General features: G+C 44.5%; 50 protein-coding genes and 1 tRNA gene (2 of these 51 running past the window's edge). 32 read left to right on the forward strand and 19 right to left on the reverse strand.

Annotation, left to right across the window (positions count from 1 at the left end):
- Window positions 1–1,322, forward strand: the 3' portion of a protein-coding gene (locus JFC06_RS03405) for a Na+/H+ antiporter family protein (RefSeq protein WP_227670144.1). It extends 40 nt beyond the left edge of the window; 1,322 of the gene's 1,362 nt are visible here — the last part of the coding sequence; its start codon lies off the left edge, out of view; the stop codon is at window positions 1,320–1,322.
- 111 nt (window positions 1,323–1,433) lie between these two features.
- Here the strand turns inward: JFC06_RS03405 and JFC06_RS03410 are convergent, their stop codons facing one another.
- Window positions 1,434–1,688, reverse strand: coding sequence for a hypothetical protein (locus JFC06_RS03410; RefSeq protein ID WP_198333973.1), 255 nt, complete (start codon window positions 1,686–1,688; stop codon window positions 1,434–1,436).
- Window positions 1,688–2,332, reverse strand: a complete 645-nt coding sequence (locus JFC06_RS03415; protein WP_198333974.1) for a 5-formyltetrahydrofolate cyclo-ligase — start codon at window positions 2,330–2,332, stop codon at window positions 1,688–1,690. The genes JFC06_RS03410 and JFC06_RS03415 overlap by 1 nt, the downstream gene beginning before the upstream one ends.
- Before the next feature lie 195 nt (window positions 2,333–2,527).
- Here JFC06_RS03415 and fumC point away from each other — a divergent pair, with 195 nt between their 5' ends.
- Both fumC and JFC06_RS03425 read left to right on the forward strand, forming a co-directional pair.
- Window positions 2,528–3,931: a class II fumarate hydratase gene (gene fumC / locus JFC06_RS03420; protein WP_198333975.1), complete on the forward strand. Its 1,404-nt coding sequence runs from the start codon at window positions 2,528–2,530 to the stop codon at window positions 3,929–3,931.
- Window positions 3,932–4,176: 245 nt separating this feature from the next.
- Window positions 4,177–5,259: a DUF6602 domain-containing protein gene (locus JFC06_RS03425; RefSeq protein ID WP_198333976.1), complete on the forward strand. Its 1,083-nt coding sequence runs from the start codon at window positions 4,177–4,179 to the stop codon at window positions 5,257–5,259.
- A gap of 195 nt (window positions 5,260–5,454) precedes the next feature.
- On the opposite strand, the gene JFC06_RS03430 is transcribed toward JFC06_RS03425, so the two are convergent.
- The 4 genes from JFC06_RS03430 to JFC06_RS03445 form a co-directional block, all read right to left on the reverse strand.
- Window positions 5,455–6,264 carry a MipA/OmpV family protein gene (locus JFC06_RS03430; RefSeq protein WP_198333977.1) on the reverse strand — a complete coding sequence of 270 codons (810 nt, stop codon included), beginning with the start codon at window positions 6,262–6,264 and terminating at the stop codon, window positions 5,455–5,457.
- A gap of 123 nt (window positions 6,265–6,387) precedes the next feature.
- Complete coding sequence (locus tag JFC06_RS03435; RefSeq protein ID WP_198333978.1) at window positions 6,388–7,356, reverse strand: rhomboid family intramembrane serine protease; 969 nt, start codon at window positions 7,354–7,356, stop codon at window positions 6,388–6,390.
- A 100-nt stretch (window positions 7,357–7,456) separates the two neighbouring features.
- Entirely contained in the window at window positions 7,457–8,644 is a 1,188-nt protein-coding gene (locus JFC06_RS03440) for an alpha-hydroxy acid oxidase (RefSeq protein WP_198333979.1), read from the reverse strand.
- 32 nt (window positions 8,645–8,676) lie between these two features.
- Window positions 8,677–9,009 (reverse strand): glutaredoxin family protein, encoded by a 333-nt coding sequence (locus JFC06_RS03445; protein WP_198333980.1) that lies wholly within the window; start codon window positions 9,007–9,009, stop codon window positions 8,677–8,679.
- A 232-nt stretch (window positions 9,010–9,241) separates the two neighbouring features.
- Between JFC06_RS03445 and mtgA the strand changes: the two genes are divergently transcribed.
- The 6 genes from mtgA (at window position 9,242) to JFC06_RS03475 (ending at window position 13,909) form a co-directional block, all read left to right on the forward strand.
- Window positions 9,242–9,928: a monofunctional biosynthetic peptidoglycan transglycosylase gene (gene mtgA, locus JFC06_RS03450; protein WP_198333981.1), complete on the forward strand. Its 687-nt coding sequence runs from the start codon at window positions 9,242–9,244 to the stop codon at window positions 9,926–9,928.
- Between the two features lie 208 nt (window positions 9,929–10,136).
- A complete protein-coding gene (gene ppk1 / locus JFC06_RS03455; protein ID WP_227670162.1) occupies window positions 10,137–12,287 on the forward strand; it encodes a polyphosphate kinase 1 in 2,151 nt (716 codons plus the stop codon).
- Between the two features lie 393 nt (window positions 12,288–12,680).
- Window positions 12,681–12,851 (forward strand): hypothetical protein, encoded by a 171-nt coding sequence (locus JFC06_RS03460; protein ID WP_193006096.1) that lies wholly within the window; start codon window positions 12,681–12,683, stop codon window positions 12,849–12,851.
- An 80-nt stretch (window positions 12,852–12,931) separates the two neighbouring features.
- On the forward strand, window positions 12,932–13,198 hold the full coding sequence (locus JFC06_RS03465; RefSeq protein WP_198333982.1) for a hypothetical protein: 267 nt from the start codon (window positions 12,932–12,934) through the stop codon (window positions 13,196–13,198).
- A gap of 68 nt (window positions 13,199–13,266) precedes the next feature.
- A complete protein-coding gene (locus JFC06_RS03470; protein ID WP_198333983.1) occupies window positions 13,267–13,647 on the forward strand; it encodes a hypothetical protein in 381 nt (126 codons plus the stop codon).
- Between the two features lie 58 nt (window positions 13,648–13,705).
- Entirely contained in the window at window positions 13,706–13,909 is a 204-nt protein-coding gene (locus JFC06_RS03475) for a hypothetical protein (RefSeq protein WP_193006099.1), read from the forward strand.
- Between the two features lie 168 nt (window positions 13,910–14,077).
- On the opposite strand, the gene miaE is transcribed toward JFC06_RS03475, so the two are convergent.
- Window positions 14,078–14,728, reverse strand: a complete 651-nt coding sequence (gene miaE, locus JFC06_RS03480; RefSeq protein WP_227670163.1) for a tRNA-(ms[2]io[6]A)-hydroxylase — start codon at window positions 14,726–14,728, stop codon at window positions 14,078–14,080.
- A gap of 733 nt (window positions 14,729–15,461) precedes the next feature.
- Here miaE and JFC06_RS03485 point away from each other — a divergent pair.
- The 11 genes from JFC06_RS03485 (at window position 15,462) to JFC06_RS03535 (ending at window position 29,365) form a co-directional block, all read left to right on the forward strand.
- Window positions 15,462–17,660: a malate synthase G gene (locus JFC06_RS03485; RefSeq protein WP_198333984.1), complete on the forward strand. Its 2,199-nt coding sequence runs from the start codon at window positions 15,462–15,464 to the stop codon at window positions 17,658–17,660.
- A 547-nt stretch (window positions 17,661–18,207) separates the two neighbouring features.
- Window positions 18,208–19,278: a porin gene (locus tag JFC06_RS03490; protein ID WP_198333985.1), complete on the forward strand. Its 1,071-nt coding sequence runs from the start codon at window positions 18,208–18,210 to the stop codon at window positions 19,276–19,278.
- Between the two features lie 207 nt (window positions 19,279–19,485).
- Window positions 19,486–21,120 carry a CTP synthase gene (locus tag JFC06_RS03495; RefSeq protein ID WP_193006102.1) on the forward strand — a complete coding sequence of 545 codons (1,635 nt, stop codon included), beginning with the start codon at window positions 19,486–19,488 and terminating at the stop codon, window positions 21,118–21,120.
- Window positions 21,121–21,352: 232 nt separating this feature from the next.
- The gene (kdsA, locus tag JFC06_RS03500) at window positions 21,353–22,228 is read left to right on the forward strand and encodes a 3-deoxy-8-phosphooctulonate synthase (protein ID WP_198333986.1); all 876 of its coding nucleotides are present in this window, start codon (window positions 21,353–21,355) and stop codon (window positions 22,226–22,228) included.
- Between the two features lie 37 nt (window positions 22,229–22,265).
- On the forward strand, window positions 22,266–22,520 hold the full coding sequence (locus JFC06_RS03505; protein ID WP_193006104.1) for a heavy-metal-associated domain-containing protein: 255 nt from the start codon (window positions 22,266–22,268) through the stop codon (window positions 22,518–22,520).
- A gap of 167 nt (window positions 22,521–22,687) precedes the next feature.
- Window positions 22,688–22,912 carry a heavy-metal-associated domain-containing protein gene (locus JFC06_RS03510; protein ID WP_198333987.1) on the forward strand — a complete coding sequence of 75 codons (225 nt, stop codon included), beginning with the start codon at window positions 22,688–22,690 and terminating at the stop codon, window positions 22,910–22,912.
- A 216-nt stretch (window positions 22,913–23,128) separates the two neighbouring features.
- The gene (locus tag JFC06_RS03515; RefSeq protein WP_198333988.1) at window positions 23,129–25,489 is read left to right on the forward strand and encodes a heavy metal translocating P-type ATPase; all 2,361 of its coding nucleotides are present in this window, start codon (window positions 23,129–23,131) and stop codon (window positions 25,487–25,489) included.
- Between the two features lie 333 nt (window positions 25,490–25,822).
- Window positions 25,823–27,139 carry a phosphopyruvate hydratase gene (gene eno, locus JFC06_RS03520; protein WP_198333989.1) on the forward strand — a complete coding sequence of 439 codons (1,317 nt, stop codon included), beginning with the start codon at window positions 25,823–25,825 and terminating at the stop codon, window positions 27,137–27,139.
- 106 nt (window positions 27,140–27,245) lie between these two features.
- Window positions 27,246–27,554, forward strand: a complete 309-nt coding sequence (locus tag JFC06_RS03525; RefSeq protein WP_193006129.1) for an FtsB family cell division protein — start codon at window positions 27,246–27,248, stop codon at window positions 27,552–27,554.
- Between the two features lie 123 nt (window positions 27,555–27,677).
- A complete protein-coding gene (gene ispD, locus JFC06_RS03530; RefSeq protein ID WP_198333990.1) occupies window positions 27,678–28,451 on the forward strand; it encodes a 2-C-methyl-D-erythritol 4-phosphate cytidylyltransferase in 774 nt (257 codons plus the stop codon).
- A gap of 305 nt (window positions 28,452–28,756) precedes the next feature.
- A complete protein-coding gene (locus tag JFC06_RS03535) occupies window positions 28,757–29,365 on the forward strand; it encodes a BLUF domain-containing protein (RefSeq protein ID WP_198333991.1) in 609 nt (202 codons plus the stop codon).
- 294 nt (window positions 29,366–29,659) lie between these two features.
- On the opposite strand, the gene JFC06_RS03540 is transcribed toward JFC06_RS03535, so the two are convergent.
- The 4 genes from JFC06_RS03540 to pyrC form a co-directional block, all read right to left on the reverse strand.
- Window positions 29,660–29,735 (reverse strand) — tRNA-Glu (locus JFC06_RS03540).
- A 52-nt stretch (window positions 29,736–29,787) separates the two neighbouring features.
- The gene (locus JFC06_RS03545) at window positions 29,788–29,985 is read right to left on the reverse strand and encodes a hypothetical protein (RefSeq protein ID WP_193006109.1); all 198 of its coding nucleotides are present in this window, start codon (window positions 29,983–29,985) and stop codon (window positions 29,788–29,790) included.
- A 307-nt stretch (window positions 29,986–30,292) separates the two neighbouring features.
- Window positions 30,293–30,952, reverse strand: a complete 660-nt coding sequence (gene rnt / locus JFC06_RS03550; protein WP_193006131.1) for a ribonuclease T — start codon at window positions 30,950–30,952, stop codon at window positions 30,293–30,295.
- Window positions 30,953–31,223: 271 nt separating this feature from the next.
- A complete protein-coding gene (pyrC, locus tag JFC06_RS03555) occupies window positions 31,224–32,294 on the reverse strand; it encodes a dihydroorotase (RefSeq protein WP_198333992.1) in 1,071 nt (356 codons plus the stop codon).
- 327 nt (window positions 32,295–32,621) lie between these two features.
- Here pyrC and JFC06_RS03560 point away from each other — a divergent pair, with 327 nt between their 5' ends.
- Window positions 32,622–33,860 (forward strand): argininosuccinate synthase, encoded by a 1,239-nt coding sequence (locus tag JFC06_RS03560; protein WP_198333993.1) that lies wholly within the window; start codon window positions 32,622–32,624, stop codon window positions 33,858–33,860.
- 144 nt (window positions 33,861–34,004) lie between these two features.
- Here the strand turns inward: JFC06_RS03560 and JFC06_RS03565 are convergent, their stop codons facing one another.
- Window positions 34,005–35,276 (reverse strand): hypothetical protein, encoded by a 1,272-nt coding sequence (locus JFC06_RS03565; RefSeq protein ID WP_198333994.1) that lies wholly within the window; start codon window positions 35,274–35,276, stop codon window positions 34,005–34,007.
- Window positions 35,277–35,412: 136 nt separating this feature from the next.
- Here JFC06_RS03565 and JFC06_RS03570 point away from each other — a divergent pair, with 136 nt between their 5' ends.
- Window positions 35,413–35,928 (forward strand): L,D-transpeptidase, encoded by a 516-nt coding sequence (locus JFC06_RS03570; protein WP_198333995.1) that lies wholly within the window; start codon window positions 35,413–35,415, stop codon window positions 35,926–35,928.
- A gap of 225 nt (window positions 35,929–36,153) precedes the next feature.
- A complete protein-coding gene (locus tag JFC06_RS03575) occupies window positions 36,154–36,774 on the forward strand; it encodes a nitroreductase family protein (protein ID WP_198333996.1) in 621 nt (206 codons plus the stop codon).
- Between the two features lie 100 nt (window positions 36,775–36,874).
- Here the strand turns inward: JFC06_RS03575 and JFC06_RS03580 are convergent, their stop codons facing one another.
- Both JFC06_RS03580 and JFC06_RS03585 read right to left on the reverse strand, forming a co-directional pair.
- Complete coding sequence (locus JFC06_RS03580) at window positions 36,875–38,473, reverse strand: CYTH and CHAD domain-containing protein (protein ID WP_198333997.1); 1,599 nt, start codon at window positions 38,471–38,473, stop codon at window positions 36,875–36,877.
- A gap of 145 nt (window positions 38,474–38,618) precedes the next feature.
- Window positions 38,619–40,205, reverse strand: coding sequence for an isocitrate lyase (locus JFC06_RS03585; RefSeq protein ID WP_193006116.1), 1,587 nt, complete (start codon window positions 40,203–40,205; stop codon window positions 38,619–38,621).
- A gap of 774 nt (window positions 40,206–40,979) precedes the next feature.
- On the opposite strand from JFC06_RS03585, the gene JFC06_RS03590 reads away from it, so the two are divergent.
- Together JFC06_RS03590 and JFC06_RS03595 are read left to right on the forward strand one after the other, a co-directional pair.
- The gene (locus tag JFC06_RS03590) at window positions 40,980–41,969 is read left to right on the forward strand and encodes a LysR family transcriptional regulator (RefSeq protein ID WP_193006117.1); all 990 of its coding nucleotides are present in this window, start codon (window positions 40,980–40,982) and stop codon (window positions 41,967–41,969) included.
- A gap of 384 nt (window positions 41,970–42,353) precedes the next feature.
- Complete coding sequence (locus JFC06_RS03595) at window positions 42,354–43,736, forward strand: NAD-dependent succinate-semialdehyde dehydrogenase (protein WP_198333998.1); 1,383 nt, start codon at window positions 42,354–42,356, stop codon at window positions 43,734–43,736.
- 162 nt (window positions 43,737–43,898) lie between these two features.
- Here the strand turns inward: JFC06_RS03595 and purN are convergent, their stop codons facing one another.
- On the reverse strand, window positions 43,899–44,621 hold the full coding sequence (gene purN, locus JFC06_RS03600) for a phosphoribosylglycinamide formyltransferase (protein WP_198333999.1): 723 nt from the start codon (window positions 44,619–44,621) through the stop codon (window positions 43,899–43,901).
- Window positions 44,621–45,682 (reverse strand): phosphoribosylformylglycinamidine cyclo-ligase, encoded by a 1,062-nt coding sequence (purM, locus tag JFC06_RS03605; RefSeq protein WP_198334000.1) that lies wholly within the window; start codon window positions 45,680–45,682, stop codon window positions 44,621–44,623. Before purM ends, purN begins: the two co-directional genes overlap by 1 nt.
- A 353-nt stretch (window positions 45,683–46,035) precedes the next feature.
- Here purM and JFC06_RS03610 point away from each other — a divergent pair, with 353 nt between their 5' ends.
- The 3 genes from JFC06_RS03610 to JFC06_RS03620 all read left to right on the forward strand — a co-directional run bounded on the left by JFC06_RS03610 (window position 46,036) and on the right by JFC06_RS03620 (window position 49,036).
- A complete protein-coding gene (locus JFC06_RS03610; RefSeq protein ID WP_198334001.1) occupies window positions 46,036–47,139 on the forward strand; it encodes an AI-2E family transporter in 1,104 nt (367 codons plus the stop codon).
- A 332-nt stretch (window positions 47,140–47,471) separates the two neighbouring features.
- Window positions 47,472–48,275: a DnaA regulatory inactivator Hda gene (hda, locus tag JFC06_RS03615; RefSeq protein ID WP_193006122.1), complete on the forward strand. Its 804-nt coding sequence runs from the start codon at window positions 47,472–47,474 to the stop codon at window positions 48,273–48,275.
- A gap of 56 nt (window positions 48,276–48,331) precedes the next feature.
- Window positions 48,332–49,036, forward strand: coding sequence for a DUF2057 family protein (locus JFC06_RS03620; RefSeq protein ID WP_198334002.1), 705 nt, complete (start codon window positions 48,332–48,334; stop codon window positions 49,034–49,036).
- 101 nt (window positions 49,037–49,137) lie between these two features.
- Here JFC06_RS03620 and JFC06_RS03625 read toward each other — a convergent pair whose 3' ends face one another.
- On the reverse strand, window positions 49,138–49,623 hold the full coding sequence (locus JFC06_RS03625) for a Dps family protein (RefSeq protein ID WP_193006124.1): 486 nt from the start codon (window positions 49,621–49,623) through the stop codon (window positions 49,138–49,140).
- Window positions 49,624–49,941: 318 nt separating this feature from the next.
- Window positions 49,942–50,601, reverse strand: coding sequence for a YcxB family protein (locus tag JFC06_RS03630; protein WP_193006125.1), 660 nt, complete (start codon window positions 50,599–50,601; stop codon window positions 49,942–49,944).
- Window positions 50,602–51,029: 428 nt separating this feature from the next.
- Here JFC06_RS03630 and serS point away from each other — a divergent pair, with 428 nt between their 5' ends.
- The 4 genes from serS (at window position 51,030) to JFC06_RS03650 (ending at window position 56,516) form a co-directional block, all read left to right on the forward strand.
- Window positions 51,030–52,316, forward strand: coding sequence for a serine--tRNA ligase (gene serS / locus JFC06_RS03635; protein ID WP_198334003.1), 1,287 nt, complete (start codon window positions 51,030–51,032; stop codon window positions 52,314–52,316).
- 293 nt (window positions 52,317–52,609) lie between these two features.
- Entirely contained in the window at window positions 52,610–54,607 is a 1,998-nt protein-coding gene (gene tkt / locus JFC06_RS03640) for a transketolase (RefSeq protein WP_198334004.1), read from the forward strand.
- A gap of 252 nt (window positions 54,608–54,859) precedes the next feature.
- Window positions 54,860–55,393: a hypothetical protein gene (locus JFC06_RS03645; RefSeq protein ID WP_198334005.1), complete on the forward strand. Its 534-nt coding sequence runs from the start codon at window positions 54,860–54,862 to the stop codon at window positions 55,391–55,393.
- 118 nt (window positions 55,394–55,511) lie between these two features.
- A complete protein-coding gene (locus tag JFC06_RS03650; protein ID WP_198334006.1) occupies window positions 55,512–56,516 on the forward strand; it encodes a nuclease-related domain-containing protein in 1,005 nt (334 codons plus the stop codon).
- A gap of 97 nt (window positions 56,517–56,613) precedes the next feature.
- Here JFC06_RS03650 and JFC06_RS03655 read toward each other — a convergent pair whose 3' ends face one another.
- Window positions 56,614–57,671 carry the 3' portion of a GMC family oxidoreductase gene (locus JFC06_RS03655; RefSeq protein WP_198334007.1) on the reverse strand. Its footprint extends 586 nt past the window's final position, so only the last 1,058 of its 1,644 coding nucleotides appear in the window; the start codon falls outside the window, past its right edge; its stop codon occupies window positions 56,614–56,616.

Below are 57,671 nucleotides of genomic sequence, written 5' to 3' on the forward strand. Positions count from 1 at the left end.
TGGGGCTGTCACTTTCGCGAGTGCACGTGGTGCTCAGTTTACTAATTGGGGCGCTGGCGGGCGGCCTGCTGGCGGGTCTTGGTATCACAGATACCTTAGAGGCCTTTCAAGAAGGTATTCGTAATGGTGCGCAAATCGCGCTCTCATATGCGTTACTTGGCGCCTTTGCGGTTGCGATTGCGCATTCGGGTTTGCCGCAGTCTTTGGCAGGGGCGGTCATCAAGCGCATTGACGCCGCTGGCACGAGTGGCATGATTAAGTACATGCTATTTGCCGGCTTAATCACCATGAGCTGCTTTAGTCAAAATTTAATTCCTATTCACATTGCGTTTATCCCGCTGCTTGTGCCGCCATTGTTGTTGGCGTTTAATCGGATGCAAATTGATAGACGTCTGATTGCTTGTTTGATTACTTTCGGGCTGGTCACCACCTATATGTTTATTCCGTACGGCTTCGGTGATATTTATCTCAACCAAATCATGCTCAAAAACGTGGGTGAAGCGGGTATTGATGTTGCCAATATTTCTGTGGTGACAGCCATGGCCATTCCTGCATTGGGTATGCTGATTGGTTTATTGATAGCGGTATTTATTAGTTATCGTAAGCCACGAGAGTATCAGCAAGTGGCGATAGACAAAGAAGCACGCGACGCAGTGGTAGAGGGTGATGCGCTTAGTAAAACGGCCGCTGGTGCTCAGTCGCAAAGCAAGCTTAAAACGCTGGTGGCACTAGCTGCTATTGTCACCGCTTTTGTTGTCCAGCTTTACACGGACTCGCTACTACTGGGCTCGATGTTTGGTTTTGGTGTTTTTATGGCAACAGGTGTGGTCAAGTGGCGTGATGCGGATGGTGTCTTTAATGACGGTATCAAGCTGATGGCGATGATTGGTTTTATTATGATTACCGCGCAGGGCTTTGCAGAAGTCATGAAAGCGACCGAGCAGATTCAGCCATTGGTTGATGGTGCCGCGTCGCTGTTCGCTGGTAACAAAGCCATGGCGGCATTTATTATGCTATTGATTGGTTTGATTGTGACCATGGGTATTGGCTCTTCGTTTTCGACCATTCCTATTTTGGCCGCGATTTATGTGCCGCTGTGTATCTCTCTAGGGTTTTCACCACTCGCGACGGTTGCAATTATTGGCACAGCTGGCGCGCTCGGTGATGCAGGATCACCTGCGTCAGACTCGACCCTTGGGCCAACTTCTGGTCTAAATATCGACGGTCAGCATGACCATATCAAAGACAGTGTGGTGCCGACATTTTTGCACTACAACATTCCGCTACTGGTGTTTGGCTGGATTGCGGCGATGGTACTTTAGCAAATGACTTGAATGGTTGGGTTTGATATAAAAGGCGGGTATAGCAACTATCATAAATAGTAACTACACTCGCTTTTTTAACTTTTATTCATTGCTTAATCGATGTATTTCTTAATATTCATCATCAAAATCATTTATCTCATCATTTAAACTACTCAAAAAGTCATCACTTTGCGCGAGTAACTCATTTAAGCGTTCTTCATTGATGAGCCTTGTCATCTCCTCAGAGCTAAATGGTTGCTCTTGACTGTAGTAACGTTGCTCTCTAGCATCTTCATTACCTAACGTTTGCAAATATTCATCCACTCTGTCCGCACTGGAATCAGCAGCGCTAGCGTCTTTTTCAGACTTTTTATTATCCTTCATCAAAACCACCTTATCCCATTTGGGGTAATGAGGGCGTCTAACGGCACATCCCAAGGTTGCCGTTGCAAGGTGTCAACCACTTGAAAGTCATAACACCAGCCAATTTTAAGGGGTTTTTTAGCCCCTGACTGATAGATTTTACCAAGCGTGGTGTCATAAAAACCGCCACCCATGCCCATGCGATTGCCGTTTAAATCTACTGCCACTAGCGGACAGATAATGACATCTAACTCGCGTGCCCAAAGTAGCCTGCGATGATGGTTTTGCTTCATGCCCAAGCGGTGAATGCGAGTTGGTACGTTGACGAGTGTAGTATGATAAATGGGCACAAAGCGCAATCGTTTATCGTCATTACCCAAAGAACCCACCACAGGCAAATAAGGGGAATAGCCTAAGCGCTTGCACCAATCCAGTAGTGGCTGAGTGGGCAGCTCGCCAAAACCATCATAATATAGACCAATACGCGCATTGATTGGCAACCGCTGCTGTAATTTGGTTAAATGCAAGCTTGCGGACTGAGCATATTGTCTACGCTCACCATCACTTAACTGACGACGCTGACGCGTAAACAGACGTCTGGGTGGGTTATTGGCTTTAGACGCCTTGAATTCAGGTAACTCAGGATTGTTTGGTTCAGGATGCATAGAGACACTATCCGATCATGTATTAAGTTGATGAGGGCTGGTGCTTTTAGACGCTAGCAAAGCTTATTTGTGAATATTCAACACGGCCTAGTCATGCTATCATAACGCCACTTTACATCGTATTCTTCTTTATGTGCAGCAGATGTTGCACTTTTTACGGCTCAGCCATACATCAAATCATCAAAGAGGGTAGTTATGTCGACACAGAATCAGGCAACTCGTACGGAAAAAGATACCATGGGCAACGTGGAAGTCCCAGCTGATGCTTATTGGGGTGCGCAAACTCAGCGTAGCCGAGAAAACTTCAAAATCGGTGGCGAGACATTGCCGCGTCCGATGATCGAAGCGATGGCAATGGTTAAAAAGGCTGCTGCGATTACCAACGCCAGTCTTGAGCGTATCGAAGGGGACAAGCGTGACTTAATCGTACAGGCTGCTGACGAAATCATCAACGGTGGTCTAACGGATCAGTTTCCCCTCGTCGTATGGCAGACGGGCTCTGGTACACAGTCAAACATGAATATGAATGAAGTACTTGCCAACCGTGCCAACGAAATCGCTGGTTCTGAGCGTGGCAGCTACACGCCAATTCACCCAAATGACCATGTAAACCACGCGCAATCTACCAATGACAGCTTCCCAACGGCGATTCGTGTGGCTGCGGCTCGTCAGATCAACAGCTTGTTGATTCCTGCGGTTACCGCACTACGTGATACGTTGGACAAAAAAGCCAAAGAATTCGATAGCATCGTAAAAATCGGTCGTACGCATTTGCAAGACGCCACGCCTTTGACATTAGGCCAAGAGTTCAGCGGCTATGTCAGCCAACTGGACCACTCATTGACTCGTATTGACAATGCACTACAAGGTCTATATGAGTTGCCACTAGGCGGTACAGCGGTTGGTACTGGTCTAAATGCCCATCCTGACTATGCGGTAAAAGCTGCTGAGCAATTAGCAACATTGACTGGCTTGCCGTTTGTGACGTCACCAAATAAATTTGAAGCACTTGCCGCTCGTGATGCTGAAGTATTTGCCTCAGGCGCACTAAAGACATTAGCAGGTAGCTTAAATAAAATCGCTAACGACGTACGCTGGTTGGCATCAGGTCCGCGTTGTGGTCTGGGCGAGTTGACGATTCCAGAAAATGAGCCAGGCTCTTCTATCATGCCGGGTAAAGTAAACCCAACTCAGTCAGAAGCTATGACGATGGTTGTCGCTCAAGTCATGGGTAATGACGTGACTATCAGCATGGCTGGCGCGTCAGGTAACTTTGAGCTAAACGTTTATAAGCCAGTAATCGCATTTAACTTATTGCAGTCTATCAAGCTGCTTGGCGATGCATGCAACAGCTTTAACGAAAACTGTGCGGTGGGTATCGAGCCAGTAAAAGATAAAATCGATGACTTCTTGCATAACTCATTGATGCTAGTCACGGCATTAAACCGCCATGTTGGTTATGAAAACGCTGCTAAAATCGCTAAGACGGCTTATAAAGAAAACAAAACCTTGAAGCAAGTTGCGGTTGAGCTAGAGCTACTCACCGAAGCGCAGTTTGATGAGTGGGTAACGCCTGCGGATATGGTGCATCCTAAGTAAGTTATTTAATACTTTCTTAGCATAAAAAAGACCTTGTCATGTGGCAAGGTCTTTTTTTGTTCGGGTTTCAAAGTTAGTTCTGTTTTTTTATTACTAAACTAACAGGGTACTAATTCACTTAGAGTTAAAAAAGCTTTGTTATAGCGAGTTAATTTTCATTAGTACAATGTAAGTAGAAATTATAACTATCAACAGTGATATTATGGACTAATCATCAGCATTATCTATTTTCAAGGTCTTTCAGTATGAGTATTATCTCTAAATCATTTAATAACAAAATAAATAACCTCAAAGGTGAGTTTGAGGTAAATAAGAATATTGTACATCAAGGAATAAAGGGTGGATTGAATGAAAATGGTATATTGTTACTAATAAGAGATGTAATTCCTCAGAAGTTTAAGCTTACTAAAGGAGTTACAGAAAACTCCAAAGGCGATCAATCAAATGAAAGTGATATTCTAATATATAATGATGAAATACTTCCTCCATATATAAAAGAGGATTTAACTTTTGTTCCTATAGAAGCTGTAAAATATATTTTCGAAGTTAAGAGTACGTTGAACTCTAAAGAACTTAAAACAACTATTGGAAAGTTTGAAAGATTTGGATCAATTGGAGGTACTTCACCTACTGTACTGTTTTCATTCTCTAGCGATATTAAAGGTAGTGAACTAGTACGCTATAAAAAAAACGAAAGTGCTTTTTATACTAAGCCGAATTTAATAGCTTTATGCGTTTCTGATAAGTGCTATTATTTTAAACATAAGTCAGAACATTATCTCAAAGATCAAATGAGTAATACAGATTTTATTAAGCTATTGGATAAATCAGACGGCTCGATTCTTCAAGATGCATTTGACGCTTTTCGTGAATCGATTTCAAACAATGAACTACTATCAAAAATGAGCAGAGTAGAGTTTGCTTCCTTCATTAAAAAATTTATTAATATGGATAATAATACAAATAATCTAGATAAGAAAGAGCTTACAGTCAATGGAATTAAATATAGTGAGATTAAGTTTACAGTCCATAGGTGGTATGGTATTGAGTCCACTACTGATAACGATGTAATACTATCTCTTTTATCAGGAATATCTAACACGCTTTCTCAGAAGAGTTTTGGAAGTTATTTACTTAGCGGTAAAGAGCTTGACTATAAAGTATTTGCTATTTGTTATGAGGACATGTGGGGAAATCTAAGTGCTCAAGATTTTGATGAAAAGGGTTTAAAATACGATACTGAGAGAGTAAGCTTTAAATTTGAAAGTAGTAACGATTACAATAAAATGATATTTACAGTTAATAAAGATAAGAGTAGTCAAGATTAAAAATCTGAGAAAAGTGCTTAGATTTTTGATATTTAATCTCCAAAACTTGTAAAGTAGTATCGTTACAATCACTGATTTCAAGAACTATATACTTTATCAGTTTACTGGGTGCGCTTTTTATTTACATTCAAAGCTGAAAAAGACCTTACCACATTGCGCGGCAAGGTCTTTTTTATATCAAAAATCTAAACTCAACTAAAACTTATAAAGCAAACCAAGCGTCGTGGTCGCCTCAGTACGTGAGTCTACCATCGGGCTATCATATTGCTCATTCGACAAATAACTTAAGCTTTGATTGGCAAATCCTGCCCATTTATCATTGAAATCATAGTTGGCGCTGATATTGATATAAGGGTTCAAGCTTGAGTTAGATTTATAAGCGGCAACGCCAGTTTCTGCTGATTCTTGATCACTGACACCATAATAGTATTCGTTATAGTCAGCATCATGATATTCAAAGCCAAAGCTTGGATAGACCGTTAGCTTGTCCTTGCTATATCTGGCAAGGTAGGTCAAGCGCCCAGTGTTACCACCACTATTATCTAACACATCCGCCCCAAACTGAGCACGGAAACCGCCGATAGCCGTACGGCGCTGATAGCTGAGACCCGCCTCTACTGATGATTTACGTTTATCAAGACCTTGAAGGGCGCCATTGGCATCATCAGGCTCAAACTCAGAACCCGCAAGCTTGGCATAGGCGGACAGCTGATTGGCCCCATCATTGATCAGATATGCCCCAGCTTGGGCACCGCGGACATAGAACTTATTATTATCATAAAACGCCCCTGGCAGCACCCGCACCTCGGTACTGTCTTCTAGGTCATAGGCTGATTTGACCGCCATGACGTTTACCCCAACGCTCAAGACGGCATCTTGGTCAGCAGGGAGGTTTTTAAAAGGGGCGGCACTGGACATGCTAGCCATACTGCATAACGCAGTAGCCGTGAAGGCGCCCAGTAAGTTGCGCGTAGATAGGTGAGGTAGCGCTGCAAGTTTAAACATAATTGAGTCTCGTGTGTGGGCATGGTTGAGTAGAATAATCTGGTCGGCGTCATGGCGTAGGACAAGTGACGTGAGTACGCTGTTTTTATCAGCTATTTAGCCATGATAAATAAGTACCGTGGTTTACTCAATGGTTTTTAATACTTGTACTATTTGATAATGAATATCTTGCCACCACCAAACAAAGCCAATGCTGATCAATAACATCATTACCCATGGCAGCAGTGTCCAGATAAGCGAGGGTGTCGCAGGCGTTTTTTGTTCTGTCACACTGGTATGAGCCGTAGGGATATTCATATTTGAATCTATGCCAGTACGGTTATCAAACTCGGAATGGTGATTGGCCGAGTAAGTATCAAGGCTAGAGGACTGATCGATATAGCGGGCTTGATAGTCAGTTTGATAATGGCTCTGGTCGTTATTTTGATAAGGGCGATGAGCGACAGGCGTATTTTGCACCGTGATTGCCATACACTGACGGTAGGCAATCGCAAAAGCCAGTGCAATCACCAGTCCTGTGATCGCGCCGCCGATATGACCCGCATTATCGATACCGGGTACCGCGAACCCATACACAAGGTTGATACCCATGATAAATACCAAGCTTTTAAGGTTGAGCACCATGCCATTGACCGATATCTTAAACAGCGCCGCTATCAATAATGCCGCCCCGATACCCATGATACCACCAGACGCTCCCGCTGATAGCCCTGGTTGTCCTGTGCCCTCTAAGATACTCTGCCAAGTGACATGATTGTTAAGCAGGTTGCCGCCGATTGCCGCCAACAAAAACAACGCCAAAAACTTGGCTGAGCCAAACATGGGCTCGGCCACTTGTCCAAAAAAATACATGGCAAAGCCATTGAACAATAGGTGCATCAGGCCGATGTGCAAAAACGCACTGCTGACCAATCGCCATGGCTCATCACCCATCGTAAAAGGTAAGGCATTGGCGCCCCATTTGAGCAGCGCCTCAGTCGAGGGGTTGTTGGCGTCGACACCTGTCAGCACTTGCAGAATAAACAGCCCAATAAAGCTGATCAGTAGCAAAGTGGTGACGGGCGCAGTTTTTAATAATTGTTGAATGGTCATAAAAGCTAACTGTTACTAAAAGTTGGTCAGTAAAGTATACAGGGTATGGCCAGACCACGTCATCCATAAGCGTGCCGCCATTGTCTAAAGGGTGTCAGTGTTAAAAATGGCTAACTTTAAGATTCTCATAAGTCCCTTTTACTAAAATATCTTCTGTGACTTTATTGATGTCTGTATGACCACAGAACGCCATGGATACATCACACTCTTTATAAATCAGCTCCAGCGCACGGCGCACGCCATCCTCACCATACGCGCCCAGCCCATACAGAAAGGCGCGGCCGATCATCGTGCCTTTGGCACCCAAAGAGATGGCTTTTAACACATCTTGACCAGAGCGAATACCACTGTCGAGCCACACCTCGATATTGCTATTTTCGGCATGGACAGCCTGTACAATGTCTGTGAGGGCAGAGATAGAGGAGAGCGCACCATCTAATTGACGCCCACCATGGTTTGACACCACCAGCGCATCCGCTCCGCTCCGAGCAGCCATGATGGCATCTTCAGGTTCCATGATGCCTTTGATGATCAGCTTGCCGCCCCACATGTCTTTGATACGGGCGACGTCGTCCCAGCTGAGCGCAGGATCAAACTGTTCTGCCGTCCAAGCGGATAAGGATGAGAGATCCTCCACGTCTTTTGCATGACCGACGATATTGCCAAACGTGCGTCTTTTCGTACCGAGCATGTTCAGGCACCATTGCGGCTTGGTCATGAGATTGAGAATATTGGTCAATGTCGGTTTGGGCGGCGCGGATAACCCATTTTTAATATCTTTGTGGCGTTGGCCGAGTACCTGCAAGTCGGCTGTTAAGATAAGTGCAGAGCAATTTGCCTCTTTGGCACGGCGTATCAGATTGGCCATAAATTCCTGATCGCGCATCACATACAGCTGAAACCAAAACGGCTTGCTGGTATGGGCGGCGATGTCCTCGATAGAGCAGATACTCATGGTCGATAAAGAAAAGGGTACACCGAATTTTTCTGCTGCTTTTGCCGCATGAATCTCTCCATCCGCCCACATCATACCCGTAAATCCAGTTGGCGCGATGGCGACTGGCATTTTGACTGGCTCACCCAGCATGTGCGTGGCCAGACTGCGATTGTCCATATTGACCAATACGCGCTGACGCAGCTTAATACGGTCAAAATCGCTTTCATTATTACGGTAAGTGGTCTCAGTCCATGAGCCTGAATCGACATAATCATAAAACATACGCGGTACTTTACGTTCGGCCACTCGCCGTAGATCTTCAATGTCTGTCACTTTTTCTAAATTCTTCATGATTTTCTCGCTGCAGAGAGGTGATTAATCGCTTAAGACTGTGGAGTGAGCAGTTGCTGTAAATCCATGACCGAAAACGGATAGTCTAAGCGTTTGGTGGGTGTCAAAATGACAGGAATGGTGGTCGCAAATGTCATCATCAGTGACTCATCCAAGTCAGCGATATCGACATGTTCGTAAGCAATGGGCTGTACCGCTTGAAACTGAGTGATGAGTTGGTCAGCGAGTTCACATAAATGACAACCAGACGTGCCAAGTAGCCACCATTTATCAAGGTTTTGCGCCGTACCAAGGTGAGGGATCTCCTCAATTATTCGTGCCCGTAATATGTCTACATTGTCATCGTTTATGTGGTTGTCGTGCATGTTTATTCCCTTGTCTTCACACGGTGCTCGTTTAGAGGTGCAATCAAAACTGTGAATATTGTTTGGCCTTTATGACATGATAAAGAAGTGGGGTAAATAATGACAGCGATTGTGAGATTAGGTAAGATGACCTGCTGTTTTTAATTAGTGCGTCATCGTTATTGGCTTCACGTTTTTGACGAATAGCGTCCTACTTTATCTTATTATCTTTTCAATCACTTGGGTATCTCGCATGGCAAGTTTTAGCAAATTTATTAAACGACTATTATTGGCAATCATGTTGTTAGTGGTCGCATTCCATGTGTTGGTCGCAGGTCTGCTGTTAATTTGGAAAACGCAGCCTATTAACAACAGCATGTTTATGCTGACCCATCGTTTAACAGGTGGTACGGTTACTCAGACTTGGACAGAGTACGATGCGATTGCAAAATCTGCCAAGCAAGCCGCGATAGTGAGTGAAGACTCGACGTTTAGCCAGCATAGTGGCTTTGATTTTAAAGGTATCGAGGCTGCCCGTAAGAAAAACGAAGAGACAGGTAAGATGTCAGCGGGTGGCTCAACGATTACGCAGCAGTTGGCAAAAAATTTGTTTTTGACCTCCCATCGCTCGTACGTTCGTAAAGCCGAAGAAGCAGTGATCACATTAATGATTGAGACGTTGTGGGATAAGACGCGTATCTTGACCGCTTATCTCAATGTGGCAGAGTTTGGCAATGGTATTTATGGTATCGAAGCGGCGGCGCAGCACTACTTTGATAAGTCAGCGGCCAACCTGAATCGCGATGAATCAGCCTTGCTTATCGCTATGCTGACTAACCCAAAGTACTATGAAGACAACCAAGGTGACAGAAGCCTGCGCAATAAACAGCGTATTATCAAAAAACGTATGAAAAATGCAGCGTTACCTCAATCAGCTTAAGGTACTATTTGTGTGAGATGGAAGTTGAGTAGTGGTAAGATGTTTTTCATCAATCGCTGTGCTAAATAAAGGTAGGACAAAACGGTTTTAACGATTAGTATAAAAAATGATGGCGTATCGATCAGGCAAAAGGAGTAGTGACGTGGTGGATGTGAATGACAAACAAGACAATGGTGGTGAGGTCAATAACGTCATTGATGTTGATAATATGGGTGTGAGTGTCAATGCCCAAACCAGCAGAGGCGATGAGAATCTGGCCGAGGTGGCATGGCAACGCTCAGAAGATGGCAGCTATTCACCCAGCAGTTATATCAATCGCGACTTGTCTTTATTACAGTTCCATCTACGTGTCTTAGCACAGGCCGCCAGTCCTCGGCATCCGCTACTTGAGCGTTTATTTTTCTTGATTATTTTTTCATCAAACATCGATGAGTTTTTTGAGATTCGTGTCGCCGGTATCATGCAAAAGCTCAATATTGGCGATGTATCGACCAGTGCGCATGGTATGCGTCCTAGTGAAGTGCTTAACGAGATCTCGACAGTAACGCACGATGCAATCAATGAGCAATATCGTATTCTTAATGAAGATATCTTACCCGCCCTTGCTAAGGAAGACATTCGTTACCTAAAACGTGATGAGCTAAATGCTGAGCAATCTGCTTGGATGAAGCGCTATTTTACGGAGCAAGTATCCCCAGTATTGACGCCGATTAGCATTGATCCTGCCCATCCGTTTCCACGTCTGGTCAATAAGAGCTTAAACTTTATTGCAACATTAGAAGGCAAAGATGCCTTTGGTCGTGATATCAATTTGGCGATTGTGCCAGCGCCGCGCAGTTTGCCGCGTGTGATTCGTCTGCCTGATGAGTTAACTGGTGGTAAAGAGCATCACGTCATGCTATCTGCCATCATTCATGAGCATATCGGTGAACTATTTCCTGGGATGAATGTGACGGGTTGTCATCAGTTCAGACTCACACGTAACGCTGATTTAGACTTGGCCGATGATGTCGAGGATATTGCCAAAGCGCTGGAGGGCGAGCTGGAAAACCGCCGTTTTGGTGATAAAGTACGTCTTGAGGTCACCACCGACTGTCCAACACACATCAGTGAGTATTTGCTCAATGAGTTTGAGCTGCACGACAATCAGTTGTACCGTGTCAATGGCCCTGTCAATTTAACGCGTCTGCTGTTTGATTTTAATATCCCAGCACTGCGTTATCAGCCTTTTACGCAGGTGATACCAAAAGAGTTTCGCCGTGAGATGGATAAACTGGATAAAGCGACCAGTATGTTTGCGGCGATGCGCAAAAGTGATGTGCTGGTGCACCATCCTTTTCATGCGTTTTCGCCTATTGTTAGCCTATTGTGGCAGGCTGCGAGCGACCCAAAAGTGCTAGCGATCAAGCAAACCTTATACCGCTCAGGCACCAATTCAGAGATCGTCAAGGCGCTTGCCGCTGCTGCCCGTAATGGCAAGGAAGTGACGGCCGTCATTGAGCTACGTGCCCGCTTTGATGAAGCCTCCAATATTGCAGTTGCCAACTACTTACAAGAAGCTGGCGCGGTCGTGGTCTATGGTATCGTCGGCTACAAAACCCACGCCAAGCTGATGCTAATCGTACGCCGTGAGGATGACCGGATTCGCCGCTATGTGCATTTAGGGACGGGTAATTATCATGCGGCCAATGCCAAGGTTTATACGGATTACGGCTTATTTAGCGCAGATCCTGATATTTCAGAAGACGTGCACAATATCTTTCAAGAGCTGACAGGGATGGGCAAGCCTGCCAATCTCAAAAAGCTCTTGCATGCGCCATTTACCTTGCATGATAAGTTGATGAGCTTTATTGATGATGAAATCGCTCATGCAAAGGCAGGAAAACGTGCCCACCTTATTGTTAAGGTCAACGCCCTAACTGAACGTCGCCTCATCGGTAAGTTGTATGACGCCTCGCAAGCAGGGGTTAAAATTGAGCTGATTTTACGCTCTATGTGCTGCCTGCGCCCACAAGTAAAAGGGTTGTCTGAAAACATCACCGTGCGCTCTGTTATTGGTCGTTTTTTGGAGCACACGCGTGTTTATTATTTCTATAATAACGGTGATGAGCGCTTGTATTGCGGTAGTGCTGACTGGATGGATCGTAACTTGTTCCACCGCGTGGAAGTGGCGTTTCCAATTGAAGACAAAAAGTTATTTAAGCAAGTTTATCAAGATGGACTACTCAATTATCTAAAAGACAATACGCAAGCATGGACGTTAGATGGTAATGGTGTCTGGCAACAGCTGCAGCCAGCAGACAGCGAAACCCCGCACAGCGCCCAAGAATACTTGCTAAAAGTCATTAATAACGTATAAGTCGCCGTTTCGTCTATTCAAAGAGATCATGTAGTGTTAAAAGGATAGCTAATTGTGTGGTGAAGGGAGCGTAGTTAAGAGACGCCGAGAACCAAGCACTGACACACCTCAGTGCTTGGTTTTTTTGTGCTGGTTATTCCAAAGGCTATCCCAAAGTTACAAACTGTCTTGTAACCTCACATTTATTCACATATTGATACGGCAGTACACTGGTAGCTTTTGCAACATGCTCCTTATACTGAAAGGTAGTGATGACACATCTATAGCAGCGATTACCACTTTCGAATCTAGAAGGTGAGCTTATAAGAAAATGGATAGCTGTTATACAGTACTATAAATATATAGACCTATAAAAAATAAGTAATTAACCTACTATAAAAACAGGAACTTGCCATGAGTAATACAAATAATGATACCTCCGATGTGAAAAAAGCCGCTGAACAAGCGGATAAGCAACAAATTGAAAAAAACCTTGAAGAGAGCAAAAAAGTAGATGCGCCTGAACAGCTAGATGGAACAGAGCAAACGCCTTTTATCGAAGACGACTTGCGTACAGATAAGTAATTTTTATCTACGCTTGTCTGAGCAGTCATAGCCGCAGTCTTTTAACTGACTTTTCTAACCACCACGGTGAGGTGTCCATTATGTCAAACCCTATCCCCCCAAAGAATACGCAACCCAATGACGAGGAAGCTGTCCCTATCCAAGATCCTGCTACAGGGCAACCGGCCAATCCAAAAAACAGTTATGAAGGCCGAAAATACGAACCGGATATAGATGGGCCTCAGCAAGCCTCAGAAGAGACGGATGAAGTCTACGTGGATCCGCGTAAAGAAGAAAATCTGCCAGCAGGTGGTAAAAACGTTGCAAATTTAAACGCTCATGATTTAAGCCAAGATGGCAATGAGTAGCTACTAGCTACTGTTAGTAGTGCTTTAGCTGTCTAAAAGAGACACATAATAATTATAAGGAACCAACCATGGAAACCAAAGATCCAGCCTTAAGTAAAACTCGAATCACAGAAACCGATAACCATCAAACATTGGGCGAGGCGCAGACGGTGAACACCCATCCTGATAATCATGACGAGCTTGAAGAGAATATCACTGAAAATAAAGGGACGGATACTTTTGAAGAAGGGATAGTCGACTCAGAACACGTCAATGATGACGATAATCCAGCACGCCAGCCTGATCGCCGCGATCAAAAAGGCAACGGCTTTGACGATAATATTAATGAAAAAACCGTGGGTAGTGAGTCGCCTGATAGCCAAAAGATCAATGATATGAATCGCTATGCCAATATAGATAATGCTCAGACCCGCGTGCTGAATCCTGACGAGAAGGACAGTATCCGATAGATGAAATGGGTATTTTGAAAAAGACGTATCAACAAGGAATATATCTTAAGGAATAAAAATGAGCATACCAGATGACAAACAAATTATTAATGAAGATCGCAAGCTAAGAGACGCGGATGACAATAATGGTATCGTGCCTGACGATGCCCTACAAAAGGCCAATCCCGCTGCTGCAGAAAGAGCAACTGATGATCATGATCCGCATAATATTGCCAAAGATAATAAACAGTATGATAGTCCGTTAATGGAAAATGATAAGTAATATGTCATTGTCCAAATTTTTTACGTTGCAAAAGTCAATACAATAGAAGCCAGTTTTACCCCTCTTTCAAGAAGAGATATGGAGGGGCAAGCACTTGCTCAGTGCTTGCCTCTTTTTTTATATGTATAAGATTTTTGTACGTTTAAGAAAGGGGACAACAAGCTGATATTAAGCAGGAGTGCCGCTGTGAAAGCGCAACTTAGTATCTGGACTGGAAATCAACTCGGCTTCTACTGCTTTAAAAAATCCCACTCTCTCATCAATATTGTCTTCAGACAGCGATTGCGCCAGTGCTAAATAGTCCTCAAAATGGCGGCTCTCTGACTTCAATAAATAGCGATAGTATTTTGCTAAGCGCTCATCGTTGATAACTTCTGCTAATGCCGCAAACCGCTCGCAAGAACGCGCTTCAATAAATGCCCCAATAATCAGTACATCTACCATCGCTGCTGGCTCGTAAGTGCGCTTGTGTTTTAACATACCTTTGGCATAACGGCCTGCACTTAAGTATTGCCAGTCCTGTCCACGATCATTCATGATACCCAGCACTTGCTCATAATGGAGCATCTCCTCACGTATTAGCTGCGCCAATTTACGCTGTAAATCATAAGAAAACTCATAACGAAATATCAAATTCATAGCGGTACCGGCTGCTTTTTTTTCGCAGTTGGCGTGGTCTTGGATAATAGTAGGCAAATTTGCCATCGCTGCATTGACCCAAGACTCTGTGGTTCTAGCTCCCAAAAAATTATAAACAGGGGAGAGGTCTACTTTTATAGGCGTTCGCAATTGGGCGATGTCGACGCTATCTTCTGCCATACTGTTGTCGTCAGTACCGTGATCACTCATATTGTCACTAATAATGCTGTCGCTCATACTGTCGTTTCCTATATAGGTAGTGTCTTTATTCATGGTTTCTTTATTCATAGATTCTTTATATATGGTTTCTGTCATGGTCGAGTGTTTAAGACTTTTTGATCGCACATAAAAAGTTAAATAGATAACGCTTACGTATCAGTCACTGTGCTAATGATTACTTATCGTTTGTCTGTATGATCTCTCTGTGTCATTAGTGAGAGGTATGAAAGTGCTATAACGCTGATAGCGTATAGGTTATCATTATTAGACAACCCCAATATTTATTTAGTAAATGAGGTTTTCTTGTTTATTTCTTTATTTGATAGTAGGATGAGATTTTGCTTAAGCGGCTTTTTGTCTTACTATTAAATGTCGCTTGATGGTAAATGGCAAGCATTATAGCAACTGCTGATACGATATAAACCAGCAGTCATCTAGCTACCGTCTCTTCAAAACCGTTTAATTAGTATGGCCGAGCATATTTTATGACAAGGTAGAACGAGCATAAATGTTTTGGCTGTTTAAACGCTTGAGTCGCTATTCACGGTTAGCTTATATGATAACTTAATCAGTAAGTTTGCTTAATAGGTCATTTAAATTGGGAATAGATGCCTAAGCCTACGAACGACAGTGTCCAATCACTGCGGTAGCAACTTCGTCTTTACACACCTCACGAACAGATAAGGATAACAATATGAGCCAGTCTTCTAACGCCAATCGTATTCAAAAAGGCATTCTTGCCATCGACCAGCAGTTGTACGACTTTATTGAAAACGAAGTGCTGCCAAAAGTCGGTGTTGATTCAGAGAGTTATTGGTCAGGGTTTGAAAAAGTCATCAAAGAGTTCACGCCGCGTAATAAAGCGCTGCTAGAAACCCGTGACAAAATCCAAGCACAGATCGATCAGTGGCACCTAGAGCACCCTGCCAAAGACGGCGAGATTGATTACCCGGCTTATAAGACATTCTTACAAGAGATTGGGTATCTGTTGCCAGAAGGCGACGACTTTACCGTCAGCACAGAAAATGTCGATGACGAAATTGCCCACATCGCAGGGCCACAGTTAGTCGTGCCAGTCCGTAATGCTCGCTATGCGCTGAATGCAACCAACGCACGTTGGGGCAGTCTGTATGATGCTTTGTATGGTACTGATGTCATCAGTGATGAAAATGGTCAAGAAGCCAAAGGCGGGTATAACCCAACTCGCGGCGCTGCGGTTGTGGCTTACGCCAAAAAATTCCTAGATGAAAACTTTGCGTTAGCGTCAGGCTCGTACAATGATGCGACCGGCTTTAAAGTGGAAGATGGTAAGCTTGTAGTGGTCCAAGGTGATGACAGTACTCAGCTAAAAGACCCCGCTCAGTTTGCTGGTTTTGTTGGCGATGCAGGACAGCCAACCGGTATCTTGTTAAAACACAACGGTTTGCATGCAGAGATTCAGATAGATGCCAGCCATCCCGTTGGTAAGGACGATCCTGCAAACATTAAAGACGTGCTTCTTGAGTCGGCGATTACGGCGATTCAAGACTGTGAAGACTCCATTGCTGCCGTCGATGCAGAAGAAAAAGTGGAAGTTTATCGTAACTGGCTCGGTTTGATGAATGGCGACTTGCAAGAAACCTTTGAAAAAGGTGGCAAGACGCGCACTCGCAAACAAAACCCAGACCGTGAGTACAATACGCCAGAAGGTGGCAAGCTGACGTTGCCAGGTCGCTCGCTATTGCTCATCCGTAATGTGGGCCATTTGATGCAAAACCCTGCAATCTTAGTCGATTTGGGCGATGGTCAAGAAGAGATTTTCGAAGGGCTGATGGACGGTTTGATTACGCCGTTATTGTCACTCAATGATCTAAAAGGCAAAAATGAGCTGTCAAACTCGCGTAAAGGCTCGATGTATATCGTTAAGCCAAAAATGCACGGCCCTGAAGAAGTCAAAATGGCCAATGACTTGTTTGATGCCTCAGAAGACTTATTAGGCTTAGAACGCAACACCCTCAAAATTGGCATCATGGATGAAGAGCGCCGCATGACGGTCAATCTAAAAGAAGCCATTCGCCAAGCCAAAGAGCGCGTTATCTTTATTAACACAGGCTTCTTAGACCGTACTGGGGATGAGATGCATACCAGCATGAATGCCGGCCCATTCGTGCCAAAAGGTGAAATGAAGTCACAAGCATGGCAGCCCGCTTACGAGCAGTGGAACGTTGATATCGGTCTAGAGACCGGACTACAAGGTCGTGCACAGATTGGTAAAGGCATGTGGGCCAAACCTGATGAAATGAAAGAGATGATGGATACTAAGGCGGCGCATCCCAAGTCTGGTGCTACGACTGCATGGGTCCCATCACCAACAGGGGCAACCTTGCACAGCATGCACTATCATCAAGTGAGCGTCGCTGACGTACAAGACAGCCTAAAGTCACGCAAACGTGCCAGCTTGGATGATATTTTGACCATTCCATTGGCAAAAGACACCAATTGGACAGAAGAACAAAAGCAGCAAGAGCTTGAGAACAATGCTCAGGGCATCTTAGGTTATGTGGTACGTTGGGTAAACCAAGGGGTGGGTTGCTCTAAGGTACCTGATATCAATGATGTTGGGCTCATGGAAGATCGTGCAACGTTGCGTATTTCAAGCCAGCACATTGCCAACTGGCTGCACCATGATGTGGTTAGCGAACAGCAAGTGATGGATACCATGAAACGCATGGCAAAAGTGGTTGATGAGCAAAACGCGGGCGATAGTGACTATCAACCGATGGCAAATGACTTTGATAACTCTTATGCTTTCAAGGCAGCCTGTGATTTGGTCTTTAAAGGTCGTGAGCAACCTAGTGGCTATACTGAGCCGTTATTGCACCAAGCACGTCTTGATTTAAAAGCTAACGTCTAAGTCGATTTGCTGGTTTTTACAGGTACTGAATAGTCCTTCGTCACTTTGTTTGGCGCTACTTATTAATGAATAAGTAGCGCCTTATTTTTGGCAAGCTTAGGGTATTGATTACAAGAATTTCAGTTTCTTAGTAATCATACTAATCAATAATATCTTTATCTCTTTGACTAGATAGAAGTTTTTTTCGCAAGTGTCTGTACTGGATGATGGGCATAGTATCCATAAATTCTGGCATTTAAAAAGCGAAAAAATATGTTGCAAATTATGTCAAAGTTGTTATGCTTGTATTCGAAGTATGAGTTTGGTAACGGATGTTACGCAACGGAGCGATAAAGACCAAAGTTTACATGGCAGTTACGTTTTTAATCCCAGTTATGTAAGTCATGGTTTTTTTCATCTTACTGTAATAGAACTTCGCCACACTTGTTTCTGACTAATCTCGGTAGCCAGTTACACATTATATCTTTGAGGATTTGTGACGATACCATTATGAGCACCAGCTAATAATAGCTCGCTTATTACTAAAATTGTAAAGTGGAGATACCCCATGAAAAAACTACTTTTAGCTACAGCAGTTGCTGCCCTATCTGTATCTGCAGCCAATGCCGCACCAACTCTTTATGGTAAAGCATTCGTTACTGCTGACTATGTTAATGCTGATTTTGATTCAGATTTTCCTGGTGCTGATCGTGACGAAGACACTGTAGAAATCAACTCTAATTCTTCACGTATCGGTCTTAAAGGCTCTGAAGCCTTGACTGCTAATACTGATGTTATCTATCAGTTAGAGTACGGTACTCGTGTTGATGGCGATAGCGATGGCTTTACTAACCGTGATACGTATCTTGGTGTGGTAAACAAGCAGTTTGGTGAAGTGCGTGCTGGTAAAAACCAATCTACTTTAGACTACGTAAACAACGTGGTTGTAAACGATGGCTACTGGGATAACTTAGGCGGTAACAAGCTTGAAGAAAATGAAGATTTTGGTGGCTTAAACATGGCTGATAGTAGCCGTATCAACAGCTCAATCATCTGGAAAGCGCCTAAATACAATAACCTACCACTAGAACTTGCTGTTATGTACAGCTCTGACGAAGCAAACGGTAACAAAGATGATGGTTTTGGTGCTGCTTTGATGTTTGATCAAGGTACAGGCTTCACTGCTGGTGTTGCTTATGATAAAGACCAAAATATCGAAGGTGATATCATCCGTGGTACAGCGACTGCTGACCTAAGCCAATATATTGCTTACCCTGTAACATTAGGCGCTTTATATCAGGTTGCTGATTTTGACGGCGCTGGCTCAGGTGATGAAGACGAAAAAGGTCTTGTTCTTAGTGCAGCCATGGCGCTGTCTAACTTTGCTCGTCCAGCGACCATCTACACGCAGTACAACAAAACTGACAACTTAAATGGTTGGAATAACGCTGATTCAGATCAGATCGTTGTTGGTGGCAAGTACTTCTATAAAGACAACATCATTGCTCATGCTTACGCTGGTGTGAACAACGCTGACAATGTTAGATCTGTAAGTATTAATGATGATACCGTAACTTATGGCCCTTATGGCGATGGTGAAGTGTTTGTAGTTGGTGGTGGTCTAGAATACAGATTCTAATCTAACCATTAACACTTGACTCTAAAAAACTCATCCTTCGGGGTGAGTTTTTTTGTTGCGCCTTTTATCCTTAAGTGGTGGGTTATACTAGGCACACACTTAGACACACGCTAAAAACGAAGAGTTTCAAAGAGTTTGTGCTTTTGCCCTATATTTTTGGGTGTATTTTTAGTAAAATCCTTCTTTACCAATTACCGACAGAGTACTATGACCAAGTTTATATTTGTGACCGGTGGGGTAGTGTCCTCACTAGGAAAAGGTATCACCGCAGCCTCGCTTGCAGCGGTCTTAGAAGCACGTGGCGTGACCGTCACGATGACCAAAATGGATCCATATATTAATGTCGATCCAGGTACGATGAGTCCGTTTCAGCATGGTGAAGTGTTTGTGACCGAAGATGGCGCAGAGACAGATTTAGATTTGGGCTACTACGAGCGCTTTTTACGCCATTCAAAAATGAGTAAGAGCAATAATTTTACCAGTGGCCGCATCTATCAAAACGTGCTCAACAAAGAGCGCCGCGGTGAATACCTTGGCGGTACCGTACAGGTCATCCCGCACATCACTGATGAGATCAAAAGCAAAATCTTGGCCAGTGGCGAAGGTTACGACATCGCTATTATCGAGATTGGCGGCACGGTTGGTGATATCGAATCCCTTCCTTTTATGGAAGCAGTGCGCCAGATGCAAGTAGAGCTTGGCCGCAATAGAGCCATGCTCATGCATTTGACGCTAGTGCCTTACATCGCGAGTGCGGGTGAGACCAAAACCAAACCAACACAGCATTCGGTAAAAGAGCTGCGGTCTATCGGTTTGCAGCCTGATATCTTAATCTGCCGCTCTGATCATCATATCTCACAAGACAATCGTCGTAAGATTGCGCTGTTCACCAACGTTGAAGAGCGTGCGGTCATTATGTGTGAAGATGCGCAAAGTATTTATCAAATACCCCGTACGCTGCATGAGCAAGACCTTGATGATTTGATCTGTGAGCGTTTTGGCCTTGATGTGCCAGAAGCTGATTTGAGTGATTGGGACAAAGTGGTAGAAGCCCAGCTGAATCCTGAAGCAACGCTTACTGTTGCGATGGTTGGTAAGTATGTCGAGTTACCTGACGCCTATAAGTCTATCAATGAAGCATTGCTGCATGCAGGTATCACGCATAAAGCCGACGTCAAAATCGACTATATTGATGCCGAGCTTTTAGAAAGCGACGAGCAGTTATTTGCCCGTCTGAGCGATGCCGATGCGATTTTAGTGCCGGGCGGTTTTGGTGAGCGCGGCACTAATGGCAAAATAAAAGCCATTACTTATGCGCGTGAAAACCATGTGCCGTATTTGGGTATCTGCCTTGGTATGCAGCTGGCTGTGATTGAGTACGCGCGTAACGTACTTCAGATTAATGCCAACTCTTCTGAGTTTGATCGCAAAACGGCAGAGCCTATCATTGGCCTCATCACTGAATGGTTAGATGAGCGCGGTGAGCTACAGATTCGTAGTGATGACTCTGACCTTGGCGGTACCATGCGTCTAGGTGCACAGCAAGCCGAATTGGTCGCTGGTAGCAAGCTTGCCCAGATCTATGGTGCAGTTAATATTACTGAGCGTCATCGCCATCGTTATGAGATGAATAACCGCTATATCGAGCCATTAGAGCAAGCAGGTATGGCGATATCTGGTTATTCTGCTAAGCAGCATCTGGTAGAGTCGGTTGAGATTAGCGAGCATCCATGGTTTATTGCAGTACAGTTCCATCCTGAATTTACTAGCTCTCCACGCGGTGGTCACCCACTGTTTAATAGCTTTGTAAAAGCTGCGAAAAACTTTAGCGAAGCCAAGTAGTCATTGAAATAATATCATTCTGTCTATCCTAAAAAAGACTGATCTTCGGATCGGTCTTTTTTTTAGCCCGTATTTAGGGTGAGATACGGCCGTTCACGTGTGGTAACTCTTGTGATTGATCGCTTTATAACCATTGACAGTAGGGAATTACGCTTGAACACTTTTTTTAACGGCGCTATCGGTTACAATATAAGATAGAACCATTGATAACAATAAAGAGGAAAACGGCTGAATGGAAAACTTATTGACAGCACAGTCACACATTGCGCTTAAGACGCCTGATCATAACATCATCAACATTGGTAATGATCAGCCATTTGTGTTGTTTGGTGGTATGAATGTCTTAGAGTCCAAAGAGCTTGCGTTCGAGATTGCCGAGCAATACGTTGAGATATGTCAACGCTTGGGTATCGGTTATGTGTTTAAAGCCAGCTTTGATAAGGCCAATCGCTCAAGCTTGCACTCTTATCGGGGCCCTGGACTCGCGCAGGGTATCGATTGGCTCGGACAAATCAAAGAGAAATACCAAGTACCGATTATTACAGACGTACATGAGCCCCATCAAGCAGCACCAGTCGCTGAAGTCGCCGATATTATCCAGCTGCCTGCGTTTTTATCCCGTCAGACGGATTTGGTGCATGCGATGGCTAAGACGGATGCGATTATTAACATCAAAAAAGCCCAGTTTTTAGCGCCACATGAGATGCGCCATATTGTCAATAAATGCCTTGAAGGTGGTAACGATAAACTCATACTTTGTGAGCGCGGTAGTGCCTTTGGCTATAACAACCTTGTGGTGGATATGCTTGGTTTTGATACGATGAAGCAAATGAATATCCCGGTGTTCTTTGATGTGACGCATAGCTTGCAGCAACCAGGGGCACGTAGTGATAGTGCGGGGGGACGCCGAGAGCAAATTACCACGCTGGCACGTGCGGGTATGGCAACCGGATTGGCCGGACTATTTTTAGAGGCGCATCCAAATCCAGAAGCGGCAAAATGCGATGGTCCCTGTGCCTTGAGAATGAGCCAGTTAGAGCCGTTTTTGCGTCAGCTTAAGCAGATAGATGATTTGGTCAAGGGTTTTGAGACACTCGATACCCATTAATACCGTTCATGATACTAAATGATATTAGGAGAAAACGATGGCGATGCGAATGGCGCAGGTAAGTATCGAAAACATTGATGATGCCGAAGGGATCGATAGCATCATGACGGCGTTAAAAAATATCTCAGGCGTGACGGCTATTGAGCTAGATAAAGCCAGTAACATCGCTACCGTACGCTATGATGATACAGATACCAGTATTCATGCTTTGACGGCGGCGATTAGTATGGTTGATTATGTGACCCAACCGTTTCCTATCGATGCCCCGCAAAACCCACGTTATGATAATTAAATACGATTGTCAGAGTCTGCTAAGTCGGGTTTTCTTAATAAATGAACAACCAAATAGCCTTGTTGTTGATGGCAATTCGGCTTATGCTAGTTTAGTGCTTTTTTAATAGGTTAATAAAAGCCCATTATAAAAGCAGTTTGTGTATTCATAAAAATAAGGAGCCTGACATGGCAAGCCAAACACGTATTATTCAAATTGACGGCATGACTTGCGGGGGCTGTGTGGCAAGCGTCCATACTGCTACTGCTGATATTGACGGCATAGACACGATCACAGTTGATCTGGCTGATAAGCTAGCGACAGTGACTTTCGATGATAGCAAGACCAGTATAGAGGCCATTGCTTCTGTAATCGATGACGCTGGATTTGATGCCACAGTGGCTAATTCGTAGATTTTGTCGTTCACTTAAAAAACCAGCTATCATGGCTGGTTTTTTAGTGGTTAAAAATTAGTCGCAATTAGCATGGCCTGCTTGTGACTGCTCAACTCGGCCTACACAATTAAAAAAACACTAAATTTAGCGTGAGCCACTGGTTGTTTTAGACTCCTCCATCCCCTGATTTTTTATACCCATACCAATTTATAAATGCTATGGCGAGTGCTCTTTATGAATGATTCTACCCGTACCGATAACCCAAACCCTTACGATGTCGACACTGATATTCAATCCAGTACGCAACTGACGCCGCAGCGAGCGCATCTACAGCTGGCGATCGATGGTATGAGCTGTCAGGCTTGTGCGTCCCGTATTGAGAAGGTACTTAATAAAAAGCCTTCAGTGTATGACGTGAATGTGAACTTTGCAGGAGAGACCGCCAATGTGGACTATGATCCGGCGCAGACGACACCAGAGCAGATCACAGAGTGGGTGAACAAAACGGGTTTTGTTGCCAATTTGCAGGCAGCTGATAGTCTGTTTTCACAGACGGATGAAGACACAGCCACCCAATACCCATGGCGATTGATTGGTTTGTGGATTTGTTTACTGCCATTTTTAGTCGGTATGGCGGGCATGCTTATCGGTCAGGGTATGGCGTGGATGCCGCCTATTTGGATACAGTTTGTCTTAGCGACGATTGTACAGTTTGGCTTTGCTTTGCCGTTCTATAAAAGCGCTTGGGCGTCCATCAAAGGCGGCCTTGCCAATATGGATGTGCTGGTCGTCATTGGCACGGTGACGATTTGGGCTTATTCAACCTACTTGTGGCTGACTCATGGCGATGGCAGCTTAAACAGTTTGCTGCAAAACAGTCATGCTGGCGGTCATGGTGTCAGTAACAGCCCAGCTGTGTATTTTGAAGCAGGTGTGATGGTCATTGCTTTTGTGCGCACTGGTAAATATCTGGAAGAACGCACCAAAAAGCACAGTTTAAACAGCATTGATTTGCTGCTGTCATTGACCCCCGATGAGGTTGAGCAGCAGCAACCAAACGGTGACTTTCATAATGTTGCTCTTAAAGACATACAAGTGGGTGATATTTTGCGCGCCAAGCAAGGCAGCCGTGTCGCAACCGATGGAACGGTGATTGACGGTAGCGGCTGGTGCGTGGAGAGTCATTTAACGGGTGAGTCCGTGCCACTAAAAAAAGAAGTGGGCGATGGCTTGTTGGCAGGGGCTTTGGTAGAAAATGGCAGCCTATTATACCGTGTCAGTGCCAAAGGGAGCGATACCAAACTTGGTGATATGGTACAAGCGCTGAGTGACGCTCAAGGCTCAAAAGCGAATTTGGCACGTCTTGCTGACAGAGTAACGGCTGTCTTTGTCCCCGTGGTCGTTGCCATTGCTCTGGTGACTTTTGCCGTGACATGGTGGCTGACAGGCATGGTTGATACCGCCTTGATGCATGCAGTGTCTGTACTGGTCATTGCTTGTCCATGTGCGCTTGGTTTGGCCACGCCAGCAGCGATCATGGCGGGTATGGGTGTGGCGGCGCGCCATGGTGTTTGGTTTAAGGACGCGCAAAGTCTTGAAGCCGCAGGTAACATCGATACGGTCGTGCTTGATAAAACAGGTACTTTGACTGTCGGTAAACCCTCTATTGTCGATCATGTCATGGTTGATAAGTCTTTGGCGGTCGATGATGTTTTACAGATTGCCGCCAGTGTCGAGGCGCACGCCAGCCATCCACTAGCCACTGCGCTCATCAATACGGCCGCAGAGCGTCACTTGCCGCTGTTAAACGTGAGCGACATTAGCGTGGTGAAAGGCGCGGGTATTCAAGCAAATATAGAAGGACTTGGGCTGATAAAAGTCGGTACAGCAGAGTTTGCTAACTTGACCTTGCCAAAGTTTATGCCAAAAGTATGGCAAATTGCCAGTACCGTTGCGATTAGCGTGAATGACGAAGCGCTGGGTGCGTTTGCTCTGGCTGATGATTTAAAGGCGGATACGCCGCAAGCCATTACCGCCCTACAAGAGGCTGGTATCAAGGTTATTTTAATGAGCGGTGATAAACAGTCGGTCGTCGACCATGTGGCAGGACAGCTAGGGATCAAACAAGCGTATGGGAAAATGAGTCCACGGGATAAAGCCAGTCAAATTGCTTTATTGCAAACGGCAGGCCATAAAGTGGCGATGGCAGGAGACGGGGTTAATGATGCGCCAGCGATGGCAACCGCAGACGCCAGCTTTGCGATGTTCGAAGGCACTGATGTGGCACAGCACAGTGCGTCTGCTCGCTTGATGGGTGAGTCGCTCATGCACATCGATGCGGCGCAAAAAATTGCGCAAGCAACGCTACGCAACATCAAGCAAAATCTATTTTTTGCCTTTATTTATAACTGCCTTGGTATTCCGCTTGCCGCCTTGGGCTTTTTAAATCCTATGATTGCCGCCGCTGCGATGGCGCTCAGCTCCATTTCAGTATTGATGAATGCCCTGCGTTTAACGCGGTTTAAGACAGAGGTGGAGTTAGACAATACCGTAACGGCCTCTCATATTAATACTGACCGTACTTCCAAAGTATAATGCTCATCGCTTTTAAGATCAGTGCGACCTAAAACGAGACGATAGCGACTATTATTGCGCGCTGTCGTTGATGATTATGTTTGAAATTATGGCCGCAAGTCAGAGTAAGATAAAGGCAGTTTGACAAAAAATATGCTATGATGCCAAGCATTATAGCGAGCTGTCAATATACGAAATAGACCTCCAATGGTGCGCAAGATTCGCCCATTTTACAAATGTAAAAAGCGGTTTGGGGCACAGGTGTTATACGATAGTTTGCTTTATCTTTTTTGTATTCTAGTTGCCGTTATTTATCCCACAAACTTGGCATGACCAAAGGAATTAACAGACATTATGTACGCTGAAGAAACCAACAACGTCACCGCAATTAAAGACATCCGCGCTCGTGAGATTCTCGACTCGCGCGGTAACCCAACGATCGAAGCCGATGTTATCCTCGCTGATGGCACGATTGGCCGTGCTGCTGCACCAAGTGGCGCGTCAACTGGCTCACGTGAGGCGCTTGAGCTACGTGATGGCGACAAAGGCCGCTACATGGGTAAAGGGGTCAAAAAAGCCGTTGCCAATGTCAATAGCCAGATTCGCAGTGCGCTAATGGACAAAGACGTCACTGAGCAACAAGGCATCGATGACGCTATGATTGCGCTTGATGGAACAGAGAACAAAGACAGCCTTGGCGCTAATGCCATGCTAGCGGTGTCTCTCGCGACTGCCAAAGCGGCAGCCAAATCACAGAATCTGCCCCTACATCAGTACATTGCTAACTTGCGCAACCAGACGTCGCTGACGATGCCTGTCCCAATGATGAACATCTTAAACGGTGGTGAGCACGCGGATAACACGGTTGATATCCAAGAATTCATGATTGAACCTGTTGGCTTCACAAGCTTTTCAGAAGCCCTAAGAGCGGGTACGGAGATTTTCCACAGCTTAAAGTCTGTCCTAAAATCACAAGGCTTGAATACAGCAGTGGGTGATGAAGGTGGCTTTGCACCAAACCTACGCAGCAACGAAGAAGCGATCACCGTCATCATGCAAGCGATTGAGCAAGTCGGTTACAAAGCAGGCGAAGATATCCATTTGGCGTTAGATTGTGCAGCGAGTGAATTTTATAAAAATGGTCAGTATGTGTTGGCAGGAGAAGGCAATAAAGCGTTTGATAGCCAAGGATTCTCAGACTACTTAGTAGGTTTGGCGCGTCAATATCCTATTATTTCTATCGAAGATGGTCTTGATGAATCAGACTGGGATGGCTGGAAGTATTTGACCGAGCAGATTGGTGATAAAGTCCAATTGGTCGGCGATGATTTATTTGTAACCAATCCGACTATCTTGCAAGAAGGGATTGATAAGCATATTGCCAATGCGATTTTGATTAAATTTAATCAGATTGGCACCCTGTCAGAAACACTAGATGCGATTTATCTTGCGAAGAAAAATGGTTATGCGACCATTATCTCGCATCGTTCAGGCGAAACTGAAGACAGCACCATTGCAGACTTAGCGGTTGGTACTGCGGCCGGTCAGATTAAAACAGGCTCATTATGCCGCTCAGATCGCGTTGCAAAATACAATCAGTTGCTACGCATTGAGCAGCAAGTACGTGCCAGCTATCGTGGTCGTGAAGAGTTCATCGGTTTACGTGGTTAATAAGCGAAGCTTATAGCCTACGCTAAGCAATATGTAATCATTGACGTTTACGTATTGCTCAGCTGGTTTTTATTTTATTGTCTCTATCGTTTGGCGTTATCCTTTTATGAAATACTTTAGCCAATTTATACTTCTCGCTTTAGCCGTCGCTGTCCTCTTAGGACTACAGTATCAGTATTGGCTGGGTGAAAATGGGCGCTTTGAGCACAATAAACTGCTGTCTCAAATCGAAGAGCAACAACGCCTAAATGGAAACCAAGTGACCGCCAATAACTTGTTACGCACCGATGTGCATGACTTAAAAAATGGTCTTGAGGCTGTAGAAGAGCATGCCCGTTTAGACTTAGGTTTGATAAAGCCAAACGAAACTTTCGTCCAAGTGTCTACGGCTCCTACCACCCACAGTCGTTATTAACCTCTCTTTTCATGGTCATGAGCCGTTACTGATATTCATGCCTGTTCTTATCTGTAAGCTTCCACTGATTTTACCCATCATTTCTCTCCAACTAGACTATCCATATTGTCATGGGATCAGACCATGAGTATTAATGAAAATTGCCTTACGAACACCACTCCTACCGTCCATGCCATGATTGTTGCTGCTGGTCGCGGCAGTCGTTTTGGGGCGTCTATTGCCAAGCAATATACCATGCTGCAAGGGCAGACATTGCTACAGCATAGCGTGGCAAGGCTGGCTCGTAGTGCTTATATAGATCAATGCCTATTGGTCGTGGCAGCAGATGATCGTACGGCGCAGACGCTCGATTTTACGATTCCTGTAGCGTATGCCACGGGCGGTACCGAGCGTTGGCAATCTGTACAAGCAGGAGTCGCGGCCATTAGTCTTACAGGCGCTGCTGACTCAGATTTAGTACTGATTCATGATGCTGCGCGTCCTGCCGTGCCTAGTTGCGATATTGATCGGGTCGTTGAAACGGCAATGACAGAACCGTATGGCGCTATCTTAGCGACACCAGTAGCTGATACCCTAAAACTATCCTACACACCGCCCAGCCCGCAATCTGAGCTTATACATGATCATATAGAGCAGACCCCATCCTTTTATATCAAACAAACCATCGACCGCACGCACACGTGGCAAGCACAAACGCCGCAAGTGTTCCGACTAGGACAGTTAAGACAAGTACTCACGCATGTGGCTAAGCAGCAACTTAGTATTACCGATGAAGCCAGTGCTTTTGAACACTTAAGTCTGCCGATTCGCTTAGTGACGGGTAGTCGCCAAAATATTAAGTTGACGTACCCCGATGACGCGGTACTCCTAACAGCGATTCTTGCTGCTCAATCCTAGTTTTTCTACAGTACGGTACTATCACTTCACCCTATTACTGCCGCTCAAACGGTATGGCAGCTCACACATATGGCTACCTGACCGACTATTTAGTACTATTAATAAATCAATTAAGATAAACATATGTTGCTTTGATGACCGAACTAGCATATGATGTAACCAACTTAATACAATTAATATAAACATTTATAAAATCAATAATATACAAGCCAAGTTGATGTGATCAAAGGTTTTGTCTCTATGTTTTTTTCTAAAGTTAGTATGGTTGTTTTAGCTACATTTACCTAATAATAGGGAGAAGCTGATTGTCAACAATCAATGATTCTACAAACCCAGTAACGCCAGATCTCTGCCAGCTTGTGTATCTGAGCCATATTACTTCGACTGGTCTTTCAAATTCCAGCACGCTTAACGACATCGCAGAAGTCGCAATTAAGCATAACAAAGTGGATAATATTACTGGTATTCTTTGCTACGGCAATGGCTACTTCTTACAATGTGTGGAAGGTACTGAGCAAGCATTGACCAATCTTAAGAATCGCTTGTTGGTAGATGATCGACACAAGGACTTACAAATACTAGATTTTTCAGCACTGGCAGAACGCCGTTTTGCCGGTTGGTCACTACGCTCTATTACGCTTGAACGTTGGATGATTAATGAGCCTAAGCTTAAACCATTTATGCCATTTAAGCCCGATCGTTGGGACACTAATGAATGTCAGCAGTTTTTAGACATTTTGCAAGGCTATTACGAAGAACAAGTCAGAAGCGGAGATACGGATACGCAGCCTATAAAGTACAATACGTTAGGTATAACGTTGGGTAAGGTAGTAGGGCAGCATCAGGCCTTTTTCTTAATACAGACCATACTTGGTGGCTTAATTGTATTAGCATTACTCTGGTTGCTGCTATAAAGTAAAATTGGATGTTTGTTGTATAAATCGTATTGGATCGTAAAAGTCAGCATTCTGTGCTGGCTTTTTTATTTGGATAACTACAGTCATGTTATCTTAGGGGTGATGTATAGTAAACCGTTAGACGCTAGAGCTACTAAGACTGGCGGTAATAAGAGAGCTGCTAAGAGAGTAGAAACAAACAGGCATAAAAAAGCCCAATCACGATACGTTGTGATTGGGCTTTTTGGTGGTACGCTTATTAGTCTTATTGAGTGCTTTACTGCAAACTTGCTAATAAGTGACGCCAAATAGTGGCGTCCCCAGGGGGATTCGAACCCCCGTTACCGCCGTGAAAGGGCGGTGTCCTAGGCCTCTAGACGATGGGGACTAGTAACAACACTTCAACTGCTTTCACCATTTATGCTGAAGTGGTGCGTATTCTAATAGCGTCCACGTTTTCTGTCAAGCCTTTTTCTTCTTCTTTTTAAAATTAAATATCTTTTTTTGATGGCACGGCGAGGATGCAAGTCATTACGCTTTAAATGGTGCCGAATCCATAAAGAAGTACAAGCGCTAATGGTCAGCGCGAGCAGCATATAACCGAGAATAGTACCCCATAATTTGAGCTGTGGATCCATGATAAAGTCCCTCCTATTAAGCCTCGATAGCATAAGAGCTTTCGCTATCAAGGCAGTGTGGGCAACTGAAACCATCTGTAGGGTACGACGACATCGTTTTAACGTAGATTTTTACCGGCCAACCACTCGTCCTAACCTTTGAGCTATTGGTCCAAACCGCCTACTCAACGCTTGGATAAGAGGCTTACCTGCTTATGCTGACGTCAATCATTCCCTATTGATTGCAACACTAAGATGTTAAAGTCATCAAGTATTACAAATAGCACTATTATGAAAGGTTAGCAACATGTGATGTGTGATAAGTGACTTATTTACTTTCACTGTCGACCGTTTCTTCTTTGGTCTGCTCAGCATGCATCGCATTCGTTAGCATAGGGTAGTGATTTAAAATGTGACAAAACAGCTCGGCAGTTTTTTGCGTATCATACAGAGCAGAATGGGCATCTTTACCATCGAAATCCAGCCCCGCTGCCTTACAAGCACGTGCCAACACTGTCTGGCCAAACGCTAATGCTGATAAGGTCACGGTATCAAATACTGAAAAATTATGAAAAGGGTTGTGGTTTTTGCTGTTGGTACGTAGCACCGCCGCATTTAAAAATGCCAAATCAAAATGGGCATTGTGTCCAATTAAGACGCACTGACGGCAGTCTTCAGCACGGCGCACTTCTTTTAAGCCCTTAAAAATACGGCGTAGGGCCGTTTTTTCATCTTCGGCAATCGCTTTACGCAGTGGGTTTTTAGGATCGATACCCGTAAAGGCAAGCGCGCTTGGTTCTAAATTTGCGCCCTCGAAAGGCTCTATATGCGCATTAAAGGCCTCACCTGGATAAAAGACACCTTGCTCATTAAGGAGTACCGGAATACAAGCGATTTCTAATAGGGCATCCGTTTGCGCATTAAAACCTGCTGTCTCAACATCCACGACGACAGGCAAAAACTTACGAAAACGGTCTTTTAAGCTCATTGGCACTTGTTCTGCTGTTGCCGTCTCTTCTGTATGACTGCTTGCAGCAACCTTGAGACTATTTTCTAAGGGGTTGTCTAAATTACTTGCTGAGTTACCGTCAGATAGGGTGGCGTCATTTTGAATGGTCATATCAGGTTAAATCGCTTTTATCAGTCGTACTGTTATATTGAATTACATAAGAATCATCCTATGATATAAGTCACACCGCTTACTAGCAGGCGTCATTTATATCATAGGATTAAGTGTGGGTAGTCTTACTTAATCAGCGTTACGCTTTAAGAGACCAAGGTAGTATCTCACCAGCCATCAGCGGTGTGAGTCGTCCACCATCAAAATAAGGATAGTCTGCTGGCACTTGCATAGGCGTGTTGACCAGAGTAATCGTACTCTCATTGACTGGTAGGCCATAAAACTGGGCGCCAAAACGGCTGGCAAAGCCCTCTAGTTTGTCTATTTTGCCGACACTATCAAAAGCGGTGGCGTATAGTGGCAACGCAGTAGCAGCGCTATAGCAGCCTGCACAGCCGCAAGCCGCTTCTTTTTTATCCGTCGCATGCGGGGCAGAGTCAGTGCCTAAGAAGAACTTTGGATTGCCACTGGTCGCGACGTCTAATAACACTCTTTGATGGCTTTCACGCTTTAAGATAGGTAAGCAATAAAAATGTGGTTTGATGCCACCGACCAATAGATGGTTGCGGTTAAACATGAGATGTTGCGGCGTAATGGTGGCTGCAATTTGGTTGCCTTGAGCCAAGACAAAATCTGCTGCATCACTGGTGGTAATGTGTTCCATGACGATTTTTAACGTGGGGAATTTGACGATAATTTGTGCCAATACCTCATCTAAAAAACGTTTCTCACGGTCGAAAATATCTACATGATCTTGAGTGACTTCGCCATGGAGTAATAAGGGCAAATTGTATTTTTCTAGCGCTTCAAAAACATCGACGCAAGCATTGATATCAGTGACGCCATCAGCAGAGTTGGTGGTTGCTCCCGCAGGATAGAGCTTGACTGCTTGCACGATACCTGACCGCGCGGCCATTTCAATATCTTGTACGCTGGTGTGGTCTGTTAAATATAAGGTCATACGCGGATCAAAGGCGGCTTTTCGCTCAGCACTCAGATCACTGGCCTGTAGCTGCTCTACGATACGGGCACGATAGGCAAGCGCGTCATCGACATGCTTAACTGGTGGCACGAGGTTTGGCATGCAAATGACACGGTTAAAGCTGCTTGCAGCGTGAGGTACGGTCGTGCTCAACGCTTTGCCGTCACGCAGATGAATGTGCCAATCGTCTGGCTGAAGGAGGGTCAATTCTCTAATCGAATCAGTCATAATGTCGTAGCGCTCTGTGTCGTCATATATGGGGATAAAGGGGAGGGGTGCTGTGTGCTTATCATAACAGATTTGCCTACTTGACTAAATATGCCGCTCACTATCGACACATAATTCATAAATGACTTTTTTAACTTTTTTGCATTAAACAGCACTTAAGTACAGATGGTTACAGTGCGCTAACGCAAAAGTTAGACCAAAAGCTCGCGCCTTATAGCAGTGGCACTTTTGCCTATAGTAAATATGATGTACACTGAGCAAGTAATTTATCTTTTGTTTGAATCTTAGCGCTTTCACTAAAACTACATTTCATAATAGGAGTTATTCATGGCTCAACTTGATCCAAAAAATATTAATAAAATCGTATTGGCATATTCAGGTGGCCTCGATACCTCCATCATTGCTAAATGGCTGCAAGAAACCTACGATGCAGAAGTGATTACCTTTACCGCGGACATCGGTCAGGGTGAAGAAGTTGAGCCAGCACGCGCGAAGGCTAAGGCCATGGGTATCAAAAACATCTACATCGAAGACTTACGTGAAGAATTTGCGCGTGATTACGTGTTTCCCATGTTCCGTGCCAATGCCATCTATGAAGGTGAGTATTTACTAGGCACTTCTATCGCGCGGCCGTTGATTGCCAAGCGTTTGGTTGAGATTGCAAAAGAGCACAATGCCGATGCCATCAGCCATGGTGCGACCGGTAAAGGGAACGATCAAGTACGTTTTGAGCTGGGCGCTGTTGCCTTGTCACCAGATGTTGTGACGATTGCTCCTTGGCGTGAATGGGATTTATCGAGCCGTGAAAGCTTAATGCAATATGCCAAAGAGCATGACATTGCGATTGACTATGCGGGCAATACAAAAAAATCTCCTTACTCAATGGATGCCAACCTTCTACACATCTCTTATGAAGGTGGTATTTTAGAAGATCCATATGCCGAAGCAGAAGAAGACATGTGGCGCTGGTCTGTCAGCCCAGAACAAGCACCTGATGAGGCGCAGTATCTAGAAATAGAGTACAAAAAAGGCGATATCGTTGCCATCGATGGTGAGGCGCTTAAGCCTTATGAGGTGATGATTAAGCTGAATGAAATCGGCGGTAAGCACGGTATTGGTCGTTTAGATATCGTTGAAAACCGTTACGTCGGTATGAAGTCACGTGGTTGCTACGAGACGCCAGCTGGCACCATCATGCTCAAAGCCCATCGCGGTATCGAGTCACTAACGCTTGATCGCGAAGCCGCCCATCTAAAAGATGAGCTCATGCCACGCTATGCAAAAATCATCTACAACGGCTACTGGTTCAGCCCTGAGCGTATGATGTTGCAAGCATTGATTGACAAGTCGCAAGAATACGTCAACGGAACAGTACGTGTGAAGCTCTATAAAGGCAGCGTAAGCGTAGTCGGTCGTAAGTCAGATGATTCGTTGTTTGATGAAAAGATCGCGACTTTTGAAGACGATGCAGGCGCTTACGATCAAAAAGACGCAGAAGGCTTTATCCGTCTAAACGGTCTACGTCTAGCGATCGAAGCGAGCCGTGGTCGCGACTTATCAAAGTAAGTTTGTCACGGCTTAGTGGTTCATAAAGCGCTAATACTTATATAAGACACAGAGGCACTATTGATATAGTGCCTCTGTTTTTTTATGGCGATTAGGCTTTTATCAAGGCAGTTTTACGCACAAATGATGGATTGCCATTCTTTTCTAGTGGTCTTTTACGGCAGCTTCACTGTCAGGTTCGTCTTCGTCTACCCTGACAATAGCAACATCTTGTTGCTCACGCTCATTGATAGCGTCTTGCTCCAATACCTCTTCTGTTGCCAGAATAACCCCATCAGATCTTTGCGTTTGGTATTTAAGGGTAGCGAGGGCACCCAGTACACCGATGACCAGAATAATGATGAGTATAACGGGGTTTTTCCAGAGAGGCGTTGTTGCCTCGTATTCAATCGGTTTCTCACTAATCGTGGTGGGGGTATTGTCGCTATTACCACCGATCAACCCCAAGCTAACCAAAGGTGGTTTTGGTGGATTGGCAGGTTCAGAGTTCACCCGTAGTCGATTGCGACTTAAATAGATATCAGATATTTTAGCAAGCTGCAGCAACCAGCGTTGATGCGGTAACGTAATGGCGCGCATTTCTGCAAACACTAACGTGTCATTATGGCGTCCTTGCGGCAAGTTATCAGGTGAGCGCCCGATGGCTTTTAAATAATTGCCAGTTGCCATCTGCATGTCTTGGACGGGGTCCTGTTTTTTAGGCTGATATGAGGTCAGCTCATACCAGTAAGGGTCAAAAGGTGGCGGGGTGATTAATGGCTGTTCAGCGTTTAATGGTTTATGCTCTGCGGCATTCTCTGCGTTGTTTTCTACAGACGCTGCTAGTGCGGTAGACCCGTTGTCATTCCCGTTCTCATTGTCCGGTAATGTGGTAGATACCGCTGGCGCCTGCTCCGCTGTAAAGCGTGCTGCCGCTAAAAATTGTGGTTGTAAGGCAAACCATTTATTAATCTCATCAATGTCAAGTTGACTGTATTCTGCTAAGATCGCCAGTTCGCGTAGTACGATCACGCATAAAGCAGTTAGTAAAATTTGGATTTTTTGCGCTGATACGTCGATTTTTGTGGCAATATGATCGCACGCTTTGATCACACGCGCACTGTCATGAAATATGGCGTCCGCGGCATCATGGCGATGATACAACGTCGCGTTGATCGTCGCAAAATTCATAGAATTATACTGACGTAGCTCTTTGACCGCGCTACGTCCAAACAGTTTTTTGCTGACCGCTTGCCCTTGATGGTGCTGATGATAAGAAAGAAGCGCACTAATAATGGCCTGTAAGCTGGCGTCCATCGCTAATCGCGCTTGTGGTAATGATAGCTGGGCGGCATCTGCCAACAGGGACAGCATAGGTATAGTATCTTGATATAGAAAATCATACATCGACACACGTGTCGGTGAAATAGTCGTCATAATCTGCTAGCATCAAAAAGTGTGTCCCTATCTTACGGGGCCAAAAGCCTTGACACAATCCCTTAATAATAGAAATTTTCTATCATTTTGCTTGATAATGCTATTCGCCGTACTGTGAACCACCGTGGGAAGTCTTATGAAAAACATCCAGAAAATTGATAAACAGTTAGTTATTAACATTGCTGAGCAGACGTTGACGATATATCAGCAACAAACCGAAGTGACTAAGTACCCAGTGTCTACTGCTAAAAACGGTATTGGTGGACAGCAAGATAGCGGTTGTACGCCGCTTGGACAACATATCATTGCAGAAAAAATAGGCGATCGCTCTCCTATAAACGCCGTGTTTGTGGGACGCGAGCCGACTGGGGAGAGATATAGCGCGGCTCTTGGTGCGCTACATCCTGAGCGCGACTGGATACTGAGCCGTATTTTATGGTTGAGGGGTTTGGAAAAAGGAATTAACACAGGTAGTAACAGTCAGGGTAGCTGCGACACTTATCAGCGCTATATCTATATTCATGGGACACCAGACAGCGAGCCAATGGGTGTGCCGCTCTCACATGGCTGCGTGCGTATGCGTAATACAGATATTATTGAGCTGTTTGAGCAAGTTGAAGAAGGGACGCCAGTCACGATCGTTGCTGATTAATTTTGATTGAACGATCATCACTAATTGAGTGGTATGAGACAAGATTGTTTTACAAATTTATGAATAAAACCTACTTAATATGGTGAAGTTTTCATTAAGCGTGTGGATATAATAAGATGGTACTTAATCACTAGTGATGAATGCGGTATGGGGAACGTTGTTTACTCAGTTTCTATTCCATCATAGTGATAAGTCATCATAACTATAACCATAAGGATAATAATAATGTCTACAGAAAGTCTGGTCACCTTACAGCAAGCCTTTGATGAGCGCCGTTCTATCTATGATTTAGGCAGCGACTTGCCAGTAGAGCCGCAAGCGATTGTCAATATGGCAGAACGGGTTTTATTGCATACTCCTTCAGCCTTTAACTCACAGTCGTCACGCTTAGTGGTATTGTTTGGTGAGCAACATCAGCACTTGTGGGACATCACAGAAGAAAAGTTACGTGAGGCGGTGGGTGATGGTGATTTTTCTAGTAGCAAACAAAAACTGGATGGTTTTCGTGCCGCGGCTGGCACGATACTGTTTTATGAAGATAAAAATGTGACTAAGTCGCTACAGGAAAAGTTTGCCCTATATGCCGATAAATTCCCTGTTTGGGCCCAGCACACCTCAGCGATGCATCAGTACGCGATGTGGACAGAGCTACGCACATTAAATGTCGGTGCCAATCTACAGCACTACAATCCGCTTATCGATGAAGAGGCAGCGGCGGCTTTTGCTATTCCAGAGAGCTGGGAGTTGGTTGCACAAATGCCATTTGGCAGTATTGGTGAGCCTGCTGGAGAAAAAAGCTATCAGCCTGTTAGTGAGCGCATGAAAGTACTCGGTTTGGATAGCTAATGACTTAGCACTAAAAACAACAGTTACGTAAGGAAAGACAGCCCTTATAAAGCGAGCTGTCTTTTTTACGCGATGTTTTGATGATTGTTTTTAAGGGTACTTACCAAAATATCGAGGCGTTTCTCACTTTGTCTAAGCGTTTTTCAATGCGTTTAGGGTCTTTTTCTTGTTTTGCCGCAAACCAACCCGCACCATATAAGGCGTTAGACTCTGATGCTGATTTTAATTGATAATGCTGTTGATATTGCGTGTGAGCATGACCCCGATCTAACGCCTTTTGCGCTTTTTTCAAACGTTTTAGCCAGCGTTTGATTGTCTTTTTAGACCCTTTTTTATGAAATAAGGGCACGGAAAACTCACTGATATGGCGTAACTCTTCTATATGACAGCGCAACTGATATTGGGCTTGTGCGTCATCATTGTCTTCTGCATCAATGTTTTGTGTGTCCGTACTATCAGGCTCAGTACACTCAGCATTGTTGTCATCAACCAGTGTCTTATCGACTTTGAGTAATTTTTTATGTTGCTTGGACAGAACCTTGGTGAGCTTGTCAATGGCGGGCTTATCAGCTTGGGGTTCAAGGCTTGGGTCACTCATGGTAAAGGCGATCAGCTCTAGTAAAGTGAGCTGAAAGTCATTGGCGCGTGCCACGTCTACTGGCTTAATTTTGAGCGCATCGATATCGGTTGTCCAGTCGACTACAGGCGAGCCTAGTTCCTGTAGCTGAGGCTCGATGTTGTCTGCCAGATAAGTCAGTTCTCTATGATCGCCAAGTAATGTGGCGGTTTGCTTGAGTATCGGCTGCCAGTCAGGATTGATCTCGTCAGAGAAACTGGTAAACGCCGTTATGGCCGTACACAAACGACTGATACCGTTATGCAGTTGTAAAACGTGCTCATTGTCCATGCTACCGGCTACGATAGCACTGCTGTTCGGCAGTATTTGCAACAAACAATTATGTACTGCTGCCCGTACAAAGGCGGGCATGCTGATTTTTTTATTGATGTTTAGCTGACTGAGGTCAGCGCCAACCGCGCGACTGTGGTTTTGGTTTTTGATGAGCAGGCCACCGCGTTCGGCTTTAGTCACGGTAGACAAGCAGAGTTTGTAGCGCTTACACCATGTTTTGGCGGTCATAAATAAAAAGTCTAAATCTCCTGCCACCAACTCAAACTCAATCTCTTGAATCGTGTCTCGCTGGGTGTCGTCATTACCATGGATGATCTCTCCATGATCGTATGCCATCTCAATCTGGTTATCAGTGTCATCACTATCGTTTTCTGTGAGCAATCTTGTGGTGCGCTGTACATCAGTGACGTACAATCGTGTCAGTGTTTTTGCTAACTTTTTGAGCTTAAAGTCCTCTAAAGCTGGGGCGATTGCAGTATCTTTGTAGATGGTCAAATCAGGCTTGAGCGCATTATTGTCTAGCATCGCTTGTACCTGTTCACTGTCTAACTCGGCGTTATGCTCTAAACGGGCGGCAATACCATCGCCACCTGCCTTAATGGTTTGCACCCAGGTATCGCCCTCTTTACGAATACGAAGGCCAATACCAGCTTGTGCCAGTTGTTGATCCGGCGTGTCGTAATAGTGGGCAGCCAGTTGCGTCACCTGTGAAGATTTAACTTTTGCTTGGCGCATCAACCCTTTTAATCGTGAGTCGGGTACTAAAAACTTCAGCTCTATCTCTTGCATGACGGCTCCTTAATATTCTGACTGATGGCTTTGATTAACAATTATTAGTCTACCATTCTACCGTTATTTAAACCGCAATAAAAAAGCCGCTCTACATCTCGTAGAGCGGCTTTTTTTGTAACTTGTATTTACAGGCTGTCGGTTATTAGAACTGGTTCATTGTGTTCTTGCCGCCGCCAGCTTTAAGGGCATTTTCACCTGAGAAGATCTCTTTGTGGTCATCGCCAAGGTCAGAACCTGCCATTGCTTGGTGCTTCACACAAGCGATGCCTTCACGGATCTCTTTACGTTGTACACCAGCTGCATAAGCAAGCATACCTTCTTCACCGAAGTAGCCTTTAGCAAGTTCATGAACGCTAAGAGCAGTGGTGTGATAAGTAGGTAGGGTGATTAAGTGATGGAACACACCAGCTTCACGTGATGCATCACGTTGGAAGTTTTGAGCCGCGACATCAGCAGCTTGATCTAACTCAGTACCGTCATAATCTGCACTCATCAAGTCATCTTTGTTGTACTTAGAGATGTCTTTGCCTTCTTCTTCCCACTGAGCGATGATTTGCTTACGGAAGTTAAGCGTCCAGTTGAATGATGGGCTGTTGTTATAAACAAGCTTCGCTTTAGGCTGCTGCTCTTTAATACGATCAACCATCATTTTGATGTGTTCTACGTCTGGAGTAGGGGTTTCGATCCATAATAGATCGGCACCATTTTCTAACGCTGTTACACAGTCAAGTACCACGCGGTCGATGTTCGTTTCTTCGCGGAACTGATATAGACCGTTGGCCAAACGTACTGGACGTACTAGTTTGCCGTTGTGCTTAAGCAAGCTGTCGTTCTCTTTTGCTTCTTCAAGAGACACTTCTTCCATTTCGATAAAATCGATGTATTTAGAAGCAAGGTCGCCTGGCTCTTGAGATACTGGGATCTTTTGAGTCAACGATGCGCCTTCAGAGTCAGTACGGGCAACGATCACACCGTCTTCAACACCAAGCTCTAAGAAAGCATAACGAATCGCGTTGATTTTAGCGATATAGTCTTCGTGCGGTACTGTGACTTTACCCGCTTGGTGACCACACTGCTTAGCGTCAGAGACTTGGTTCTCAACCTGAATAGCACAAGCACCCGCTTCGATCATTTGCTTTGTTAATAGGTAAGTTGCTTCTTCATTACCAAAACCTGCATCGATATCAGCAATGATTGGCACCACATGCGAATCAAAGTTTTCGATTTTTTCTAGGATAGCTGAAGTATCTTGACCGGCTTCTTCAGCAGCGTTTAGCTCACGGAAATAATCATTCAATACTTTAGCATCAGCTTGGCGCAAGAAGGTGTAGATTTCTTCGATTAGCTTAGGTACTGATGTTTTTTCGTGCATAGATTGGTCAGGAAGAGGACCAAACTCAGAACGTAGGGCTGCTACCATCCAGCCTGATAGGTAGATGTAAGTTTTAGCGGTCGTACCAAAGTATTTTTTCTTAGCATACATGGTTTGCTGAGCCACAAAACCATGCCACGCACCTAAAGACTGGGTGTATTGAGACGTATCATTGTCATAGTCTTCCATGTCTTGACGCATGATTTTTGCAGTATATTTTGCGATATCTAAACCGGTTTTAAAACGGTTTTGTGACATCATACGTGCTGCATCGGTTTCGCTGATATTTTGCCAGTTACCGTGCTTTTGCTTTAATTCACGTACTAAATCGATCGCTGATTTATATGCAGTTGACATCTATAGTCTCCTTGGTGGGGTGTAAAAAAGAAATTAAGGGCTAAAATAATGACGATTGTGTGTGACTAAAAAATTTGGCTTTACTAAAAAAGGGTATGCTCAGGCTTTTATCAAGGGTGGTGACATCTTCGTAAAGTGCGATATACGGATAAGCTATCAGTTAACGCTTTCTTTACCCTAACCAAACCCATCCTCTAATACAAGCAAATGGCTGAACTCATGAGTTAAAAAATAATGGGTGACCGATGGAAAAGGACAGAGATACTAATGCGTTCTAAGGGGCTGACGCTATTTATTGGCCCACGGTGTCACAATTGGCGACAAGAAATGTTACAATAATAGCGGATCAGTACGATCAATGAATCGTGTTAAGGCACTAATGTGCAGTCCTTATAAATCGTCACCTAATAATATTTTTCTATTTTCTACCGTTTATGACCTTTAACGTACTATAGGGTTGGGTCATTCAAGTGACGGTAGTGAGCGTATAAAACCAGATTTTATTGTCTGTGTTACCAATCATCTATGAGACTCACTATAACTGCCTTACCAAGATTTATCTAATTTATGATAATTATCTTGGGTATTTTCATTGTTTATAATATAATAATAACAGCATCTTACGTTGATAATATTGGGTTGTATTGAGTGAAAAACAGACGAAATCAGATAAAAAATAGCGAAATCACATTGTGATAGACTGTAAATGATGAAAGCAGCATTAAAAGTGCCACGCTGATAACGGCATTTATTCCAAGGCTAAGAGAACGACATATGAATTTGCAGCGAGTAGATTTAAATTTATTGGTACACTTAGATGTGCTGCTACGAGAAAAAAATGTGACTCGCGCAGCCGAGCAGCTTGGTATTACCCAACCTGCGATGAGTAATATTTTACGGCGTTTACGTAAACTGTTTAATGATCCATTACTTGTTCGTTCGTCTGAGGGGATGACGCCGACTGAGCGGGCTTTAGAGCTGCAACCTCGTATTCGTGAGATACTTGCAGATTTGACGCAAGTGTTAGAGCCGCGTACTGAATTTCGACCTTATAGTACCTCGCGCGTCTTTCGCATTATGACGTCCGACTATGCAGAAGCCACTTTGGTACCAAAATTGGTCAAAGCGTTACGTTCTGAAGCACCCAATGTCATTTTAGACTTCTTGACGCCATCGGATGTCTCTTATCGTGACATGGAGCAGGGGCGAGTGGATTTAGCGATTAACCGCTTTAATGAGATCCCCCAAAGCTTTCATCAGGTTTTGGTGTGGCGTGATACTTTCAGTTGTCTGTTGTCCTCTGAAAGCCCTTATGCCAATCGTTTTAATTTAAAAAATTACCTGAAAGCTCAGCATGTGTGGGTGTCTAAAACGGGTATGGGGGTGGGGTTCGGCGTTAATCCAGAAAAATCTGGTGGCCTGGGTTCTATTGATCAAGCGTTGCAACGTTTGGGACAAAAAAGACAAATCAGTGTCTTCACCCGTCATTATCAAATGCCAGCCATGCTAGCAGCAAACAAAGATTTGATTGCCACGTTACCCACTCGCGTAGCAAAAATGCAGGCAAATAATGACAGTATAAAAATGGAAGAGCCACCATTTTTTATTCCTGAGTTTGAGCTGACAATGGCGTGGTCGCCTTTGTTGCAGCATCACCCTGCCCATCGCTGGTTGCGCCAGCTTATCATGCATGTAGCTCGCCAAATTGTTGATGAAGAAGAGAACCCACCGCAAGACATACCGGTGATGAACCACTTGTTTTAAGCGATTTGTCTCTTAGTTTAGCGTCATTGTTTACGAAACCAGCCTTATGGCTGGTTTTTTTATTTGTCTGATGGGTTAACACGTTTGGTCTAAAACCTAAGCGTAATCAATAACACCGTCACATTCTTAACATCTTATGCACACTTCTTCATAACTTGTAAAACTACTCCCAATGCATTTTGTTATGATGAATACATATTAAGAAAAAAGACAGAGACGTGGCCTATTGTTAAGCTATAAGATATGATTAAAATTTTTATAATGATTGATATTTTTAATTTTTAGCAGTTTAAGCGTTAACACTATTCTAGTGCTGTATCTTCTTTTTCTAAATGATAACGTTTTTAAGTTAACACAAAATTTCGATAAATAAGGACAATAAAAATGGCAGATATTACTACAGTGAACCCAGCGACGGGCGAAGATATCAAAGAATACAACTATATGAGCACAGATGAGGTCAACAAGATTGTTGAAGCCTCACATCAAGCGTTCCTAGAGTGGCGCAAAACCAGCCATGAAGAGCGGGCAAAGGTCATTACTTCAATTGGCGAGACGTTAATGAAGTATAAAGAAGAGCTGTCTAAGCTGATGACAGAGGAGCGTGGTAAACTTTATAGTCAGAGTCTACAAGAAATAGAGTTGTGTAAGGGAATTTGTGATTACACGGTTCAGAAGGGCGTAGAAGCACTGACAGATGATGAGCGAGATATTGAAGGTCTGAAAAAAGGTATTGTGACTTATCAGCCTATCGGGGTGATTTATGGTATGCAGCCTTGGAATTTTCCTGCGTATCAAGTGTTCCGTTATACCATCGCCAACTTAATGGCGGGTAACAGTGTCCTGCTTAAGCACGCCTCAAACGTTACGGGCTCGGGCTTATTGATTGAAAAAATATTCCATGAGTCGGATTTACCAAACGATTTGTTCCGTACCATCTTAATCGACCATGATCAATCAGAAAAGTTGATCGGCCATGATAAAGTACGCGGCGTGACTCTCACAGGGAGTGACGGCGCAGGGAGCATCGTGGGTCAACAAGCAGCAAAAGCAATCAAAAAATCTGTGTTAGAGTTAGGCTCAAATGATGCCTTTATCGTTTTAGAAGATGCGGACCTAGAGCTGGCAGTAGAAACCTGTACTCAAGCGCGCCTTATCAATAATGGCGAAACCTGTGTCGCAGCGAAGCGCTTTATCGTGGTGGATAGTGTGTACGATGAATTTCGTAAACGCATTATCGAAAAATTTGAAAGCAAAAAAGCCGGCGATCCAATGGATAAAAGCTCCGACTTTGGTCCATTAGCGCGCAAAGATCTACAAGAGAAGTTGCATGAACAAGTAGAGGAAAGCGTGAATAAAGGCGCGACTATATCCGTTGGTGGTCAACTGCCAGCAGGTAAAGGTAGCTTTTATCCAGCGACTATTTTGGAAAATGTCAAAAAAGGTCAGCCCGCTTATGACGACGAGCTGTTCGGTCCAGTCGCCTCGCTCATCCGTGCCAAAGATCAAGACGATGCCTTACGTATTGCCAATGACAGTCGGTATGGCTTAGGTGGTGCTATCTTCTCTAAAGATGAAGAAAAAGCCATCCGTCTCGCTCGTGAAGAGTTTGATACAGGCATGGTCTATATCAATGGTTATGGTCTTGCAAATCCAGCGTTACCGTTCGGTGGGGTGAAAAATTCAGGACATGGCCGTGAGCACGGTGGTTTTGGTATCAAAGAGTTTGTAAATATCAAAGGCCTCCATGTACATAAAGGTCAATAGTATCGAGTCACTTGATAATTAAGCCGTTTTAAGTGTTTATTAATTTATAAATACTAGAAAGCCCCACCATTCATTATTGAGTGGCGGGGCTTTTTTGTGGCTAACAGTAGGTAAACGCTAACGGATTTTTTATGACCTTTGACCCTCTGCTTTGCTGTTGAGCTAACTGTCTAGGTATAGCTTTAAAGGGGTAGAGGGCAAAAAGGTGTTCTGCTCATGGAGTGATTGATCATGGCTCAGCGATAGTGCGCGTTTAGCCAGCAACAAAATCGTCCAAGGTAGCAGTTGATGTTCAAGCTTTTGTACGCGTGTTTTTAGGCTATCAGCAGTCTCTTTTTGATTGATTTCTAATAACCCTTGCGTCAAAACAGTGCCAGCGTCAAGCTCAGCGGTAACGACATGAACACTACAGCCATGATGACGCTCACCTGCCTGTATGGCGCGTTGATGGGTATCTAGGCCTTTATAAGCAGGCAGCAGAGAGGGATGTAAATTAATCATCGGTGCTGGTGCGTTCTCAATAAATGAGGCACTCAATACCCGCATAAAGCCCGCTAAGACAATAAGGTCTGGTTGCCATGCTATAAACTGATCACTAGCATGGCGCTCAAAAGTTTTGATCCCCATGCGTTTGCCGTTAGCAACGTGTGACAGGGTGACCACTGGAATAGAGGCGGCATTAGCACGTGTGATGGCATAAGCATCCTCACGATTGCTAATGACACCTACGATCTCAATCGGTAGCGCACCTGCTTGCATGGCATCGATCAACACTTGCAGGTTGCTACCACTACCTGATACCAAAACGACAATTCTTAATGGTTTGGTAGTGGAGGTAGTGGGTTCAGTTGGCTTGGTTTCAATCGATACAGTAGCAACGGACATTAACGGTACACCACGGCATCCGCCTGATCATTAGTGCTGCGTTTGACCATTTCGCCCAGCTGCCACGCCTTTTCACCAGCGTCATTTAACGTATTGATGGCCGCTTCTGCTTTGTCTTTAGGAACGACGATAACAAAACCGACACCACAGTTAAAGGTGCGGTACATCTCGTTTTGGGCGATATTGCCTTGCGTTTGCAACCACGTGAACAGCTCTGAGAACTGCCAGCTATTGGTGTCGATACTGGCGGCTAAGTTTTCTGGCAACACACGAGGGAGATTATCGGTCAAGCCACCACCAGTAATGTGTGACATGGCATGTAAGGCTGAGCTACCAAGGGTATCTTGTAAGGCTTTAATGGCTTTGACATAGATGCGAGTCGGCGCCATCAAGGCGTCTTGAATAGGTTGTCCGTCGAGCTGCTCATCACTGTTAGTGACATCAACACCACTGACTTCAATGACTTTTCGAACCAGTGAATAACCGTTAGAGTGTGCGCCACTTGAGGCAAGGGCGATCAGCACATCGCCTTCTGCGACATTTTCACCCGTGATAACCTCACTTTCTTCTACCACGCCCACGCAGAATCCAGCCAAATCGTAATCATCATCTTGATACATGCCTGGCATCTCGGCCGTTTCGCCGCCGATAAGCGCGCAGTTTGACAGCTTACAACCTTCGCCAATACCGGTGACGACAGTCGCTGCCGTATCGATATCGAGTTTGCCTGTCGCATAATAATCTAAAAAGAACAATGGCTCTGCACCGCAAACCAATAGGTCATTGACACACATGGCGACCAAATCAATACCGATAGTGTCATGTCGATTCAGTTGTAAGGCTAGCTTGAGCTTAGTACCCACACCATCAGTACCTGAAACCAATAAAGGTGAGGTGTAACCTGTCGGAATACGACAAAGCGCCCCAAAGCCGCCAAGTCCGCCCACAACCTCAGGACGAGAGGTGGCTTTTGCCACTGATTTAATACGTTGAACCAACGCATCGCCAGCATCAATATCAACGCCAGCATCTTTGTAGCTTAAAGAAGGCTTATTACTCATGGTCATCTCACAAATTTGTAGGGAATGAAGGTCAGTCAGTAGAAAAGCGAGTCGGTCGTGTTAATTCTGCAGATAGTGCGCGCATTATACCCAAAAATGGCACCCACTCGCAAAACAACTTGCCGATATTTGGCTGATATTTGAGGAAGATTTGCGGTAAGTACTCAATAAAAAGTTAAGCAACAAAAAAATGACTGATTTTTTGTTGGACTCTGCGATAATGAAACAATAAATTTACGGTCAATAACGGTTCGTTGTCGGACAGTTGTCGCTGTATAGACATTGCTCAAGCAGACACCCAGACCGTACTCACACTCCTGTTTTAACTCAGCCTAATCATAGGATTTCTTATTATGATAAACCAACCAATAGATCCCTTTTTTCGGCGTTTATTTATTGTCGTTGGTTTGGCGGTGGCGGTTTTTTTACTGTATTTGATGATGCCAGTCATTGTACCGTTTGTTTTTGCATTCGTACTCGCTTATTTGTTCAATCCGCTGGTTAAGCGCTTATCGAGGTACCTTAAGCGCTGGGTGGCGATTATCATTGTTTACTCTACCATCACTTTGGGCATGGCGTTGCTCTTATGGTGGTTGATACCAACATTGTGGCATCAGTTGCAAGCAGCGTGGGAGTACTTGCCAAAAGTGTTAAATTGGTACAATCAAGTAATACGTGAGTGGGTCGTTAATAACAGTCGCATTAATCTACCAGTACTAGAGGCCAAAGGGTTTTCTGATACCTTGGTAGATTACATGCAAACGAATTACAAGTTCGCAGATGCCAGTACCATGATGAGCCAAATCATTGCCTCGAGTATGAACTTTATCAACAATGCCGGACTCATTGTGTTGGTACCAATTCTGACTTTTTATTTTTTATTCAATTGGGATCAGCGTTTGCAAACATGGAAGATGTCGATTCCTGCGCCTTACTGTAAACAAGTTGTCAATATTGCCCAAGAGTGTGATCGTGCGCTGATGGCTTTTATTAAAGGTCAGTTGTTGGTGATGGTATTATTAGGGGCCATTTATGCGATACAGCTTCAGCTTATCGGGCTTGAGCTTGGGCTTATCATTGGTATGGCTGCAGGTATCGCCAGCTTTGTGCCTTATTTAGGCTTTGGTATTGGCTTTGTCGCTGCAATCATCGCTTGTCTATTTCAGTTTGGGTTAGATTGGACGTATTTGTCACTGATCGTTGGGGCGTTTTTGGTGGGACAAGCAGCGGAAGGCTATGTTCTACAGCCACTGCTGTTGGGCGATAAAATTGGCCTATCACCGCTGTGGGTTATCTTTGCGGTGTTAGCAGGCGCAAGTTTGTTAGGTTTTGTTGGTATGCTGATTGCGCTGCCTGTCTCTGCTGTGCTTAACGTATTGTTCCGTCACTTGTACGCTTATTATCGCTCAACTGATTTTTATAAAGGCCGTAAACAACTGGTTTTATTTGAAAAGTAATAAGCGATTTGTTTTGAAATCAATAGCGTAGTGAGAAAACCACAGATAAGTGTCAGTCAGCCCCATAGGGTTTAATAAAGCTTAGTCAGTAAAAGACTTGTCAGTCATTTTGCAAATATGTTATATATAGGCGCAGTGTTAATAGCATGAGTTGTTATTGAGTGAGCTCTTTACAAGCCTTGTTTTGATAAAGCAATTTTCTGATTTATGCAGGGTGGCAGGTCGCATGTGAACGCCGTAAGTTTGCACCCAGTAGTGTCAGAGTGGTACCACGAAAGCTATTAATAATTTATCCTTTTTATATTGCATTACGCAACACGAGTTGATGATTCATGGCAGAAGCACAGCTAAGTCTCAATCTGGACATAAAGCATGATGCAAGTTTAAGCGACTTTGCCGGTCCTGGTTGGATGTCGATTATTGATGCAGTTCGGCAGCTACATGTCGGTCTGATTGGTCAGTTGTATCTGTTTGGCAGTCCTGCTACTGGTAAGTCACACTTACTATCCGCTATTTGTGAGTCCTTTATTGAGATGGACAAGTCGGCAATTTGCTTGTCCCTTAATGAGCTGATTCATACCGATGTTCACGTACTTTCCTCTTTAGAGAACTTTGATCTGATAGCGATTGATGATTTAGAAGTGCTTGAGCAAAGTAGCCAGTGGCAAGAAGCTTTATTTCACCTTATCAATCGCAGTCGGGAAGGGCAGCGTCAGTTACTGTTTGCCGCCAATAAGCCTGCTGGTGAGTTACCCTTTCAGCTAAGAGACTTGCTGACCCGTCTGGCACAAGCTCCAACGTTTAAAGTACCGAATGGTCATGACTTAGCTGATCGACAGGCGCTACTGCAGTCTATTTTGCGCCGACGGGGTTGGCAGTTTGATGATCGCATTATTGATCATTTGCTCACGGAGGGGCCGCATCGTATCGGGGCAATGATGGACGTGCTCAACTACATTCAGCCGATGTTCTCTAACCTTGGTCGCAGTAATATCTCTAAAGCCGTTATCAGTGATGCGTTACGTACTATTGATGAGCAGACACTGGCGGCAGAGCTGGCTGATATTGCGCAAGAGACGCAGGGAGACAACGACACAGTGGATCAAGACCAGCACACGATGCCTCTCGATTTTTAGCATTAAGAACACAAATTTTTCTATCCAAAACGCTTTTACTATTAATGGAATAAACTATGAAATCAAACGCTTCTTTGCTAAAAAAAATGGCCATCAGCACGTTGCTTATGGGCGCCGCCTCTATTCCTATGCTGTCACAGGCAGCTGTCACCTTATTGGTTGATGACCATATAAAAGTAACCGCCATTAATGGGCAAGAAGTCCAGCAAAGTGCGTTCCAACCACTGATGAAGGAGTTTACGCTTCAGCCTGGTCAACACGCTATTACTGCTAAATATGATCGTTTATATAACTTGCGCCGTGACGAACATGACTATTTGCGCTCAGGTAATGTGAGTGTCACGGCAGACTTGGCTGACAATCAAACCTATCGTCTAACCCTGCTCAATCAGCCAGAAAAATATGAAGCGGCTAAAGAGTATGCTGAGCGTCCAACGCTGGCTGTGCAACAGGGCAACACGGTCATCGCAAGTCAGCAAGGTATGATAGGCAATCAAGGTGGATTACTGTCAGGACTGGGTAAGGCGTTAGGTGGCGTGTTTGGGGGCGCAGGTGACGCTGAACTACAAAATCAGCGTGCGATAGCAGCGCTAGGTCAACCAGCTGGCACGTCGCAAAGCAAGGTCAATACTAGTACAAGCGTTAGTCAGCAAACCACGACCGCCGCATCCTCGACCAGTACTCTGGACCAATTTATGCAAATCTGGCTACAAGCCACACCTGCTGAGCGTGAGAAAATGCGCCAATGGATACAAAAATAAACCGTTATCTTTAATAACATCCAAAGCAAAAAAAGCACCTATTTAGGTGCTTTTTTCTGGTTAAATGTCAGTATTCTTAAGAGATTTTATCACCGTTAGGACTAACCTAAAAAGGCGTTATACATCCAAACCAGCTTCTCTTGCTGTTGTACATACTCGTCAGCCAAATCGGCTGTCCCTTGATCTTCGGCTTTTTCTGCTAGTGCTGATACATCACGTTGTTCTTCGATCAGTGCTTGCAAGCCTGTGACAACGCCGTTGACACACGTGCTGCCGTCTTTCACGTTTTTATCTTCTTGAATGCTAGTATGCTGAGCAAAGTCGCTATAAGCATGAAGCGGTGTACCACCTAGCGTTAAAATACGTTCTGCGATTTCGTCAATTTGTAGCTGTAGGTCGGTATAGAGCTCTTCAAACTTAGGATGGAGCGAAAAGAAATGCTCGCCTTTGACGTTCCAGTGGTAACCACGCACGTTGATATAGAACATGTGGTAGCTTGATAACAGACTATTAAGCTTAGCAATAACTTCGCTCATGTCGGCTTTTTCTAGACCAATTTGGTTAGTCGCATTATTAGTATTACTCATAATATTATCCTTATAGTGTGAGTGTTGGTATAAAAAGTTTAAAGAAGGTTAGAAGTGTAGCAACTCGCGTGCATCATTGCTACGCTCATTCATATATTAACGCTTTTTAGCGCTAAAAAGTAACCGTATAAAGATCACCTTAGTCACCTGTGCTAAGCGTTTACCATCCAACCTTTCTTCTGATGCTTATTATCATAACAAAACACTGTCTATAAGTTAAATTAGATAAATACAACGATATGATTGGTTGTGCAAATTGCAGAACATCACCCCTTTGCCGCCCTCTAGTGCGTGAGGGGCAAAGAGGTTTTGGATACTCTATGCAGGCGGCTGCAAGTTTTCAGGGTTTAAACCTTTAACTGGCACCACTTCCTGCAAATGCTGACGTACGGTGTCGATTGGGAACTTCTGTGCTTGCAAGCGTTTGGGCACGATTTGGCTGCCTTGCTGACCTTTCATCTCAAACATCATAAAGATGTAGTCGTCTGTCTCATCCCAGCTTTTGATGGACGTCCATGGGATCACCGCTTGCTGGGTCGCGCCTGCACGCATCTGCATGCCCCGCATTTGCGAGTTCTTCATAAGATCAGGCTGATTGCTTGGCATTGCCATGACTAAGCCATGCTTTTGTACGCCCAATTTCATTTGACGCATTTCATCTGGCATTTCTTGATCGGCCACTTGTTTTTCAAACTCTCTTTTGACATACCACTTAAAACCAAGGGTGCGGGCCAGCAGATAGATCACAACACCAACCAGCATCAACCAAAAAATAATGGTTGAATAGCCTGTGACAAAGACCAACCCTGCGATCGCTAAAAACACGACTACCGCCATAATGATCCATTCTTTCATCTTGATGCTTTTTAGACCAAAAGATGGGCTGGCACTGGCAAATAGCTCATATTGTGCTTGATGAAATTCAGCCTCGGTTAGATTTAAGGCAACAGGTTGTAGGGTGTAGGGGTACAGGGCCATAAAGGTTTCTCAAATACGTGTATTAAAAGCGTTGGGTTTAAATCGCCAAATTAAAGCAGCGACGCCACACTTGGCTAGAAGTGGAAGAATGGTATGCGCTTATCTTACCGAAAAGTACTCTTAAATGAAACATATAAGCAAGCTGGTTCACGGTTAGACGCTATATTAGTGCTTCCAATATAGATGGTTGCGGCTTATTAGGTGAGTTAAGCGTCAAAGTATAGGGTTGCAGCCTCAGAGAAATGGATGAAAACCCAGTCAAAAACGGCCAAAACATGGTCAAATCTGCTGGGTCTTGGTATTATAGCGGCTACAAGATATATTGGTGAAAACGGGACATCACAGCCCGTTACCAGCAAGCTAGCTGACTATTATATTAATAAGACTTTTTAACCTTTTACTCACTTTTAGCGTTACAGGCAACTACTATGATTGATCCGAAACTCTTACGCGGCGATTTAAGCGATTTACAACAGCAGCTGGCCACTCGTGGTTATGCGCTGGATATGGCGTTCTGGCAGACGATTGAAAACGAGCGGAAATCACTACAAATCAAGACCGAGGAGTTGCAATCGCGCCGTAATGCTGGGGCTAAACAAGTGGGCGCCCTAAAAAAATCAGGCGAAGATGCCAGTGAGCTATTGGCTGAGATGCAACGTGTCAGCGGTGAGATTAAGACGGCCGAAGACGAGCTGCGGACCTTGCAAGAACGTATCACGCACGCGGCATTACAGATTCCAAATATCCCAGCGGCAGATGTGCCAGTTGGTAGCTCAGAAGACGATAACGTAGAAGTGCGCAAGTGGGGCACGCCGCGTACGTTTGATTTTGAGATTCAAGATCATACACATATCGGTGAGACGCTTGGTATGCTTGATTTTGAGGCAGCGACCAAGTTGACTGGTAGCCGTTTTAACGTGCTAAAAGGTCAATTGGCGCAGCTGCATCGCGCACTGATTCAGTTTATGCTCAACACGCATACCATCAAGTACGGCTATACGGAAACGTATGTGCCTTATATCGTGAACAGCGATAGCCTAAAAGGCACCGGCCAGTTGCCTAAGTTTGAAGATGACTTGTTTAAATTAACCAATCACACCAATAATGATGAGATGGATTTTTATCTCATTCCGACAGCAGAAGTACCAATGACCAATTTGGTCCGCGGCGAGCGTTTGGATATCAAAGAACTTCCGCTAAAGTTCACCGCGCATACGCCATGTTTCCGTAGTGAAGCGGGCTCACACGGGCGTGATACGCGTGGTCTGATTCGTCAGCATCAGTTTGAAAAAGTTGAAATGGTGAATGTTGCTACCAGCGATCAGTCTGATGAGTTGCTAGAAGCCATGACCGGACAAGCTGAATATATTTTGCAGCAGTTGAACCTGCCGTATCGTACTGTACAACTATGTACTGGCGATATGGGTTTTGCCGCGCAAAAAACCTACGACATCGAAGTGTGGTTGCCGAGCCAAGATATGTACCGTGAAATCTCTAGCTGCTCAAACTGTGGTGACTTCCAAGCACGGCGTATGGGTACGCGTGTCAAAGATGGTAAGCAAACCAGTCTGGCACACACGTTAAATGGCTCAGGTTTAGCAGTCGGTCGTACGTTATTAGCCGTGATGGAAAACCATCAAAACGCCGATGGTAGTATTACCGTCCCAGAAGTGTTGCGTCCGTTTATGGGCGGTGTTGAGCGCATTTCAGCCTAATAAGTTTTCTAATGATGTACCCTGCGTGTCACTTAGGTGACTCGCAGTTTGTGGTTTGATACTTGCCACTTATCATTCATTGCTCGTTGTTCAACAAAACTGATATAGGTGATTGCTAAATACAAACGGTCTTGTCATCGCATTTTTGGCTTGACGCATAGCAAATATGTTAATATTGCACCTTGATTTTACAGCCTATCTATCAAAGGTGCGGATTGCGCTTTTGATGGATGATCTTCTGAGTAAACTCTCCTCTTATCTTTATACGACTCATTCGAATATTAGGACACTCTATGCCAGCTCCAATTAGCGAACGTAAACTAGCCAATGCCATCCGTGTACTGTCGTTTGACGCGGTTCAAAAAGCCAACTCTGGACATCCGGGTGCGCCAATGGGTATGGCTGATATTGCCGAAGTTTTGTGGCGCAAATTTTTGAAGCACAATCCAGCTGATCCGAAGTGGCACAACCGCGACCGCTTTGTATTGTCAAATGGTCATGGCTCGATGCTTATTTATTCATTACTGCATTTATCAGGCTATGATGTCAGCGTTGATGATCTAAAAGGCTTTCGCCAACTGCATTCAAAAACCCCAGGCCATCCTGAGCTTGGCTATACACCAGGCGTTGAAACCACCACAGGGCCACTAGGACAGGGTATTGCCAATGCCGTTGGTTTTGCTATCGCAGAAAAAACCCTAGCCGCACAGTTCAACCGTGACGGTCATAACGTCGTTGATCATCATACCTATGCGTTCTTGGGTGATGGTTGCTTGATGGAAGGTATCAGCCATGAAGTCTGCTCGCTAGCAGGCACGCTAGGCCTTGGCAAGCTGGTATTCTTCTATGATGATAACGGTATCTCAATCGATGGTAATGTCGAAGGCTGGTTCACTGATGATACCGAAGCGCGCTTTGAGTCATACGGCTGGCAAGTCATCAAAGTCGATGGTCATGATACTGATGCAATCACGCAAGCAACTGAGCAAGCGATTGCAGAGACTACTAAGCCAAGCTTGATTATTTGCAAAACCACCATCGGTGCTGGTAGCCCGAACAAGCAAGGTCTAGCGGCCAGTCATGGTGCACCACTTGGTGATGACGAAATCGCTTTGACGCGTGATGCACTGTCTTGGAAACATGCACCGTTTGAATTAGATGATGAAATCTATGAAGCGTGGGATGCTAAAGCCAAAGGCGACGTTCAACAAAAGAACTGGGATGCGGACTTTGAAGCGTATAAAAAAGCCTATCCAGAGCTTGCAGCAGAACTATCGCGCCGTCTAAATGGCGAGTTGCCTGCTGACTTTGCTAGCCAAGCACAGGCCTATATTCAGCAAACTCAAGAAGCGGGCGGTGATGTCGCTAGTCGTAAAGCGAGCCAAAATGCAATCAACAGCTTGCAGCCATTATTGCCAGAATTGCTAGGCGGTTCAGCGGATCTAGCTGGCTCGAACCTTACGCTATTCAAAGGCGCGAAAGGCATCGAAAAAGACGCTGACGGCAACTATATCTATTACGGCGTACGTGAGTTCGGTATGACCGCGATTGCCAATGGTATTGCATTGCATGGCGGCTTTATCCCTTACGTAGCAACATTCCTGATGTTTATGGAATACGCACGTAACGCAGTACGCATGGGTGCACTAATGAAGCAGCGCATCATCCATGTCTACACGCATGACTCTATCGGTCTGGGTGAAGATGGCCCAACGCATCAGCCAGTTGAGCAATTGACGAGCCTACGTACCACGCCAAATCTGCGTACATGGCGCCCATGTGATGCGACTGAGTCTGCAAGCGCTTGGGTAGAAGCAATCAAGTCAGAAAACAACCCATCAGCATTGATCTTTAGCCGTCAAAGCTTGCCACATCAAGCGCGCGATAGTGAGCAAGTAGCGAACATCACCAAAGGTGGTTATGTACTGGCAAAAGAGCAGGGCGAGCTACAAGCCATCATCATCGCCACTGGTTCAGAAGTTGGTCTTGCGATGGAAGCGTACGAAACATTGAGCGCAAATGGCGTTGGCGTCCGTGTGGTGTCTATGCCATGTGCAGAGATCTTCGTCGAGCAAGAGGCTAGCTATCGCGCGTCCGTATTGCCTGCCAACATCCGTGCTCGTGTCGCAGTAGAAGCCGCGCATGTGGATTACTGGTATAAGTTTGTTGGTCTAGATGGCAAAGTCATCGGTATGACCACTTATGGCGAGTCTGCCCCTGCCAGCGATTTGTATAAAGAGTTTGGTATTACGACTGATGCTGTAGTCGAAGCGGTAAATAGTTTGGTGTAATTAAGCCTTAACTATTTTTTAAATGAGAAAGAGCTGCTAGAGAAATCTAGTGGCTCTTTTTTTATGGTTAGGTTTTTAATTTTGGAGCTATTTTTTACTCGTGCACTGCTCACTTTCTATAGTAACGAATATACTATTTTTGATAAGAAGTTATCTATGTGATAGTTGCTGTGCTTCAGTATTAATATGATTATAATTAACTATTATGTGCCATTTAATAAGGCAGCAAACAAACTAATTTTGTAGGTAATAATGGATATATATACATTCATAGTTGAATTGGTTAAGGTATTGGCGTGGCCAGTTACTATTGGAATTGGTTTTATATTTTTACATAAACCATTTATTTCTTTAATTCCGTTTATGCGTAAACTAAAATTTAAAGAACTCGAAATGGAGTTCTCTCAACAGATACAGGCAATGAAGTTAGAGGCTGATATAGAAGAGAATTCAGAGGTGACGTCACCTGCAATGGACATTCTTTCATTCTCTACTAGAGCAGCTGTTATGGAGGCATGGATTGAACTTGAGACTGTGGCTGCAAGTAAAGCAGCGTCGTTTTGGAGCAGTTCAGATACATCTCTATTTAGAAATAATGTAAGGTTAGGTAACTACCTGCATCAATGTAATGTGATTGACGAGAATCAGCTAAAATCTTTCAACGAATTACGAAAGTTAAGAAATGAGCTCGCTCACATAGAAGAAGTTAATCTTACTGATAGTGATGCAAAAGCTTATATAGAAGTTGCAGCCAATTTAGTTCAACATATTAAGCATAATCATTAATTAATTTTGAGAATATATTTAGATTTCGGAATAATATCTATCTTGCCGATACGTCAGATCTATCATATAAATTACTTAAATGCGATCATTTGTCTTGTTATTGAACTGAGATAAAACCATGTCCCTAAAATCCACCTTTAAAGGCTTTCTCGGCGAAACCGTCATCAACGTCGCTATGTGGCTAAAGCTTGAAAAAGATATTTATCACCGACTAAACGGTATTACCTTGCCACGAGCCAATGGCGGCAGTACGCAAATCGATCATATCATCGTCTCCGTATATGGCATCTTTGTCATCGAAACCAAAAACTATAAAGGCTGGATATACGGTAGCGAGAAGCAAAAGCAGTGGACACAGTCCTTTCCAAACGGAAGTAAATTCAAATTCCAAAACCCATTACGCCAAAACTACTTGCACATTAAGACGCTCGCAGATTTACTAGGATTGGAGCTGTGCTACTTTCATTCGATGATTGCTTTCATCGGTGAATGTGAGCTAAAAACCCGTGACGAGTTGCCTGAACATGTATTGACGAGTGGCATGGTGTCTTATGTGAAGAAGAAGCAGGATAAGATACTCACCGAAGACGAGGTTACATCCATCGTTGAACAGGTTGAAAGCAATAAATTTAGCAAGTCGTGGCGCACCAACAGGCAGCACAAAGCCTATCTAAAAGATAAGCATAGCAACTCAAGTAAGCCGCCAAACCAGCCATCAAATCCTAACTCACAGATTAAACCTGCGCCCATACCTGAATCAACACCTAAACCTAGGGAAGTCCTAAAAAGTAGAGAAGTGCCGCGATGGTCTGGTCAAACTGAGGTTGAGCCTAGCGATTTGCCAATTAATAATCTGAATACTCAGCAAATAATGACACCACACAACATGGCTGATAAAGTGTTTCTCACGCCATTTGAGATTGTAGCGTCTAAGCCACAACTGAATGAACCTGTGATACTTGAGGCGACAGACCATACTGCTAAACTCAATCAAACCCCAACCTGCCCGAGATGCAACGGCGCGATGGTCAAACGTGTTGCAAAAAAAGGTCAGCGGCAAGGTCAGAGCTTTTTTGGTTGTAGCCAGTTTCCTAAATGTCGCGGTGTGGTGAACGTTGATTAGATAAAATTACTTAATGCTTTCTCACTGTTTTAACTAATCTGTTTATCACCACCCGAGTTACTTTCACACAGTCAAAAGCTATGTGTTTTATAGCGTTTTATGCAGAAGCCTGCTCATTATAACCATGCTTTTCCTTGATAAGGTCCGCTATTTTTTCAGCGATCATAATGGTTGGCGCATTGGTATTGGCGCTAATGAGTGTCGGCATTACGGAGGCATCGATGACCCGTAATCCGCTAATCCCGCGCACTTTTAGTTCTAAATCGACCACTGAGCTGTCATCTGACCCCATACGGCAAGTGCCTATAGGATGATAGATGGTGTCTGACTTGTTTCGGATATAACCAAGCAGGCCGTCTTTTTCGATATAGGGGGCAGGGTAGTCCTCAGTGATATATTTGGCCATTGGCGACTCTTGCATGATAGCGCGGGTACGTTCAGCACCAGCTACCATGTACTCTACGTCTTTAGGGTGCGATAGGTAGTTTGGATCAATCAAGACGGCCTCTGATGGGTCGGCTGACGCAAGTCTAACGGTACCTCGGCTCTCAGGGCGTAAGTAGCAGGAGTGGCAAGAAACGGCAAAACCACGCCTGAGATCGCGGCCATGTTCGATCACACGCGAGATGACAAAATGAAGCTGGGTATTGGGCCATTCTTTTGGATCATCGCCGACACTGAAGAATGCGCCTGCTTCTGCATAATTGGTAGACAATAAGCCTGTGCCATCCTTCCTCCATTGTCGAATGGCTTTGGTTAAGTTGGTAATCGTTGCCATACCAAGTCCGATGACATCGGTGGTATTGACCTCGTAATCAAAGACCACATCCAAATGATCTTGCAGATTGCCACCGACGTCAGGCGCATCTACCACGACATCGATGCCGTGAGTTTGTAAATGGTCGGCAGGGCCGATACCTGAGAGCATTAGAATCTTGGGCGAACCAAACGCGCCCCCTGCTAAGAGAACTTCATGACGCGCGTTGATGGTGTGTTCTACGCCATCTTTTTCATAGATGACACCAGTCGCTTGTTTGTTTTCAATGATGACACGATTGACTTGCGCGTGAGTAATGACGGTGAGGTTTGAACGGCTTTGGACGGGATGTAAGTAGGCAGCAGCGGCAGAGCAGCGTTCACCTTGTTTTTCTCCAT

Source organism: Psychrobacter namhaensis (genome assembly GCF_016107545.1).
Classification (GTDB): domain Bacteria; phylum Pseudomonadota; class Gammaproteobacteria; order Pseudomonadales; family Moraxellaceae; genus Psychrobacter; species Psychrobacter namhaensis.

Bases quoted from the DNA above. Each gene is read 5' to 3' on its own strand.
- JFC06_RS03580 (WP_198333997.1), bottom strand. From the start codon at position 38,473: ATGCAAGAGATAGAGCTGAAGTTTTTAGTACCCGACTCACGATTAAAA.
- ispD (WP_198333990.1), top strand. From the start codon at position 27,678: ATGAGTATTAATGAAAATTGCCTTACGAACACCACTCCTACCGTCCAT.
- pyrC (WP_198333992.1), bottom strand. From the start codon at position 32,294: ATGACTGATTCGATTAGAGAATTGACCCTCCTTCAGCCAGACGATTGG.
- mtgA (WP_198333981.1), top strand. From the start codon at position 9,242: ATGGCAAGTTTTAGCAAATTTATTAAACGACTATTATTGGCAATCATG.
- JFC06_RS03465 (WP_198333982.1), top strand. From the start codon at position 12,932: ATGTCAAACCCTATCCCCCCAAAGAATACGCAACCCAATGACGAGGAA.
- JFC06_RS03490 (WP_198333985.1), top strand. From the start codon at position 18,208: ATGAAAAAACTACTTTTAGCTACAGCAGTTGCTGCCCTATCTGTATCT.
- JFC06_RS03560 (WP_198333993.1), top strand. From the start codon at position 32,622: ATGGCTCAACTTGATCCAAAAAATATTAATAAAATCGTATTGGCATAT.
- JFC06_RS03410 (WP_198333973.1), bottom strand. From the start codon at position 1,688: ATGAAGGATAATAAAAAGTCTGAAAAAGACGCTAGCGCTGCTGATTCC.
- JFC06_RS03570 (WP_198333995.1), top strand. From the start codon at position 35,413: ATGAAAAACATCCAGAAAATTGATAAACAGTTAGTTATTAACATTGCT.
- purM (WP_198334000.1), bottom strand. From the start codon at position 45,682: ATGAGTAATAAGCCTTCTTTAAGCTACAAAGATGCTGGCGTTGATATT.
- JFC06_RS03620 (WP_198334002.1), top strand. From the start codon at position 48,332: ATGAAATCAAACGCTTCTTTGCTAAAAAAAATGGCCATCAGCACGTTG.
- JFC06_RS03565 (WP_198333994.1), bottom strand. From the start codon at position 35,276: ATGACGACTATTTCACCGACACGTGTGTCGATGTATGATTTTCTATAT.
- JFC06_RS03505 (WP_193006104.1), top strand. From the start codon at position 22,266: ATGGCGATGCGAATGGCGCAGGTAAGTATCGAAAACATTGATGATGCC.
- purN (WP_198333999.1), bottom strand. From the start codon at position 44,621: ATGTCCGTTGCTACTGTATCGATTGAAACCAAGCCAACTGAACCCACT.
- JFC06_RS03425 (WP_198333976.1), top strand. From the start codon at position 4,177: ATGAGTATTATCTCTAAATCATTTAATAACAAAATAAATAACCTCAAA.
- rnt (WP_193006131.1), bottom strand. From the start codon at position 30,952: ATGAGCTTAAAAGACCGTTTTCGTAAGTTTTTGCCTGTCGTCGTGGAT.
- JFC06_RS03585 (WP_193006116.1), bottom strand. From the start codon at position 40,205: ATGTCAACTGCATATAAATCAGCGATCGATTTAGTACGTGAATTAAAG.
- JFC06_RS03415 (WP_198333974.1), bottom strand. From the start codon at position 2,332: ATGCATCCTGAACCAAACAATCCTGAGTTACCTGAATTCAAGGCGTCT.
- JFC06_RS03610 (WP_198334001.1), top strand. From the start codon at position 46,036: ATGATAAACCAACCAATAGATCCCTTTTTTCGGCGTTTATTTATTGTC.
- eno (WP_198333989.1), top strand. From the start codon at position 25,823: ATGTACGCTGAAGAAACCAACAACGTCACCGCAATTAAAGACATCCGC.
- JFC06_RS03510 (WP_198333987.1), top strand. From the start codon at position 22,688: ATGGCAAGCCAAACACGTATTATTCAAATTGACGGCATGACTTGCGGG.
- JFC06_RS03590 (WP_193006117.1), top strand. From the start codon at position 40,980: ATGAATTTGCAGCGAGTAGATTTAAATTTATTGGTACACTTAGATGTG.
- JFC06_RS03435 (WP_198333978.1), bottom strand. From the start codon at position 7,356: ATGACCATTCAACAATTATTAAAAACTGCGCCCGTCACCACTTTGCTA.
- JFC06_RS03545 (WP_193006109.1), bottom strand. From the start codon at position 29,985: ATGGATCCACAGCTCAAATTATGGGGTACTATTCTCGGTTATATGCTG.
- JFC06_RS03460 (WP_193006096.1), top strand. From the start codon at position 12,681: ATGAGTAATACAAATAATGATACCTCCGATGTGAAAAAAGCCGCTGAA.
- serS (WP_198334003.1), top strand. From the start codon at position 51,030: ATGATTGATCCGAAACTCTTACGCGGCGATTTAAGCGATTTACAACAG.
- JFC06_RS03430 (WP_198333977.1), bottom strand. From the start codon at position 6,264: ATGTTTAAACTTGCAGCGCTACCTCACCTATCTACGCGCAACTTACTG.
- fumC (WP_198333975.1), top strand. From the start codon at position 2,528: ATGTCGACACAGAATCAGGCAACTCGTACGGAAAAAGATACCATGGGC.
- JFC06_RS03650 (WP_198334006.1), top strand. From the start codon at position 55,512: ATGTCCCTAAAATCCACCTTTAAAGGCTTTCTCGGCGAAACCGTCATC.
- tkt (WP_198334004.1), top strand. From the start codon at position 52,610: ATGCCAGCTCCAATTAGCGAACGTAAACTAGCCAATGCCATCCGTGTA.
- ppk1 (WP_227670162.1), top strand. From the start codon at position 10,137: ATGGGTGTGAGTGTCAATGCCCAAACCAGCAGAGGCGATGAGAATCTG.
- miaE (WP_227670163.1), bottom strand. From the start codon at position 14,728: ATGGCAGAAGATAGCGTCGACATCGCCCAATTGCGAACGCCTATAAAA.
- JFC06_RS03440 (WP_198333979.1), bottom strand. From the start codon at position 8,644: ATGAAGAATTTAGAAAAAGTGACAGACATTGAAGATCTACGGCGAGTG.
- kdsA (WP_198333986.1), top strand. From the start codon at position 21,353: ATGGAAAACTTATTGACAGCACAGTCACACATTGCGCTTAAGACGCCT.
- JFC06_RS03445 (WP_198333980.1), bottom strand. From the start codon at position 9,009: ATGCACGACAACCACATAAACGATGACAATGTAGACATATTACGGGCA.
- JFC06_RS03475 (WP_193006099.1), top strand. From the start codon at position 13,706: ATGAGCATACCAGATGACAAACAAATTATTAATGAAGATCGCAAGCTA.
- JFC06_RS03470 (WP_198333983.1), top strand. From the start codon at position 13,267: ATGGAAACCAAAGATCCAGCCTTAAGTAAAACTCGAATCACAGAAACC.
- JFC06_RS03630 (WP_193006125.1), bottom strand. From the start codon at position 50,601: ATGGCCCTGTACCCCTACACCCTACAACCTGTTGCCTTAAATCTAACC.
- JFC06_RS03515 (WP_198333988.1), top strand. From the start codon at position 23,129: ATGAATGATTCTACCCGTACCGATAACCCAAACCCTTACGATGTCGAC.
- hda (WP_193006122.1), top strand. From the start codon at position 47,472: ATGGCAGAAGCACAGCTAAGTCTCAATCTGGACATAAAGCATGATGCA.
- JFC06_RS03495 (WP_193006102.1), top strand. From the start codon at position 19,486: ATGACCAAGTTTATATTTGTGACCGGTGGGGTAGTGTCCTCACTAGGA.
- JFC06_RS03485 (WP_198333984.1), top strand. From the start codon at position 15,462: ATGAGCCAGTCTTCTAACGCCAATCGTATTCAAAAAGGCATTCTTGCC.
- JFC06_RS03625 (WP_193006124.1), bottom strand. From the start codon at position 49,623: ATGAGTAATACTAATAATGCGACTAACCAAATTGGTCTAGAAAAAGCC.
- JFC06_RS03595 (WP_198333998.1), top strand. From the start codon at position 42,354: ATGGCAGATATTACTACAGTGAACCCAGCGACGGGCGAAGATATCAAA.
- JFC06_RS03645 (WP_198334005.1), top strand. From the start codon at position 54,860: ATGGATATATATACATTCATAGTTGAATTGGTTAAGGTATTGGCGTGG.
- JFC06_RS03525 (WP_193006129.1), top strand. From the start codon at position 27,246: ATGAAATACTTTAGCCAATTTATACTTCTCGCTTTAGCCGTCGCTGTC.
- JFC06_RS03575 (WP_198333996.1), top strand. From the start codon at position 36,154: ATGTCTACAGAAAGTCTGGTCACCTTACAGCAAGCCTTTGATGAGCGC.